Here is a 55,100-nt window from a genome sequence, read left to right as displayed (position 1 = left end):
CGCTTCGTCGTCCGAATGGCTCGACAGCACGTGCGCCAGGCGCACGATGCGGATCAAGGGATGCGCTGATTCCAGGCGGTCGCTTGGCTCGTGGTGGTAGAGCACCGCGTCGGCCAGGAAGGAGTCGAGCTGCCAGCGCTCGATCAGCCAGGCGCCGGCTTCGGCATGGGTGATCTGAAGCGTGCGCTGCTCGACGGCGCACAGGTCTTCGTCATCGCGCGCATTGAAGTTGTACGCGTATTCCTTCGGCGCGGTGGCCAGCAGGGCCAGGCGGCCCACGTTGTGCAGCAGGCCGGCCAGGTAGGCTTCTTCGGCGTGCGGGTACTCGACGATGCGCGCGATGTCGCGCGCGATCACCGCGCCGCTGAGCGAATTCTTCCAGAATGCGCGCAGGTCGGTGCTGCCGGAATGCGGGAAGTTGTTAAAGGTCTGGAATACCGAGTCGCTGATGACCAGGGTCTTGATCATGTCGGTGCCGAGGGCGACCAGCGACTGCTCGAGGTTGACGTTGCGGTGCTGGCGCTGGTAGGCCGAGCTGTTGGCCACTGCCAGCAGCTTGCCGGTCATGCCGGCATCCCTTGAAATCAGGGCCGCCAGTTCCGGCATGCCGAGATCGTCGGCCTGCAGGTGTTCGATGAGACGCACGAGGATCTGCGGCATGGCCGGCAGACGGGCAATCAACAGTCGATTGCGGATATCCTGATCCGATTGTTGCATGGTCTCAAACGTGGCCGCTTGTCGAGGGTTGTCCGGGGCGCCCCGGACGGGAAGCCACTTGGTCTTGCTTTTTCATCTAGCAAACAGAAGAATGTTTCGTCGTTTATTCCAGGCACGAAAAACCTGTCTTAGCATATAGACATTTCTGATCAGGAACAATACTTTCTGTAAAAAGTGTTGCCGGGATGCCGCTCTCCTAGTAGGTCAGCAATACACTGTGCCACGAAAGGTGAAATAGTATTTCATACATGCATGTATATATGAAATTTTATTTCATATGCGTAAAACCCCCGCCTCCTCCCGGAAGCGGGGTCGTTGTCATGCAAATTTGTGTGGAACTACGGAACCTGGCGGCCGTTGCGCGCCAGGTTGCGCCGGTAGCGCCGCGCCGTTACCCAGAAGGCCAGCGCCACCAGGGCGAAGCCGGCCTGGCCGAGCGCCAGCGAAAACACCGAATGCGACAGCGCCGGCGCAACAAGGCCGGCCACGACGGCGCCCATCAACGTCGTGACAAACGACTGGCAGGAGGCCACGGTGCCGCGGATATGCGGGAACAGGTCGAGCGCCAGCAGCGTGGCGCCCGGCGCGATGACCGAGCTGCCGAAAGTGAAGAAGAACATGTGGACCACGCTCCAGGGCAGCGCCGGCGGCAGGAAGGCGTGGTAGCTCACGTTGAAGGCGATCGCGCCCAGCATGAAGAAGAAGCCGACGCGGATCTGGCGTGCGAAGGTAAGCTTTCCCGCCATGCGGTTGGCCGCCAGCGCACCTAGAAAGATCCCGCTCACGGTCGGTACGAACAGCCAGGCGAACTGCGACGGTCCCAGCCCCAGGTGCTCGGGCAGCATGACCGGCGCGGCCGCGATGTACAGGAACAGGCCGGAGAAATTCATCGCCACCACGCCCGCCTTCATGTGGAACAAGAACGAGCCGAAGATCGAGCTGTAGCTTTGCGCCAGGAAGCGCGGGTTGAAGGGCTGGCGCTTCTCGAGCGGCACCGTTTCGGGCAGGTGGCGCCAGCTGAACCAGCCCAGGATCACGGTGTACACGCACAGCGCCAGGAAAATCGCACGCCAGTCGAAGAAGGAGACGATCCAGCCGCCAAGCACCGGCGCGATGGCCGGCGCGATCGAGAAGATCATCGTGACCATCGACAGCAGGCGCGCCGCCGCGGCATCGGAATACAAGTCGCGGATGATGGCGCGGCCCACCACCACGCCCGCCCCTGCCGACACGCCCTGCATGATGCGGAACACCCACAGGTAATGCACCGAGGACGCCGAGGCGCAGCCGAAGGTGCCGATCGCGAACACGACCAGCGCCAGCAGGATCACGTTGCGGCGCCCGAAGGCATCCGACAGCGCACCATGCCAGAGCACCATGCCGGCAAAGGCCAGCATGTAGGCGGTGAGGGTTTGCTGGACCTCGATGGCGGACGCGCCCAGGTTGGCGCGGATCTGCGGGAAGGCAGGCAAATAGGCGTCGATCGAAAACGGCCCGAGCATCGACAACGCGGCCAGCAGCGTGGCCAGGCCGCCGGCCGAGAGCATGGCGACCTTGTGCGGTGGGGGCAAGGGAACCGGGATGACCGGGTCCTTCGGCAAGTCGTCGGGTTCGTTCGGCGGCAGCATGGGGTGGTCGTTATTCCGGCTTCGGTTTGGCTTCTTCGCGGCGGTTGAAGCCGGCCACCATGTCGAAGCGGAACAGGCGGCATTCCAGCGCGCCGTTGAAGAACGGGGTCTTGCGCGCTTCCTTCAGGCGCAGCAGCTTTGGCAGCGAGAGGTCGGCGGTGAACAGGAAGACGGTCCAGCCGGCGAAGCGCTGCTTGAGCGTGGTGCCCAGGGCCGAGTAGAAGGACACCGCCATCTCGTCCGGCGCCATCGAGGCGTCGCCGCGCACGCCGATCCGCTCGCCGTACGGCGGGTTGGTCAGCAGGATGCCCGGTTGCGCGGTCGGTGGCGACACGTGCTGCGCCTCGATCTGCTTGAGCGGCACCTCGAACATCACGCCGGCGATTCTAAGGTTGTGGCGCGCCATCTCGACCATGTCGCCTGAAATGTCGGAGCCGAAGATGGTCGGCTCGCTCGGCAGCGGGTTCGGCTTGATCTCGGCCTTCATGGCGGCCCAGGCTGCGCGATCGAAGTCGGCGAACTGCTCGAAGGCGAAACGGCGGCGCGCGCCCGGCGGAATGCCCTGCACCATCTGGGCGGCTTCGACCAGGATGGTGCCGGAACCGCACATCGGGTCGAACAGCGGCACGCCCGGCTTCCAGCCGGCCACGCGCAGCATGCCGGCGGCCAGGTTCTCGCGCAGCGGCGCGTCACCGGTCTCTTCGCGCCAGCCGCGCTTGAACAGCGCTTCGCCCGAGGTGTCGAGGTAGATGATGAAATTGCGCTGGTCGAGGAAGCCGACGATGCGCATGTCCGGCTCGCGGGTGTTGACCGACGGGCGCTTGTTGAACTGGTCGCGGAAGCGATCGCAGATCGCGTCCTTGATCTTGAGCGTAGTGAATTCGAGGCTGCGCAGTGGCGACTTGACGGCGGTGACGTCGACCCGGATGGTGTGGTCGACGCCGAACCAGTCTTCCCAGGGCTGCTCGAGCACCAGGTCGTAGATATCGTTTTCGGTGGTGTAGCTGCGCTGGCCCATGCGCATCAGCACGCGCGAAGCAATGCGCGAGTGCAGGTTGACGCGGTAGGCATCCTGCATCGTGCCCGAGCAGTGCACGCCGCCCGGCACCTGGTTGTGCACCTTCAGGGTGGTGCTTTGCTGGGCAATCTCACCCAGTTCTTCGGCCAGCGCCGCTTCCATGCCACGCGGGCATGGGCAAAAATATGAGGCCATGAGGGGTACCCTTTGTCCGTTGAAAAAAATGTTGAGTTAGGCGTCGTTGGCTTTCACCAATAACCCTGAAACGGTCATTCCCGCCTGCGCGGGAATGACGGCTTTTAATGCGGTGGTACTAAAAAATGCAGCAGTGCTGATTAGAACGGCTTCACCACTACCAAAATCACGATCGCCAGCAACAACAAGACCGGCACTTCATTGAAATACCTGAACCACTTGTGGCTGCGCTTGTTCTGCCCCGCTTCGAACTTGCGTAACAGCGAGCCGCAGGCATGATGGTAGCCGATCGTCACGAGGACCAGCGCCAGTTTCGCGTGCAGCCAGCCGCCGTTGAAGCCGTAGCCCAGCCATAGCCAGAGGCCCAGCAGCACCGCCGGCACCGACAGCATGGTGGTGAAGCGGTACAGCCGCCGCGCCATGCCCAGCAGGCGCTCGCTGGCTGCCGGCCGGGTTTCCTGCGCCAGGTTGACGAAGATGCGCGGCAGGTAGAACAGTCCCGAAAACCACGAGATGACGAAGAGAATATGGAAAGCTTTAATCCAGAGCATGCATGTTCCTGTTTAGCTGCGCACTTCGCCGTGACCGAACACGATGTACTTGAGGGAGGTAAGCCCTTCCAGCCCGACTGGTCCACGCGCATGCAGCTTGTCGTTCGAGATGCCGATTTCGGCGCCCAGGCCGTATTCGAAGCCGTCGGCAAAGCGCGTCGAGGCGTTCACCATCACCGAAGCCGAATCAACTTCGCGCAGGAAGCGCAGCGCGGCGCTGTAGTCTTCGGTGATGATGGCCTCGGTATGCCTGGACGACCAGGTGTTGATGTGGTCGATCGCACTATCCAGCCCTTCCACGATGCGAATCGCCAGGATCGGCGCCAGGTACTCCGTGCTCCAGTCCTGCTCCGTCGCATGCGCGAGGTAAGGGTAGCCGGCCAGGATCGCATGGGCTTCCGCGTCCGCGCGCAGCTCGACCTGTTTGGCCTGGTACAGCGCCGCCAGTTGCGGCAGCACGGTCGGGGCAATCGTGCGCGCCACCAGCAGCGTCTCCATCGTGTTGCAGGTGCCGTAGCGGTGGCATTTGGCGTTGAAGGCCACCGGCAGCGCCTTGGCGATGTCGGCCTTGTCGTCAATGTAGACGTGGCAGATGCCGTCGAGGTGCTTGATCATCGGGACCGTGGCTTCATCCATCAGGCGCGCGATCAGCCCTTTGCCGCCGCGCGGGACGATCACGTCCACATACTGCGGCATCGTGATCAGGGCGCCGACGGCGGCGCGGTCGGTGGTATCCACCACCTGCACCGCGTCCAGCGGCAGGCCGGCGCCTTGCAGGCCCTGCGATACCAGCCTGGCCAGGGCACGGTTGCAATGGATGGCTTCCGAGCCGCCGCGCAGGATGGCCGCGTTGCCGCTCTTGATGCACAGGCCCGCCGCGTCCACCGTCACGTTCGGGCGCGCTTCGTAGATGATGCCGATGACGCCCAGCGGCACGCGCATCTGGCCGACCTGGATGCCGCTCGGGCGCGACTTCATGTTGGTGATTTCGCCGACCGGATCGGGCAAGGTCACGATCTGGCGCAGGCCGGCGACCATGGTCTCGATCGCAGCGTCCGACAATGCCAGGCGCTCGAGCAGCGCCGGCTCCAGGCCGACCGCACGGGCAGAATCCATGTCTTGAGCGTTGGCCGCGCGCAGCAGGTCCGCGTCACGTTCGATGGCGTCGGCGATCAGGAGCAGTGCGCGGTTGCGGGTGGCGCCGTCGGCCCTGGCCATGGCACGCGATGCGGCGCGGGCCTTGCGGCCCAGGGAGTGCATGTGTTCGGTGATGTCCATCATTTAGCCCGTTTGTCGGTTTTCGTAGGTGGGCGGATTGTCCGCCCGCGCGTTAAACAAGCGTCAGAACAGCCGCGATGCCGGTTACCGCGCCACCCTCAAGGCCAGCTGCAGCATCGCATCCCACGCATCCCCCGCAAACGCCTTGGCCCGCAGCCCCTTGACCATGCGGTCCACCTGCGCCGCTTCCTGCAGCGCCGCTTCCAGCGTGGCGATCGACACGCGGCGCACGGCCGGCTCCATCATGCGTTCGCGCGGGCCCCAGATGCGGTGTTCCTTGAGCAGCGCGCCCAGCGGGCGTCCCTGCTGCATCCCGGATTTCAATTTTAGCAGCGTGCGGATTTCTTCACTGACGGCCCATAAAACCAGCGGCAGCGCCTCGCCCTCGCCTTTCAGGCCGTCGAGCATGCGCGCCAGGCGCGCCGGGTCGCCCAGCAGCATTGCCTCCGAGAGCTTGAACACGTCGTAGCGCGCCACGTTCAGCACCGCATCCATCACCTGCTCGAAACTGAGCTTGCCCGGCTCGTGCAGCAGGCCGAGCTTCTGGATTTCCTGGTGCGCCGCCAGCAGGTTGCCCTCGACGCGGTCGGCGATGAAGTCGAGGCTCTGGCGGTCTGCGCTCTGGCCCTGGGCGCTCAGACGCACGCCGATCCAGTTGGGCAATGCGGGGCGTTCGATGGTGGGGATCTCGATATAGACCGCGGCCTGCTGCAGCGCCGTCACCCATGCCGCCTTGGCGGTCTGCCAGTCCAGCTTGGGCAGGGTGATCAGGGTCAGGTTGTCGGGACTGAGGTCTTTCGCATAGCTTTGCAGCGCCGCACCGCCGTCCTTGCCGGGCTTGCCGGTCGGGATGCGCAGTTCGATCAGCTTCTTGTCACCGAACAGCGACATCGCCTGGTTCGCAGCCAGCAGCTCGCCCCATTTGAAGGTGCGCTCCACCGTCAACACGTCGCGTTCGGTGTAGCCCTGGGTGCGCGCCGTGCGGCGGATACGGTCGGCCGCTTCCAGTGCCAGCAAATGCTCGTCGCTGGTGATCACGTACAAGGGCGCCAGGCCCTTGGCCAGGTGGCCCTCGAGGGCCTCAGGCCGCAGCTGCATGAGTCACCATCACACCGGCTTGATCGCTGCCAGGCGGCGCAGGATCTGCTGCACCAGGTCGGCCTGCATGTCGCGGTAGAGCAGCGCTTCTTCCGATTCCTTGGCCAGCACCTGCGATTCGTCGAAGGCGATGTTGCGGCGCAGGGTGATCTCGGTCGGGGCCAGCAGCACCTTGTTATTGGCGTCGCGCACGCGGAACACCAGCGTGTAGTTCAGCGAGTATTCGCGCACCCGGCCCAGGCTGTTCAGCGACAGGATAGCCTTGCCGCGCGATTCGCCCAGCACGTCGAACAGCGCTTCGGCCTTCGAGGCGTCGCTCTCGATGCGCACGGAGTCGCCCGCGCGCAGGTTGCGCTTGAGTTCCGTGCCCAGCGGCGAGGTTTCGGCAAAGGCCAGGTAGATGCTCTGGAACGGCATGTTGTACTGGCCGTTCGAGCCGCGCAGCTGGAAGCCGCAACCCGCGAGGATCGCAGCGGCCAGCAGCGCAAGGAGAGTCCGCACCACAATCGTCTTCATCGCTTACACCACGATGTTGACGAGTTTGCCCGGCACGACGATGACCTTCTTCGGCGTGCCTTCGATGAACTTCTGCACCGCTTCTTCCGCCAGCGCAGCCGCTTCGATGGTCGTCTTGTCGGCATCCTTGGCCACCTTGACCGAGCCGCGCAGCTTGCCGTTCACCTGGATCATCATCTCGATTTCCGACTGCTCCAGCGCGGCGGGGTCGACCTCCGGCCACTGCACGTTGAGGATGTCGCCGTAGACGGCGGCATAGCGCAGTTCCTGCCACAGCGCGTGCGTGATGTGCGGCGCGACCGGATTGAGCAGGCGCAGGAAGATCGAGAAGCCTTCGGCGATCACCGCATCCGACGCGACACCCTCGGCCAGTTTTGCCGACTCGAGTGTGTTGAGCATCTTCATGCAGGCCGAGACCACCGTGTTGTACTGGATGCGTTTCAGGTCGTAATCGGCTTGCTGCAACACCTTGTGCACTTCGCGGCGCAGGGTCTTCTGGGCGTCGTCGAGCGAACCTTGCTTCTGGCTGGCCAGCGCAGCGGCGATGCGCTCGCGCTGGGCGTAACCAAAGGCCCAGACGCGGCGCAGGAAGCGGCTGGCGCCTTCGACGCCGCTGTTCGACCATTCCAGGGTCTGCTCCGGCGGCGAGGCGAACATCGTGAACAGGCGCGCGGTGTCGGCGCCGTATTGTTCGATCTGGGCCTGAGGATCGATGCCGTTGTTCTTCGACTTCGACATCTTCTCGGTGCCGCCGATGTTGACCGGCTGGCCATCGGCCACCAGTACGGCGTTCTGCGGGCGGCCCTTGTCGTCGAAAGTCAGATCGACGTCGGCCGGATTGAACCAGGTCTTCTTGCCGGACGCGTCTTCGCGGTAGTAGGTTTCGTTGAGCACCATGCCCTGGGTGAGCAGGTTGACAAACGGCTCGTCGAATTTCACCAGGCCGAAGTCGCGCATGACCTTGGTCCAGAAGCGCGCATACAGCAGGTGCATGACGGCGTGCTCGATGCCGCCGATGTACTGGTCCATCGGCATCCAGTAATCGTTGCGGGCGTCGACCATCGCTTCGTTCGAACCTGGCGAGGTATAGCGCATGTAGTACCAGGACGAATCGATGAAGGTGTCCATCGTGTCCGTCTCGCGGCGCGCCGGCTTGCCGCACTTCGGGCAGTCGCACTTCAGGAAGGCGTCGTCCTTGTTGAGCGGGTTGCCGGTGCCGTCCGGGACCAGGTGCTCCGGCAGCACGACCGGCAGGTCTTTTTCGGGAACCGGCACCGAACCGCAGTCGCCGCAGTGGATCATCGGGATCGGCGTGCCCCAGTAGCGCTGGCGCGAGATGCCCCAGTCGCGCAGGCGGAACGTGACCTTCTTGTCGCCCAGGTTCCGCCCTGCCAGGTCGCCCGCCACCGCATTGACGGCGGCGATGTAATCGAGGCCGTCGTACTTGCCCGAATTGATGGTGCGGCCCTGCTCCTTGTCGCCGTACCACTCCTGCCAACCGCTAAGGGAGAATTCCTGGCCTTCGACAGCCACCACCTGCTTGATCGGCAGGTCGTATTTTTTCGCGAAGCCGAAATCGCGCTCGTCGTGGCCCGGCACGCCCATCACGGCGCCGTCGCCATAGGTGATCAGGACGTAGTTGCCGATCCAGACCGGGACCTGCTCTTGCGTGATCGGGTGGGTGACGAACAGGCCGGTCGGCATGCCCTTCTTTTCCATCGTCGCCATGTCGGCTTCGATCACGGAACCCATCTTGCACTCGGCGATGAAGGCTTGCAGCTCGGGGTTGTTGCGGGCCGCGTGCTGGGCCAGCGCGTGTTCCGGCGCCACGGCGCAGAAGGTCACGCCCATGATGGTGTCGGCGCGGGTGGTGAAGACATGGAGCTTGCCCTCGTTGATCAACTCACCCTTGTCGTCCTTGACCTCGTGCGGGAAGGCGAAACGCACGCCGGTCGACTTGCCGATCCAGTTGGCCTGCATGGTGCGCACGCGCTCCGGCCAACCCGGCAGCTTGTTGTCGACGTGCTCCAACAGCTCGTCGGCGTAGTCGGTGATGCGCACGTAGTACATCGGAATTTCGCGCTTCTCGATCGGCGCGCCCGAACGCCAGCCGCGGCCGTCCACCACCTGCTCGTTGGCCAGCACGGTCTGGTCGACCGGGTCCCAGTTCACGGTACCGGTCTTCTGGTAGATGATGCCCTTCTCAAGCATCTTGAGGAACATCCACTGGTTCCACTTGTAGTATTCCGGCTTGCAGGCGGTCATCTCGCGCGACCAGTCGATGGCCAAACCCATCGACTCCATCTGCCCGCGCATGTGCGCGATGTTCGAATACGTCCACTCGGCGGGCGGCACGTTGTTGGCCATGGCCGCATTCTCGGCCGGCATGCCGAAGGCGTCCCAGCCCATCGGCATCAGAACGTTGTAGCCGTTCATCCGCAGGTAGCGGTACATCACGTCGTTGATCGTATAGTTGCGCACGTGACCCATGTGCAGCTTGCCCGATGGGTAAGGCAGCATCGAGCAGGCGTAATACTTGCCTTTTGGGAAACGCGGGTCGTGTTCGACGGCTTTATAAGCCTCGATCGACTTCCAGTAGGCCTGGGCGGCCTGTTCGACTTCGGCTGGACTATATTTTTCTTGCATGGTGATCTGCGGACGGAAAATGGGAGTGGAGCAGAACATTATACTGGTTCATTTTGCACTGCGGCGAAAGGTGGGGTGGCGGTGCGGAAGGGAGGGGTGGGAATCCGAGGTACGAGGTAAGCTTACCTTTTTCTACGTCCGCAAACACGTCATCCCCGCGAAGGCGGGACCCAATTTTACGCGCACGCCCCCCGGCTTACGCGTAAGCCGGGACGGTGCAACGAACCTGGATCCACGCCCGCGCGGGGATGACGATTCTACTTTCAAGGACTGAAGGAAGCGAAAGCTCTGCTCAGCGATGTCAATCTATGGCGCAGCCCTGTCAGCGCAGCACCAGCTCCAGTGCCGGCTCATCGCCGTAATCCTCGTAGCGCTCGTTGATGCCGCCGACGCAGAACGCGATCTCGTCGAACAGGTCGGGTACCGTGGCCTTCATCTTGTCGGCATCGGTGATGACGATCTCCAGCACCTCGTTCGGCTTGAGGGTGAACTTGGTCATGTTCTCGTCGTCGCGCAGGTAGCTCAGGCAATCGACCCAGGCGTCGATGCTGTCGCCGTAGGATTCGGGAAAGCCGAAGGCGAGCCGGGATTCGCGATGGAAGGACGCTTCGTCGACGATGGCGGCGCCGTTCAGTTCAACGGTGGCCATGGTCAGCTCCTTAAGCCGAGCACGTCGTCCATGCCGAACAGGCCATGGGGTTTGCCGGCCAGGAAGCGCGCGGCGCGCAGTGCGCCGTGGGCATAGGTGACGCGGCTGCTCGATTTGTGGCTGATCTCGATGCGCTCGCCCGTCCCTAAAAACATCACGGTGTGGTCGCCCACGACGTCGCCGCCGCGCACGGTGGCAAAGCCGATGGTCGATGGATCGCGCTCGCCGGTCACGCCTTCGCGCCCGTACACGGCGCAGTCCTTCAGGTCGCGCCCAAGCGCGTCGGCAATGACTTCGCCCATCTTCAGCGCGGTGCCGGACGGCGCATCGACCTTGTGGCGGTGGTGCGCTTCGACGATCTCGATGTCATAGCCTTCGTTGAAGCTCTTCGCCGCCATCTCCAGCAGCTTGAGGGTGACGTTCACGCCCACGCTCATGTTCGGCGCGAACACCACGCCAACCTTCTCGCCCGCCGCGCGGATCGCGGCCTTGCCCGCATCGTCGAAACCGGTGGTGCCGATCACCATCTGCACCTTGTTGGCGGCGCAGTATTCGAGGTGGCGCAGCGTGCCTTCGGGGCGGGTGAAATCGATCAGCACGTCGGCGTCCTTCAAGGTCGCCGCGAGGTCGGATTGAATCACGACGCCGGTGAGCTGACCGGCAAAGGCGCCGGCATCCATGCCGATCGAGGGCGAGCCGGCGACGTCGAGCGCGCCGGACAGCACGGCATCTGGCGCGGCCTGGATGGCTTCGACCAGCATGCGCCCCATGCGGCCGCTGGCGCCGGCAACGGCGATCTTCAGTTGCGTCATGCTGTGGCCTCGTTACTGGATGACCGGGGCGCCGCCGACCTTGACCGGTTCGACCGGGCGGGTTTCCTGCTTGGCCTTGGTGCTGACCTTGGCCGGGCCGGCGATGCGGTCGATGTATTCGCGTTCGGTCGGCAGGTTGCCGCCTTCGAAGCGCGCGACCTTGTCGTCCTTGAAGAAGACGGTGACGCGGCTGGTGGTCAGCTCGCCGTTGCCGCGCGCGAGGTAGAACGGGAAGTCCCAGCGGTCGGCGTGGAACATGTCGGTCAGCAACGGCGAGCCGAGGATGAAGCGCACCTGCTCCTTCGTCTGGCCTTCTTTCAGCTGGGTCAGCATCTCTTGCGAGACGAAGTTACCCTGCTGGATGTCGGGGCGGTAAGGCGAGAAGATCCACATGAATTTCTGCAGCTTGCTGGCCTGGACCGTCTGGGCGCCGGCGTTGGCGGCGGCAGCCGATTTCTGCGCGTCGGCGGCAACCGCGGCCGGGTCCGTGCTCACCGGCGGCGCAGGGCGCGTCTGGTTGCGCCAGGCGGCGCAGCCAGGGAGCATCAGCGTGCATGCAAGGCCGGCCGCAAGGGCTGCCCGGGCTGAAAATCGACGGAGAACGGCTGGTTTGACGCGCATAGGTAACCTCAAAACGTTTGAGCGGGAGCTCCAAAACGCTATATCATAAAGCACTCCGCCAATATACGAGCAACAAACATGAGTAACAATCCCACCGACCTGAAGGCCAGCGGCCTGAAGGCAACCCTGCCGCGCCTGAAAATCCTGGAAATCTTCCAGAACAGCACCGTACGGCACCTGACGGCGGAAGATGTCTACAAGATCCTGCTAGCGGAAAACATGGACGTGGGCCTGGCCACCGTCTACCGCGTGCTGACCCAGTTCGAGCAGGCCGGCCTGCTCAACCGCAACCACTTCGAGACCGGCAAGGCCATCTACGAGCTCAACGCCGGCTCGCACCACGACCACCTGGTCTGCCTCGATTGCGGGCATGTCGAGGAGTTCTACGACGAAGAAATCGAGTCGCGCCAGCACAAGATCGCTGCCGAGCGCGGGTACAAGATCGCGGAGCATTCGCTGGCGATTTATGGGAACTGTATCAAGGTAGCTTGCCCGCGCAAGGGGTGATGGTTGCGCTGGCGTGATGCATGCAAAATTGGGGCCCCGCGAAGGCGGGAACCCAAGTGCGTACCGCCGCCACCAGCTTACACCGCAGCCACGGCCCTCACGAATTGCTCAACGCATTCGACAGCAGCTTCGCCGTAATATCCACGATCGGAATCACGCGCTCGTAAGCCATGCGGGTCGGGCCGATCACGCCCAGGGTGCCGACGATGCGCCCGTTCACCTCGTACGGCGCCGTCACCACGCTCATTTCATCCATCGGCACCAGCTTCGATTCGCCGCCGATGAAGATCTGCACGCCGCCTGCCTTGCTCGACACGTCCAGCAGCTGCATCAGGCCCGTCTTCTGCTCGAACATGTCGAACATCTGGCGCAAGGAGCTCATGTTCGAGGACAGGTCGGACACCGACAGCAGATTGCGCTCGCCGGAGATCACCATGTCGTCGCCTTCGGCCATCGCCGCGCTACCGGTTTCCACGGCCATCGCCATCAGGCGCCCCATGTCGTCGCGCAGCTCGCGCAGTTCGCCGGTGAGGCGCTGGCGCACTTCATCGAAGGTGAGGCCGGCGAAATTCTGGTTCAGGTAATTGGCCGACTGGATCAGCTGCGTCGGCGTGTAGTCGACGTCCGTGAGGAGCAGGCGGTTCTGGACGTCGCCGCGCGGGTCGACGATGACCAGCAGAATGCGCTTTTCGGACAGGCGCAGGAATTCGATCTGCTGGAACACCGATTCGCGCCGCGGGCTTTGCACCACGCCGGCGAACTGCGACAGCGAAGACAGCATCTGCGCCGCATTGGCGATGAGCTTCTGCGGCTGCTGCAGGGGCAGGCGCATCTGGTGCGATTCCATCGCGTGTTCGTCGAGGTGCTGCACCGTGAGGAGAGTGTCGACGAACAGGCGGTAGCCGCGCGGGGTCGGGATGCGGCCGGCCGAGGTATGGGGGCTGGAGACATAGCCCATTTCTTCGAGGTCGGCCATGATGTTGCGGATCGTGGCGGGCGACACGTCGAGACCGGAAATCTTCGACAGCGCGCGCGATCCGACCGGCTGGCCGTCGGCGATGTAACGCTCGACGAGGGCTTTGAGCAGGGTCTGGGCGCGGGGTTCGAGTTGCATATTTCAGGAAGGCGGGAGGGTCCGCTACTATTATGCACGCTCCGGCGCGGGCCGCGCCAGTTATCCGTGCGCGCGCTTGAGCCAGTCGAGCAGGCCGTCCAGGCTGTGGACCTCGGCGTCCGGCTCGATGTCCGCGGCGAAGGTGTTCTCCTTGCCCATGCGGTTCATCCAGACCGCGCGCAGGCCGGCGCGCTGGGCGCCGTGCACGTCCAGGCGCAGGTCGTCGCCCACGTACACCGCTTCCTGTGGCGCGACGCCCAACTGGCGGCAGGCTTCCAGGAAGATCGCCGGCTCGGGCTTGGCCACGCCGAAGCTGGGCGCCGCGACCGAGACCTCGAAATGGCGCGCCAGGCCAATGGTCTGCAGGTCGGCATTGCCGTTGGTGACCGAAGCGATGCGCACCCTGCCCTTCAGGCGCAGCAGGCCGGGCAGCACGTCGTCGTAGGGAATCACGGCGTTGCGGGCGGCGAAGAATTCGGTCATCGCCAGTTCGACCTTGGCGGCATCTTCGCCGGCCTGCTCGAAGGCCGCGATCAGGCCGGCGCGGCGCAAGGCGCCCAGGTCGAGCTGGAATTCGGGCTTGCGTGCAAGTAATTCCAGGCGCGCATGGCGCAGGGTGTCGACCGTGAACTGCTGCGCGACCAGCGGCGCGTGCTCGCGCAGCCAGGCAAACAACACCTGCTCGGCCTCAATGATGACCGGCGCGATCGGCCACAGGGTATCGTCGAGGTCGAACAATACGGCTTTGGGCCAGGGGCGGCGCTGGGGGATCATTGGTGAAGTCTACTCCGTATAGGTTCGGCCAAGCATAGCGAGCCCGGGAGCAGAAATCAATGCGGGCCCGTCGGTTACACCCCGATACAAAGGCAAACCGTCCAGCAGCTTGCCAAATGGACTAAAATGTTGGGCGATTATCTATCCGCCGCGCCGCTCAGTGCGCGGTTGTGCATTCCACCAGTGTCGATTTTTGGAGAAATTATGAAGAGTTCCTACCTGCGTGCCGGTGCTGCGCTGGCGTGCGCGCTGGCGCTGTCCGCTTGTGGCGGCAGCGATGGCGACCTGGGGCTGGGCGGTACGTTTTCCGGCGTAACCAAGCCGGGCCTGGTTCTGCAGAACAATGGTGGTTCCGACCTGGCGGTCGCGCCGACGGCCAACGGTTCGGGCTCCTTTTTCTTCAGCCAGCTGCAGGAAACCGATTCCGACTACAACGTCACGATCAAGAGCATCCCGACCAATGCCAAGGAATGCCAGGCCTTCCGCAATACCGGCAAGGTGGCGTTCACCATCACCACCGTGGCCATCGCCTGCTCGATCAAGACCCATGCGCTGACGGGCACGGTGTCCGGCCTGACGGGCAACAACCTGGTGCTGGTCAACGGCGCCGACCGCATTCCGGTCGCCGCGCGCGCCACCACCTTCGCCATGACCCCGGTGAACGAAGACGCGCCTTACGGCGTCGCCATCCTGACCCAGCCCGACAACCAGACCTGCACGGTTGCCAACGGCAGCGGCGTGATGGGCGCGAACGACGTCGGCAATGTCGCCGTCACCTGCGTCAACCGTCCTTAATTCTCCTGGAGCTTACCCAATGAAGTTTTCCCTGATCCGTCCGGCCGGCGCGCTGGCACTGGCCCTGGGCCTCGCCTCCTGCGGCGGCGGTGGCGACGACAACAACTATTCCATCAAGGGCGTTGTCGAAGGCCTGGCCTACCCGGGCCTGGTGCTGACTACCAATGGCGCCGATCTCAGCGTGGCGCCGCCGGCCAAGGCCTCCGACCCGGTGGAGTTCACCTTCCCGAATCGGATCGGCTATGGCGACCAGTTCAATATCTCGATCAAGGCCAACCCGGCCCACCAGACCTGTGACGTCAACGCGCAATTCCCGCGCAGCGTCTACGGCACGGGCGGCGAGCTGACCCAGATTAATGCGCGCTTTACCTGCTCGATCAATGCCTACAACATCGGCGGCAAGGTCACTGGCCTGACTGCGGCCAATACAGGCCTGCAGCTGACCAACGGCAGTAGCGGCGGCTCGATCGTACCGACGCCCAATGCGAACGGCGCTGCGTTCGAGTACATGATGCCCTTCCCGGTGCAGTTTGGCGTGACCTATGGCGTCACCATCGTGACCCAACCGGTCGGCCGTTTCTGTACTGTGTCGAACCCGACCGGTACGATGGGCGATGCTGCAGTAACCAATATCGACATCAACTGCGTTCCGACCTAAGCTATTCACGAAACGCATGTCTCGTATTCGAAAGGAGAATTGGACTGATATGCTGTGACGCAGCATACTTACTCCTGTCTCCTCCAACTCTCCTTAAAAAGAATTGGATTTCAGCCCGCCTCACAGCGGGCTTTTTTTTGCTCGTTCGCTTGACACATAGCGCCGGCTTTCCGCGCTGCGTCTTTAGCCTGCGCGTTTGGCGCTGATCTTTACCACCGCCACCTGCGAGGTGCCGACCGACACCTGGGCGTTGTACGCTTCGGCCGCGCGGGTGGTGGCTGCCGTGGCGTAGCCGCTGACGCCGGCCAGGACCAGGGTGGCGAGGAAAATGGCTTCCATGTGCTTGAGAGTGTTCATTGTCGTGCTCCTTCGGTTGAGTGGCGGGCCGTTTCCGGCTGTCGATGGAAGCACTTTAGCCAATGGGGGTGTTTGGCTCCAGCGGGGTGCGACGGACTGCAGGAATGGGCGCTTGAAAGGGCGAAAATGCGCGATGTTCGGGGATTGTGCGGTGCAATACACGTAGGGTGGGCGGGGTCATGCCGGGCAATGCCCGGGATGACGAACGCCCGCGCGTCAACGACGTAAAAAAACCACGGCGCGTATTCATCGACGTGGTTTGAACGCGCGGTCGGCGAAGCCGACCACCCTACGGTTTACAACAGATTGGCCAGCGCCACGTACTGTTCCAGCCCCACCGCCTCCGGACGGGCGCCCGGATCGATGCCGGCCTCGACCAGCTGGGCCTCGGTGAACATACCCGCCACGCAGTTGCGGATCACCTTGCGGCGCTGCGAGAAGGCCTTGGCGACCACTTTCTCGAGCGTGGCGCCGTCGCACTTCAGCATCTCGCGCTTCGGAATCATGCGCACGATGGCCGAGTCCACGCGCGGCGGCGGATCGAAAGCGGTCGGCGGCACGATGAACATCAGGCTCATGTCGTAGCGCCACTGCAGCATCACCGACAGGCGGCCATAGGCCTTGGTGCCCGGCTCGGCCACCATGCGCTCGACCACTTCCTTCTGCAGCATGAAATGCTGGTCTTCGACCAGCGGCGCGAACTCGGCCAGGTGGAACAGCAGCGGGCTCGAGATGTTGTACGGCAGGTTGCCGACGATGCGCAGGCGCTGCCCTTCCGGCACCGGAATCGAGCCGAAATCGAATTTCAGGGCGTCGCCCGAGTGCACGGTAAGCTTTTCGCGCGGGTAGGCCTTTTCCAGGCGCGCAACCAGGTCGCGGTCGAGCTCGACGACATGCATCTGGTCGAGCTGCTTGAGCAGCAGGGCCGTCATGGCGGCCAGGCCCGGGCCGATCTCGACCATTACCTCGCCGCGCTGCGGCGCAATGGTGTCGATGATGTCGCTCAGGACCATTTTGTCGGTCAGGAAGTTCTGGCCGAAGCGCTTGCGTGCTACGTGTTTCATGTGTGCTTTCTTGCTTGTTTGCTTGTTATTTGGGCTGGCGCCGTGCCGTCGCCATGCTCATGGCCGCGCGGATCGCTTCGATCATGCTGCCGCAGTCGGCCAGCCCGAGGCCCTGCGCGGCCAGGTCGAGCGCGGTGCCATGGTCGACCGAGGTGCGCACGATGGGCAGGCCGAGGGTGACGTTGATGCCGCGCCCGAAGGTCGCGTGCTTGAGCACGGGCAGGCCCTGGTCGTGGTACATCGCCAGCACGCAGTCGGCCCCCGAGAGGTATTTCTGCTGGAACAGCGTATCGGCTGGGTAAGGACCGCGCGCATCGATGCCGCGCGCACGCGCGCTGTCCAGCACCGGCGTGATGACCTCGATTTCTTCGCGCCCCAGGTAGCCGTTCTCGCCCGCGTGCGGGTTCAGGCCGGTGACCAGGATGCGCGGGGCGGCGATGCCAAATTTGGCTTTCAGGTCGCGGTCGATGATGTCGATGACCTGCGCCAGGTTCTCACGCGTCAGCGCGGCGGGAACATCCTTGAGCGGCAGGTGGGTGGTGGCCAGCGCCACCCGCAAATAGGGCTGGCCGTCGCCGGGCTGGCCGGCCAGCATCATCACGACCTTGGGCGTATTGGTTTTCTCGGCCAGGTATTCGGTATGGCCCGAAAAGGCCACGCCGGCAGCGTTGATCGTGCTTTTCTGGAGCGGAGCGGTGACGATGCCTTCGAACCAGCCGCACAGGGCGCCTTCGACCGCCAGGTCCAGGGTGGCCAGCACGGCGCGCCCGTTTTCGGGGTCGAGTGTGCCCGGCACCACATGGGCGGCAAGCGGCACGTCGATCACGGCCAGGCGGTCCTTGCCGAACTGCGGCAGGCCGCCGTTGCGCAGGGCCTGGATCGACAGCGCAGCCAGGCGGATTTCCGGGTCGATCAGGCTGGCGGTGAGCGCCAGGAAGGCGGCGTCGCCGACCAGCACGCAATTGGCGGATTCGCGCAGCGCCCAGGCCGCGCGGATCGAGATGTCGGGGCCGATGCCGGCCGGCTCGCCGACCGTGATCGCCAGGATGGGGCGATGCGTCGGCCGGCTCAACTCCGGCATGGCCATGGGATTACTGCTCCTCGCGGAACTCGACGTAGGCGCGGTCGCGCACCTGGCGCATCCAGTCTTCCATCGCTTCCTGCACCTTGCGCTCGCGCAGGACCAGGCGCGCCTGGCCACGTTCCTTTTGCGCGCTCACGTCTTCGCTCTTGCGCTCGGCTACGCGGATCAGGTGGAAGCCGAACGGCGACTCGATGACGTCCGAGACCTCGCCCGGCTTCAGGCCGCTCAAGGCAGCGTCGAACTCGGGACCGGCATCGCCCGGCATCAGCCAGCCCAGGTCGCCGCCCTTCGGCGCGGTCGAGGTGTCCTGGCTGTTCTGGCGCGCCAGCTCCTCGAAGGTAGCGGACTTGTTGGCGATCTTTTCCCTGAGCTCTGCCAGCTTGCGCTTGACCTCGGCCGCCGTCATGGTCGGCGTCGGCTTGATCAGGATATGGCTGGCGCGGGTCTGCTGCACCACCTCTTTTTCGCCCGCGCCGGCGACGCTGCGCTTTTCCGCCATCCGCAGGATGTGGAAGCCGACGTTGGTCTTGATGATCGAGGTGACCTGGCCCGGCTGCAGCTTGCGCAGTTCGGTGGCGAAGACCGGCGGCAGGCGGTCCGGGTCGCGCCAGCCGATTTCGCCGCCCTTGAGGGCGTCGGACGCTTCGGAATAGGTGGCGGCCATCTTGGAGAAATCGGCGCCGGTGCGCAGCTGGCGCGCCACTTCCTCGGCGCGCGCGCGGCGTGCCGCGATCTGCTCGGGCGAGGCGTTTTCGGGCACGGCAACCAGGATCTGCGACAAATTCATCTCGACCTTTTCGGCCGCGGCAGCTTTCGAAGCGGCCAGGTAGGTGTCGATCTCGGCTTCGGAGACCTGGATCTTGGCGTCGACCTCGTGCTCGCGCAGGCGGGTCATCATAATCTCGTTGCGGATGTCGTCGCGGAATTGCGCGTACGGCAGGCCCTCTTTCTCCATCTGGTTGCGCATCTCCTGCACCGTCATCTTCTGGCCCTCGGCGATGCGGCCGATGGTCGCGTCCAGGGTGCGGTCGTCGACGCGCACGCCCATTTCCTTGGCCAGCTGGATCTGCGCGCGCTCGACGATCATCGCCTCGACCACCTGGCGTTCCAGGGTGGCCTGGTCCGGCAGCTGCACGTTACGCGCTTTCAGGTTCTGGGCGGTCTGGACGGCGCGGTTGCGCACCTCGTTCTTGGTGATCACCTCGTCGTTGACGACGACATGGATCGAATCGATCACCTTGGTGCTGGCCGATGCCGGCGGCAGGAAGCCGCTGCCGGGCTTGGTGGCAGCCGGCGTCGCGGCCGGAGCGGCTGCCTGAGCCAGGACCTGGCCCGCGGTCAGTGCGCACAGCAGCACTGCTGCAAGGTTCGCTGCAGGCTTGCGTGCAAGCTTGGAAATGTGCAAACGGGTGGAACGCGTCATCTGGAAAGCACTCATTCAGGTGAATAATTATTCAAGTAATCCGGCAGGCAGTGTAGCGGTTGCCGGTTAAGACGTCCTTAAGGACGCCCCACATTGGTGTTCAGCTGCGTATAGCCCGGCACGCTCTTGTTGAACGTTTCGAGCGGGTTGCCCAGGCCCAGGCGCGACAGGCCGTTGAGCTCGAGCTGGAAGAAGATCGGCGTCGAGGTGGTCTGGGCCGCGGTCACGAAACGCTGGGCTCCCATGCGGAACACCCAGCAATCGGCCTTGTACTCGAGACCGATGAGGCTCTCGAGCAGCTTGCCCTTCCCGACCGGCGACGCGCCTCCCACGCCGTACGAGCGCAGCGCATAGCTCACGCGCCCGACGCCGTACCAGCGCGACGACAGCGGCCACTGCGCCGAAAAATCGACGTTGCGGAAGCTGTCACGCTGATAACGGTACTCGGCATTGAGGACCTTCATCCGGGCCGGCTGCCACTGCATGCTCAGGTTCGAGCTGTACAAGCTGCTGCCGGTCGCGTCATATTGTACGCCGCTATCGAAGCTCCAGGTCTGCGAGATGCGGCCGGAGGCCGCCAGCAGCACGTCGGAACGGCTCTGGTGCAGCGGCTCGCCCGGCAGGCGCACGCGCGGTTCCTCGAAATAGATGCGCTGGCCGAAGGCCATGCGCAGGCGCTCGGCGCCGTCCGACTCGACGTAGCGCGACACCAGGGCCGCGGTCAGCTGGTTGGCGTCGGACACGCGGTCGGGCCCGACGAAGCGGTTTTCGCTGAACAGCTGCGCGTAGTTGAAGCCGGCGCGGCCGGTATCGAACAGCGGGAAGGCGTCCTGGTTCTTGTAGGGCGTGCGCACGTAGAACAGGCGCGGCTCGAGCGTTTGCGTGATGGCGCGGCCGAACAGCGAGGTCTCGCGCTCGAACACCATGCCGCTGTCGAGCGAGAAGGTATTCAGGTAGCGTGAGAGCTTGCGCTCGCCCGTGTAGTTGGCGCGGTCCAGGTCGTACTTGCTGGCGTGGGCGATGAATTTCGGCGTGATGAAGTAGCCGGGACGCACCCACGGATAGCTGACCTGGCCCACCACCACGGCGCGGTTGCCGCGCACGAAATCCGGGTGCCAGAAGCTCACCGCCTCGGCGTCCACCGCCCAGTCGAAGCCGGCCACGTCGTAGCGGCCGGCGTGGAAGTTAACTTGCGGCAGGCGGTCGTAGGGGCGCGGCACCGCCAGGCGCGGATCGCTGGCCGCGGCCGGGTCCTGCAGAACCTGGTAGTTCTGGGCGCGCGCCGTCAGGCTCCAGTACTGGCCGCTGTAGTCGGTGCGGACTTCGCGCAGCAGCTGGCGCTCGGCGCTGACCGCCACCGTGCGCGAGAAGTCGCTCGGGTATTCGTCGTCGGACGCGCCATGCAGATTCCAGCCATAGGACCAGCCGGGTGCCAGGCTTTGCGTATGGATCGAATCGACGCGCCAGCGGTCTTCGCCGGTCTCGCGGTCGTGGCGCAGGCCCTCGACGTGGGTTTCGCCCTGGTAGGCGCCGCGCTCGGTCACGCCGAGATAGCGGCCGGTGGCGCCGAGCTGCAGACCGCGGTCGAACATCATGCGCGGGTAGACCGTGAGGTCGCGGTTCGGTGCGATGTTGAAGTAATACGGCACCATGATTTCGGCCTTGCCCTTGGAGCCGAAGCCCACCGTGGGGGCCAGCCAGCCGGAGCGGCGCGCGCCCGACAGCGAGAACGACAGGGCCGGGGTGCCGATGATCGGCACGTCCTTGAAATAGATGACGGTCTTGCCGGCCAGGCCGACGTCGCGCCCGCTGTCCAGGCGCAGGGTGCTCGACTTCAGGTACCAGTCGGGATCGGGGCCTTCGCAGGTACTGTAGGTGCCGTCGCGCACCAGCGCCACGTCTTCGCCGAGGAAGTCGATGCGCGAGGCATGGCCCTGGGCGTTATTGAGCTGCAAACGGTATTCGGGACGCAGCACATAGCCCTTCCCGGTCTCGAGGTTGAGCTGCAGCTCGTCGCCCTTGTAGCGGTCGCCGAAGCGCCACATGCTGACGTTGCCCACAGCAGTGACTTCGTCCTCGACCCGCAGGTAGCACGCGGTGTCGGCCGTCAGGCGGGTCTGGCCGCGTGTCAGTTCGACATTGCGTTCGAGGTTCAGCTGGCGGTCGGGCCGCCCGTTGATTTCCTCAGCGCTGATCGTGATGGGCAGGTCGCGCTCATCGGCGGCAGTAAGCGCGGTGGCCGCGGGAGCGGGCTGTGGTGCGGGCGGTACAGTCTGCGCGTGCACGGGTGCGGATGCTGCGGCAGCCAGTGCATACAGCGCGAGTATCTGCCGTGGGGGAAATGGGTGGGCCGTAAACCAGCTCATGGAAGATCGTGGTGCGCCATAAAGGGCGGTATTTTTGAGATGAATCCCTTATTATATGGGAATTACCTCAACCAACCGGATTCACCAGGCCGCTTCATGTCTTCTTTGTATCAAAATTCCTCCACTTCCGCCGACAAAGACGCGCGCCTGCAAGGGCTGACCGAATGGCTGGCCTCGACCGGCCTGGTGGAAGTCGGAACCGGCCGCCCGGCGTCTTCGGATGCCAGCTTCCGCCGCTATTTCCGCTACGACGTCGTGCCTGCCCTGCAGGACAAGCTGGGCGCGACCCTGGTTGCCATGGATGCACCGCCCGAGCGCGAGAACGTGCCGGCCTTCCTGCACGTGCAGAACCTCTTGATGGAAGCCGGCGTCACGGTGCCGGCCATCGTCGCCCAGAAGGTCGACAGCGGCTACCTGCTGCTGTCCGACCTCGGCGTGACCACCTACCTGCAGCGCCTGAACCTGGATAACGCGCCGTTCATGTACTCAAGCGCCGTCGACGCCCTGCTCAAGTTCCAGCTGGCCAGCCAGCCGGGCAAGCTGCCGGAATTCGACCGCGCCTTCGTGCTGCGCGAGATGAATTTGTTCCCGGAGTGGTACATCGGGCGCCACCTGAACGTCACGCTGGACGAGAAGCAGCAGGCGCAGCTCGACAAGGTCTTCGAGGCGATCACCGCCAACGTGCTGGCGCAGCAGCAGGTCTACATGCACCGCGATTTCCATTCGCGTAACCTGATGTGGCTCGAGCAGGGCAACCCGGGCGTGCTCGATTTCCAGGACGCCGTGTATGGCCCGATCACCTACGACCTCGGCTCGCTCCTGCGCGACGCCTATATCCAGTGGGACGAAGACATGGTGCTGGACTGGGTGGTGCGCTATTGGCAAAGCGCCAAGCAGCTCGGCCTGCCGGTCAATCCGGACATCGATGCCTTCTACCGCGACTTCGAGTTCATGGCCCTGCAGCGCCACCTGAAAATCCTGGGCATCTTCTGCCGCCTGAACTACCGCGACAGCAAGCCGATCTACATGGGCGACCTGCCGACCGTGATGGATTACGTGCGCAAGACCGCCAACCGCTACACCGAACTCAAACCGCTGGTCCGCCTGCTCGACGCGCTCGAGGACAAGGCGCCGACGGTCGGCTACACCTTCTGACGGAACGCCCATGAAAGCCATGATTTTCGCCGCCGGCCGCGGCGAGCGCATGCGGCCGCTGACGGACGCCTGCCCCAAGCCCCTGCTGAAGGTGCGCGGACGCCCGATGATCACCTACCACGTGCTCAACCTGGTGCGCGCCGGGATCACCGACATCGTCATCAACCACTCCCACCTCGGTCACATGATCGAGGAAGAGCTGGGCGACGGCAGCAAGTACGGCGCGCGCATCCAGTATTCGCACGAGCCGGCGCCGCTGGAGACCGCGGGCGGCATCGTCAATGCCTTGCACCTGTTGGGCGACGAGCCTTTCCTGGCCGTGTCGGGCGACATCTACGCGCCCTATTTCGACTTCTCGCAGGTCTTCGATGTGTTGAAGGACAAGGACATGGTGGGCGTGCCGATCCCGGCCGACCAGCGCGACATTGCCTGGCTGTGGCTGACGCCCAATCCGTGGCACAACCCGGAGGGCGACTTCGCGCTCGACATGTACACCCTGCGTAACGACGGGCCGGAAAAGTGGAATTTCGCCGGCATCGGCGTCTACCGTCCCGAGATGTTCGCGGGGATCACCGCGGGCGATTTCGTCAAGTTTGGTCCCCTGATGCGCAAGTTCATCGACCAGGGCCGCGTGGGCGGGGAGCTGTACAACGGCCTGTGGGTCAATGTCGGCACCGCCGGCCAGCTGGAAGAACTCAATGCGCCGCTGGGGTCGGTGAAAACCGGTTCATGACGGTCAGCTACCAGCAACGGCGCAGCCGCCTGCTCGAGCGCATGCAGCCGGGCGCGGTCGCCGTGCTGGCCACTGCCCCGGAAGTCGTGCGCAACGGCGACAGCGACTATCCCTACCGGCACGACAGCTATTTCTATTACCTGACCGGTTTTACGGAACCTGAGAGCGTGCTGGTGCTGGTCGCGGCCAGCGGCGAAACACCTGCGCGTTCGGTGCTGTTCTGCAGGGAGAAAAATACCGAGCGCGAGATCTGGGATGGCTACCGTTATGGCCCCGAGGCGGCGCGCACGGAGCTCGGTTTCGACGAGGCTTACCCAGTCGACGAACTCGATGCGCAGATGGGCAAGCTGCTGGCCAATGCGCCGGCGCTCTACTACGCGCTGGGCCACAGCGCCGCGCTCGACGCCCAGATCGGCAGTTGGCTGAAGGCGGTGCGCGCCCAGGGCCGCACCGGCATCACGGCGCCCGCCACCCTTCATCACCTGCTCGGCATGCTCGACGAGATGCGCCTGCTGAAGGACGAAGGCGAAATCGCCCTGATGGCGCGCGCGGCAACGATTGCCGGCGGCGCCCATGCGCGCGCCATGCGCTTTACCCGCGCGGGCCGGTTCGAGTACGAAATCGAGGCCGAGCTGCTGCACGAATTCCGCCGCCATGGCGCGCAGTTTCCAGCTTATACACCGATCGTCGCGTCGGGCATCAACGCCTGCGTCCTTCACTACAACCAGAACAACCGCCAGTGCCGCGAGGGCGAGCTGGTGCTGGTCGACGCCGGCTGCGAGTTCGATGGCTATGCGTCGGACATCACGCGCACCTGGCCGGTGGACGGGCGCTTCAGCGCGCCACAGATGGCCTTGTATGAACTGGTGTTGCAGGCGCAGGATGCGGCGCTCGCCGCCATCATCCCTGGCAGGCCATACAGCGACGTGCACGAGGCGGCGGTGCGGGTGCTCACGGCCGGCATGCTGGAGGTCGGGCTGCTCGACCGGGCAAAATATGGTGCGGTTGAGGATGCGATTACCGACAAGGCCTACCAGCAGTTCTACATGCACGGCACCGGCCACTGGCTGGGAATGGACGTGCACGACGTCGGCCCCTACCGCGATGTGAGCCAGGCGGCGCGGCCGTCGCGCTCCCTGCTCGAAGGGATGGCGCTGACAGTCGAGCCGGGCATCTATGTGCGTCCGGCCGACGGCGTGCCTGAGCAGTTCTGGAACATCGGCATCCGGATCGAGGACGACGTGGTCGTGACCGATGGTGGCTGCCGCGTGCTGTCCGGCGCGGCGCCGAAAACGGTGGCCGACATTGAAGCGCTGATGCGGGAGCACGGATGAACGAACGGATCGACCTTGACGTAGCGATTTGCGGTGCCGGTCCGGTGGGTCTGGCGCTGGCGGCTTTCCTGGTGCAGCGCGGCGTGGCGGGCGAGCGCATTGCCCTCATCGACGGCAAGTCGCTGGGCCAGGCGATCACGGATCCGCGTTCGATCGCGCTGTCCTGGGGCAGCGTGCAACAGCTCGAAGAAGTGCGCGCCTGGCCGCTGCCGGCCACGCCGATCCACGGGATCCACGTCTCGCGCCGCGGCCAGCTGGGCCGCAGCCTGATGGACCGCGCCGAGCACAAGCTGCCCGCGCTGGGCTATGTGGCGCGTTACGGCGACGTGGTCGACGCGCTGGCGCGCGCCTGCGAGCGCGCCAAGGTGATGACACTGCGCCCGGCGCGCGTGGAATCGCTCGACGAAGAAGCCGGCGGCGTGCTGCTGCGTCTGGACGATGGACGTTCGGTGGCCGCCCAGGTGGCGGTGCAGGCCGAAGGCGGCGTGTTCGGCCGGCAGGACAGCAAGGCGCAGCAGCGCGACTACCAACAGACCGCCCTGATCGCACGCGTCAGCGTGAGCGACCCGATCGCGCACCGCGCCTTCGAGCGCTTTACCGACGAAGGCCCGCTGGCGCTGCTGCCGCAGGATGGCGGCGACGGCCACGGCTACGCGCTGGTGTGGTGCATGCGTCCGGAACGTGCAACGGACATCCAGCTGCTCGACGATGCCGCCTTCCTCGCGCAGTTGGGCGACGCCTTCGGTGGCCGCCTCGGCCGCTTCACTGCAGCCTCCCCGCGTGTCGCCTTCCCCCTCGGCCTGAACGCCGAAGCCCGCGCCACCGCACGCACGGTCGCCATCGGCAACGCCGCCCAGACCCTGCATCCGGTGGCCGGCCAGGGCCTGAACCTCGGCCTGCGCGACGCCGCCGTCCTCGCCCGCCAGCTCGCCCGCCGCCCTGGCCCCGAGGCCATTGCCACCTTCGTGGACCAGCGCCACCAGGACCGCCGCCTGACGATCGCCCTGACCGACACCATGGCCCGCGCCTTCACCGGTTCTGGCCCGCTGCAGCCCCTGCTCGGCCTGTCCCTCGCCGCCCTAGACACCATCAAACCCGCCCGCCTCCTGCTCGCCGACCTGATGATGTTCGGCCGCCGCTAACCCCTAATTGGGGTCAGCCTAATTGGGGTCAGAGTAGAATTATTTGCCAAGATCCTCGGATCATTTGGCTCATGGCTGTTGACATTAGCTCCTACCAATTGATCTGAAGACCGAGCTCAATAATTCGACTCTGACCCTCATTTGTTCGATGGGCAACGGCACCTTAACTAATTAGGGTCAGAGTCGAATTATTCACCAGGAACCTACAATCAACTAACGCCGCGCCATGTTCGTTGGCTCTGCGATGGATCGGTAGATCAATTGGTAAATAATTCGACTCTGACCCTATTGATGGTTCAGAGGCAGGACCGTGCAGCGCTGGGGCGTGGCATGTTCGTGGAACAGGTCAGCGAGATATTCGGCCAGGCCGTCCTCGGTGATGTCACAAGGAACGACGAAGTCAGCTGGGCTGCGCGTGCCATTTGTTCCGGGATAGAACGCCTGCCACGATCCGGGCGTACCGATGATGGCGACGACTTTGCCGAACACGTTGAAACGCAACTCGTTCATCATTTCGTCTATCTAGCTCGTACCAAAACAATGAGGGTCAGAGTCGAATTATCTGCCAAGAACTCCCGATCAGCTGACGGCGCGCCATGTTTCGTGACCGGGCGACAGATCGGCAGATCAATTGGCAAATAATTCAACTCTGACCCTAATTAGAGGTGGGGGGGAAGCCTTACTCGACGGCTTTTACCATGGATTCGATGACCTTCTTGGCGTCGCCGAAGACCATCATGGTGTTCGGCTGGTAGAACAGCTCGTTGTCGAGGCCGGCGTAGCCGGAGGCCATGGAACGTTTGTTGACGATGATGCTCTTTGCCTTGTAGACCTCGAGGATCGGCATGCCGGCGATGGCCGATTTCGGGTCTTTGGCGGCCGGGTTGACGACGTCGTTGGCGCCCAGCACCAGCACCACGTCGGTCTGGCCGAATTCGCCGTTGATGTCTTCCATCTCGACCACCTGGTCGTAGGGCACCTCGGCCTCGGCCAGCAGCACGTTCATGTGGCCCGGCATGCGGCCTGCCACCGGGTGGATCGCGTAGCGCACCTGGACGCCGCGCTCGGTCAGCTTGTCGACCAGTTCCTTCACCGAGTGCTGGGCGCGCGCCACCGCCAGGCCGTAGCCCGGGACGATGATCACCGATTCCGCGTTCTGCAGGATGAAGGCCGCGTCCTCGGCCGAGCCGGATTTCACCGGCTTCTGCTCCTTCGTCGTGCCGTTGTCCACGACCGCTTCGCCGCCGAAACCGCCCAGGATCACGTTGAAGAAGGAGCGGTTCATGGCCTTGCACATGATGTACGAGAGGATCGCGCCGCTCGAGCCGACCAGTGAACCGGCGATGATCAGCATCGAGTTATTCAGCGAGAAGCCGATGCCGGCCGCCGCCCAGCCGGAGTAGGAGTTCAGCATCGACACCACCACCGGCATGTCGGCGCCGCCGATCGGGATGATGATCAAGACGCCCAGCACGAAGGCTAGAACCGCCATGATGATGAACGGGGTCCAGGATGGCTCGACGCCGTCGGCGAAGCAGAACATCAGTCCCAGCGCGATGAGCGCGACCGCCAGCACCAGGTTGAGGATGTGCTGGCCCGCGAAGCGCACCGGCGCGCCCTGGAACAGGCGGAATTTGTACTTGCCCGACAGTTTGCCGAAGGCGATCACGGAGCCCGAGAAGGTCACTGCACCGACGAAGGTGCCGATGAACAGTTCGAGCCGATTCCCGAAGGGCAGCGGGGTGTCGCGGGTGGCGATGTTGAAGGCCCAGGGCTCGGACACGGCGGCAATCGCGATGCACACGGCCGCAAGACCAATCAAGGAGTGCATGGCCGCGACCAGTTCCGGCATCTTGGTCATCTCGACCTTCTTGGCCGCGACGGCGCCGATGGCGCCGCCCACCACCACGCCCAGGATCACCAGCGGGAAGCCCATGCCGTGGCCGGTGGCCAGTTCGGCCTGCAGCTTGAAGATCAGGGCCACCGTGGTGACCACGGCGATCGCCATGCCGGCCATGCCGAAGGTGTTGCCGAGGCGCGCGGTCGAGGGCGAAGACAGGCCCTTGAGCGCCTGGATGAAGCAGATCGAGGCCACCAGGTAGAACAGTGTCACGACGTTCATGCTGATGAAGTTCATGCCTGCTCTCCCGCTGCCGGCGCCTTGACGGCTTTCGGTTCTTTTTTCTTGAACATCTCGAGCATGCGGCGGGTGACCATGAAGCCGCCGAAAACGTTCACCGCGGCCAGTGCCACGGCCAGGGTACCGGCCACCTGCCCGGTCAAGCCTTCGGTGAGGCCCGCGGCCAGCATGGCGCCGACGATGATGATGGCGGAGATCGCGTTGGTCACCGCCATCAGCGGCGTGTGCAGCGCGGGGGTGACGTTCCAGACCACGTGGTAGCCGATGTAGATGGCCAGCACGAAGATGATCAGGTTGATGATGGTGTGGCTGATTTCCATGCTTCGCTCCTAGAATCTGTCCCTGAAACCTGCGTCCGCACTCAGGTACGTAATACCGCGCCGTCCGCGCACACCAGCGTGGCGCGCACGATCTCGTCCTCGCGATCGATGATGAACTTGTCGTCCTTGTCGATGACCAGCTTGAGGAAGTCCAGCACGTTGCGCGCATACAGGGCCGAGGCGTCGGCCGCCACCAGGCCGGCCAGGTTCGGCTCGCCGATGATGTGCACCCCGTGCTTGACCACGGTGCGGCCCAGTTCCGTCAACGGGCAGTTGCCGCCCTGCTCGACCGCCATGTCGACGATCACCGAGCCGGGCTTCATCGCCTGCACCGTTTCTTCCGCAATCAGCACGGGCGCCTTGCGGCCCGGGATCAGGGCGGTGGTGATGATGATGTCGGCCAGCTTGGCGCGCTCGTGCACGAGTTCGGCCTGGCGCCGCATCCAGTCCGCCGGCATCGAACGCGCATAGCCGCCCGATCCCTTGGCGATCTCGCGTTCCTCGTCGGTCAGGAAGGGCACGTCGATGAATTTGGCGCCGAGCGACTCCACCTGCTCTTTTACCGGAGGGCGCACGTCGGAAGCTTCGATCACGGCCCCTAAACGCTTGGCGGTGGCGATCGCCTGCAGCCCGGCCACGCCCACGCCCATGATCAGCACGCGCGCGGCCTTGACCGTGCCGGCGGCCGTCATCAGCATCGGCATGAAGCGTCCGTAGGTATTCGCGGCCAGCATGACGGCCTTGTAGCCGGCGATATTGGCTTGGCTCGACAGCACGTCCATCGACTGCGCGCGCGAAATGCGCGGCGCGGCTTCCAGCGCGAAGGCGGTCAGGCCGGCGCCGGCCATGGCGGCCAGATTGTCCGTATCGAAGGGATTGAGCATGCCGACCAGGACGGTGCCGGGCCGCATCTGGGCGCGCTCGGCAGCGTCCGGGCTGCGCACCTTGAGCACCATGTCGGCCTGCAAGGCGGTGGCCGCGTCGACGATGGTGGCGCCGGCGGCTTCATAGGCCGCATCGGGAATCGATGCCTTGATGCCGGCCCCGGTGCCCACCACTATCTGGTGGCGCGCGGCCAGCTTCTTGACGGTTTCGGGAGTTGCAGCGACGCGGGTCTCGCCCGGCCGTATTTCGGCCGGTATGCCAATTCTCATGAATCCCTCCGTTCAGTGGACCATTCTTTCCAACAATCTACCATGTAATGACGAGAATTGCTTAATAACAAATACCAAAAAGCCAATCCTCGATTGTGTCGAAGATGGTGGACCGAGGCCAGACGAACCCGGCAGGTGTTTGCAGAAGATCAAGGCCATTTAACGACAGGCAAGCGCACTGTAGGTAGCATGGATGAGCAGAGGTAGGTTGTGTCAAGGTAAAATGTCGGCTCATTTTTCGAGGACGCGCATGACCGATATCTTCAAACCATCCGTGACCGTCGCCGCTATCATCGAGCGCGATGGCCGTTTCCTTCTGATCGAGGAAGAAACGAGCGAAGGCGTGAAGCTGAACCAGCCGGCAGGCCACCTCGATCCCAACGAGTCGCTCGAGCAGGCCGTGGTGCGCGAAGCGCTGGAAGAAACCGCGCACGAGTTCATCCCGACCGGCCTGGTGGGCATGTACATGTCGCGCTACCATTCCAAGTCGCGCGGCACCGAGATCACCTACCTGCGCTTTACCTTCTGCGGCGAAGCCGGGCGCCAGTTCGACCAGCCGCTGGACGACGGCATCCTGCGCACTTTGTGGATGACGCGCGACGAGATCGCCGCCACGGTCGAACAGCACCGCAGCCCGATCGTGCTGCAATGCGTGGACGACTACCTGGCCGGCCGCCGCATGCCGCTGGCCCTGCTCTACACCCATCCCTCCGTCTTCGAAGGCGGGATCTGATGGAACATCGGCAAACCTGCTGCGCCTTGCACTGTCGGCCTGCGATGCTCGCTGTACTCCTCGTACAGCTGCGCTTCTCGGCCAATTGCTGCCGCTCGCGACGGTTTTCCGATGTCCCTTTAATTACTTGGAAATAGCATGAGCAAGAAAAAAGTCGTGATCGGGATGTCGGGCGGCGTCGACTCCTCGGTCGCGGCGTGGATGCTGAAGGAACAGGGCTATGAAGTCATCGGCCTGTTCATGAAGAACTGGGAAGACGACGACGACTCGGAATACTGCTCGACGCGCCAGGACTGGATCGACGCGGCCAGCGTGGCCGACGTGGTGGGCGTGGACATCGAGGCGGTCAACTTCGCGGCCGAGTACAAGGACCGCGTGTTCGCCGACTTCCTGCGCGAATACCAGGCCGGCCGCACGCCGAACCCGGACGTGCTGTGCAACGCCGAGATCAAGTTCAAGGCCTTCCTCGACCATGCGATGAAGCTGGGCGCGGATCTGATCGCGACCGGCCACTACGCGCGCGTGCGGGAGAACGACGGCCGCTTCGAGCTGCTGAAAGCCTTCGATCACACCAAGGATCAGAGCTACTTCCTGCACCGCCTGAACCAGGCGCAGCTCTCGAAATCGCTGTTCCCGCTGGGCGAGATCCCCAAGACCGAGGTGCGGAAAATCGCCGAGCGCCTGCAGCTGCCCAACGCGCAGAAGAAGGATTCGACCGGCATCTGCTTCATCGGCGAGCGCCCGTTCCGCGAATTCCTGAACCGCTACCTGTCGCACAAGCCGGGCCCGATGAAGCTCGACGACGGCACTGTCGTGGGCGAGCATATCGGCCTGTCGTTCTACACGCTGGGCCAGCGCAAGGGCATCGGCATTGGCGGCCTGAAGTCGCACAGGAATGCGGACGGCACGAGCGAGCCGTGGTTCGTGGCGCGCAAGGACATCGCGACCAACACGCTCTACATCGTGCAAGGGCACGACCATCCGTGGCTGCTGTCCGGCAGGCTCGAAGCCGGCCAGGCCAGCTGGATCGCGGGCGAAGCGCCGCCGCCGCGGGCCTTGTCGGCCAAGACGCGCTATCGGCAGGCGGACGTGGCCTGCACGGTTTCCGCTGAAGGATTCGACCGTTTCGCGCTGGATTTCACGGAGCCGCAGTGGGCGGTGACGCCGGGGCAGTCGGCCGTGCTGTATGACGGCGACGTGTGCCTTGGCGGTGGAATTATTGATCTCAACGTCGCCGCTTGATCAGTCGAAGGCCGGCACTGTCATGCGCACGGTGTCGTCGAGCCAGGCGCTGCCCATGACGCGCATGGCGTCGCTGAGCTGCTCCGGCTGACCGGGCTGACCAGGGCGGCCAGCTGGGGCTCGCCCTTGTCCGCGACAAGCCCCAGGTCGCGCATGTCGCTGACGAACTGGTTGCGGTTGGGCAGGCCGCTGAGCGGATCGATCCGCCCCAGCGCATGCTGCAATTCGATCTGCGCCATCACTATCGCGTTCAGGCGCGGGATCGCATTGTGCTCCCCCACCTTGGACTTGAACCACAGGCGGTCGACGTCGGTCAGCGACACCGCGGCGATCGGCAGCTGGAGCAGCTGCGAGGCCATGCGCGTGATCCGATCGAAGGCTCGCTGGGCGCGGTATCGAGCAGTTCGAGATGGCGCACGGCAGCGAGGCGCATCGCTTCGCGCGAGTCCGGAAGGCGCAGTGAATTCATCTGGGCTTCGGAGGCGCACCGGGGCGCAAGATTTGATGGAAATGACGATTATGCGGGAGTTATCGGGATGGAGTACTGCTCATCGTCAATGTGAACGGGTCAGTTGTGTAGTTTCGTCAATTCCGTGGAAAATCAGGTTAGAATCTCCGCACTCACCTTGATGCAGCTTATGACAACGCCCAACGACGACCCGATCCTGACGACACGCGAAGCGGCGCAGCTGCTTGGCATCGCAGTCAGCACGACCCAGCTCTGGATGGAGAGCGGCGCCCTGCCGGCCTGGAAAACGCCCGGCGGGCACCGGCGGGTACGCCTGAGCAGCGTACGGCATTTGCTCAGCCAGCAGGGCGATGCCGAGCCTGCCGACGCGTACGCCTGGGACCCCATCACCGAGAGCGCCCCGCCCTGTCCGGTGCCGGAAGACAAAGCGCAGCGGCTGGCGGCACTGGCCGCGTCAAACCTGATGGACACGCCGGCCGAGGAAGCCTTCGATCGCCTGGCGCGGCTGGCGGCGCAGGTCACGGATTGCCCGATCGCGCTGGTGACACTAGTGGGTGCGCAGCGCCAGTGGTTCAAGGCGCGGGTCGGGATCGCTTTGGCGGAAACGCCGCGTGATTGGGCCTTCTGCAGCCATGCGCTGGCGGCGGGAGCTGCGTTCGTGGTGGACGATGCGGCCGGGGACCCGCGTTTTGCAAGCAATCCGTTGGTGACGGGCGAGCCGTATGTGCGCTTCTACGCGGGGGTGCCGCTGGCGGACGCCGGCGGACGCCTGCTCGGCACCCTGTGCGTGTTCGACCGCGAGCCGCGCCGTCTACGCGAGCGCGAGTTGCGCGCGCTGCACGAGCTGGCCGCGATCGCATCCGAGGAAATCGCGCGCCGCGGCCGGGCGCGGGCTTAAGCCGGGTTGCCGGGTGCGCCCTGCTGCTTTTTCACGACCGCGATCACGGTATTGCGGATGGTCTTGAGCACCGTGTCGGCCTTGAAGGGCTTGACCACGAAGCCATGCACGCCGCGCGCGGCCGCGGCCTGGATGGTGGGCGCGTCGAGGGTACCAGAGACCATGAGGATCATCGCCTTCGGCAGGTGGGCCCGCAATTCCTCGACGACCTTGCTGCCATCTTCGACCTGCTCGCGCGCGATGCAGACGATCTGCGGGCGGTGCTTCATCGCCAGCGTGTAACCCAGCAGGCCGGTATGGGTCTGCGCGACCACCTCGTAGCCGCCGTCAAGCAGCACAGTGTTGAGCAGCCCGCGCGAGATTGCGCTGCCGTCCACGATCAATGCCTTGAGCATCGCATCTTCCCTTTTTATCTTTCAGTGTGACTCATAGGCCAGCATGTTCCAGGTCACGCCAAGGCGCACGTCGCGCTTGAGCTCGACCAGCTGGCGTGAGACCTGGAGTATCTCACGCTCGGTGCGCAGCCTCTCGCCCAATGGCGTCTTGAGGATGCCGGCGCCGGCCACCACCGCTTCCAGGCTGCCGTAGGCGTTGAGCAGGCGCGCCGCGGTCTTCATGCCGATCCTGGAGACGCCCGGCACGCCGTCGGTCGGGTCGCCCATCAGCGCCAGCAAATCGTGCAGCAGCTCCGGCGCCACGCCGAAGCGCTGGCGCACCCAGGCGTCGTCATGCCATTCGTTCTTGAAGTGGTCCCACACCAGCGCGCCATGGGCGACCAGCACGTGCAGGTCCTTGTCGGTGGTGGCGACGATGGCCTCGCCGCGGCCTTCCTGCAGCCAACGCATCACGCCGGTGGCGATCACGTCGTCGGCCTCGACCCCGGGCAGCATCAGGACCTGCAGGCCGGCCTGGCGCAGGCGCTCGTGGAATTCGGGCAGCGCTTCGCGCAGGAAGCCGGGCATCGGCGCGCGGTTCTCGCGGTAGCGCGGGTAGAGCGCATGGCGCCAGGTGTCGCCGCCATGGTCGAAGGCGGCCAGCACGTGGGTCGGGGCGTGGGTCTCGAGCAGGATGCGGAAGGACGAGAAGGCGTGGCGCAGCGCGATGCTGGCCTTCAGGTCGGAGTCCGGCTCGGGACTGGCTTCGTAGACGCGGCGGACGATGTTCAGGCCATCGATCGCCAGCAGCTTTCCCGGTTTGCTCATGGGTGGGTGTGCGGTGTGAGGGTTAAGGCAAGGCGTGCGCCGCCATGATAAACCCCGCGGCCCGCTTCGGAAAGCGGGCTGCTTGCTGCTCTTACTTGATCAGGTCGTATTTGCCGCCACGCTCGAGCGCCTGGACATAGGCCGGGCAGGCGTGAATCTTCTGGAGGAAGGCTTCGAGCTTCGGGTACTGGCTGCCCAGGCCACCGCGCGAGGCGGCCGCCTCCAGCGGGAAACTCATCTGGATGTCGGCGGCGCTGAATTCGCTGCCGGCGAACCAGGGCGATTTACCCAGCTCGGCTTCGAGGAAATCGAGCTGGCTGCGGATGTTCGGCATGATGAACGTGTCCTTGACCTTGCGTGCAATGCCGCGCGCGATCGGCTTGGCAAAGAAGGGCATCGGGCCGGATTCGATGCGGTCGAACACGAGCTTCATGAGCAGCGGCGACATGGCCGTACCTTCGGCGAAGTGCAAAAAATAGGTGTAGCGCAGGCGCTCGGGCGTGCCGGCCGCCGGCACCAGGCGTCCCTTGCCGTAACGCTCTACCAGGTATTCGATGATGGCGCCCGATTCGGCCACGGTCACGTCGCCGTCGGTGATGACGGGCGACTTGCCCAGCGGGTGGACGGCCTTGAGTTCGGCCGGCGCCAGCATGGTCTTGGGGTCGCGCTGGTAGCGCTTGATCTCGTAGTCCAGTCCGAGCTCTTCGAGCAGCCACAGGATGCGCTGCGAGCGCGAATTATTCAGGTGATGGACGACGATCATGGACGCTTTCGATAAGATTCGACAGGCCCGCAGCTTACCATGCAGCGTGCGGGGTTGTGCGCCTGCCAACAGGCGAGCCGGTGTATCGTCGGCGCATGAGCGGATCGGTTTATATCGGCATTTCCGGCTGGCGCTATGTGCCCTGGCGCGGCGTCTTTTATCCACCGGGGCTGGTCCAGCACCGCGAGCTGGAATACGCGGCAAGCCAGCTGCCGACCATCGAAATCAACGGTTCCTTTTATTCGCTGCAGCGGCCCGAAAGCTATGCGCAGTGGTACGCAGGACACCGACGCCGCGCTCGAACGTGCCTGGTGCTACCAGCCGCGCATGGAGGGCAAGGTCTGGCGTGACCCCGGGCCCAAGCGCCCGATGCGCCATGCGGTGGAGATCCGCCACGAGAGCTTCATGCACCCCGCCTTCATCGCCCTGCTGCGCAAGTACAAGGTGGCGCTGGTGGTGGCCGACACCGCCGGCAAGTGGCCGCTATGTGAAGACCTGACCGCGGACTTCGTCTACATCCGCCTGCACGGCGACAAGGAGCTGTATGCGAGCGGCTACGGGGACGCGGCGATCGAGGCCTGGGCCAGGCGCATCCACGCCTGGCGCCATGGCCGGCAGCCGGAGGATGCGCGGCTGGTGTCCGGCACGGCGTCGCCACCTAGGCGCGCGCGCGACGTCTACTGCTACTTCGATAACGACGTCAAGGTGCATGCGCCCTTCGACGCACGCCGGCTCATCGCGGCGGTCGACGCACTGGACGAGCAGGACTAGAATGGTTGTCCACCCATGCTGTAACCGACCAGGAGGCTTTTATGAAATTGCTTCGCGTCACTTCCGCCCTTACTACCCTGCTGTTTTCCACCACCTTGTTTGCCGCCGACGCCCCGCCCGGAGGTGCGCCACTGAAGCCGGCCAACGGCGTGCTGGTCAATGCATCGGGCATGACCGTCTACACCTATGACAAGGATGCCGCCGGCAGCGGCAAGAGCAGCTGCGTCGAGACCTGCGCCAAAAACTGGCCGCCGGTGATGGCCGGCAGCGCCGCCCTGGCAGAACCCTGGTCGGCGGTCACGCGCGAAGACGGCAGCAAGCAGCTCGCGCACCGGGGCAAGCCGCTGTATACCTTCATCAAGGACAAGAAAGAAGGCGACAAGACCGGCGATGGTGTCGGCGGCGCCTGGCATGTGGTGGCTGAACCGGCGCGCTAGCGGGTCGCGCGAGGCGTAACGGACCTTAGCGGCGTTCGTGGATCTTGATGACCTTGCCCTTGCCTGGCGGCGGGGCGGGGTCAAGCGTGTCGCAGGTCTTGCAACTGGCGCAGCCGCTGCCGCAGCTGGCCGAGGTGTCGAGCATCTTCACGAGCCGCGACTGGCGCCCGCCTTTTGACAGGCGATGCACGAGGGCGCGGCGCCATGCCGCGGGCAGGTATTTCGCAAAGGCCGAGAAGGCGGCCAGCGCGACGATGATCCCGACGATCAGCTCCTGCCACATTCCTAGGCTCCGGTGAAGAACAGCGCCACGCGATACGTGATGAACGAGGCCAGGTAGGCCAGCGCGAACATATAGCCCGCCATGATCCACGCGTACTTGGCGCTGCCGGTTTCGCGGCGCACCACCGACAGGGTGGCGATGCACTGGGGCGCATACACATACCAGGCCAGCAGCGACAGCGCGGTGGCCAGCGGCCAGGCTTGGGCGATCAGGGGGCCGAGGGTGTCGGCCACGTCGTCACCGCCCGATAGCGCATACACGGTGCCGAGGGCGCCCACCGCGACTTCGCGCGCGGCCATGCCCGGAATCAGGGCGATGCAGATCTCCCAGCCGAAGCCGATCGGGGCGAACACCACCGCCAGAGCCCGGCCCAGCATGCCCGCCACGCTGTAGTAGATCGGCGGGTGGGTGGCGCCTTCCGGTGCGCCGGGGAAGCTCGACAGGAACCACAACAGCACCATCAGCGTGAGGATCACGGTACCGACGCGCGTCAGGAAGATGCGGGCGCGCTCCCACAGGCCCAGGCCCAAGGTGCGCAAATGCGGCCAGTGATAAGCGGGCAGTTCCAGCATCAGGGGCTGCTGGGCATAGCCGCCGCGGCCCTTGAGGAACCAGGCCACCGCCATCGCGCTGACGATGCCGGCCGCGTACAGCACGAACAGCACCAGGCCTTGCAGGTTCATGAAGCCGCCGACTTCGCGGTTCGGGATGAAGGCCGCGATGATCAATGCGTATACAGGCAGGCGCGCCGAGCAGGTCATGAGCGGCGCGATCATGATGGTCACCAGGCGGTCGCGCGGGTTCTGGATGGTGCGCGCGGCCATCACGCCGGGAATCGCGCAGGCGAACGAGGACAGCAGCGGAATGAAGGCACGGCCCGACAGGCCCACGCTGCCCATGATGCGATCCAGCAGGAAGGCTGCGCGCGGCAGGTAGCCGCAGTCTTCCAGCAGCAGGATGAAGAAGAACAGGATCAGGATCTGCGGCAGGAATACCAGCACGCTGCCGACGCCGGCGATGATGCCGTCCACCACCAGGCTGCGCAGCGGGCCTTCGGCCATAAAGGAGCCGACCTGCTGACCGATGGCGCCGACGCCCTCGCTGATCATCTCCATCGGCATGGCGGCCCAGCTGAACACGGCCTGGAACACCAGGAACATCAAGACCGCCAGGATGGCGGGGCCCGCCAGCGGGTGCAGCGCCACGTGGTCGATGGCTTCGGACAGGTTGCCCTTGTCATGCACTTCCGAGACGGTGGCCGCCAGGATGCGGCGCACTTCGCGCTGGGTGTCTTCCACCGGCACGTCGTCGATGGCCGACAGGGCCTTGGGCTTGACCGGGCCCTCAAAAGCCATGGCGTCGAGGGTGTCGAGCAGCGCGGCTTCGCCGCCGGCCTGGATGGCCACCGTCTCGACCACCGGCATGCCCAGTTCCTGCGACAGCCGGGCCGTGTCGATGACGATGCCGCGCTTTTTTGCGACGTCCACCATGTTCAGCGCCAGCACCATCGGCAGGCCGAGACGGCGCACTTCGAGCACCAGGCGCAGGTTCAGGCGCAGATTGGTGGCGTTGACGACGCAAATGAGGGCGTCGGGTGATTGCTCGCCGGCGCGCAGGCCGCCGATCACGTCGCGAGTGATGACTTCGTCCGGGGTCTGGGCCGACAGCGAATAGGCGCCCGGCAGGTCGAGCACGCGGAAGGCGCGCCCGTCGGGCAAGGTGAAGCTGCCTTCCTTGCGTTCGATGGTCACGCCGGCGTAGTTCGCCACTTTCTGGCGCGAGCCGGTCAGGCGGTTGAACAGTGCGGTCTTGCCGCAGTTGGGATTGCCGAGCAGTGCGACCAGGGGCGTGCGCGACGCCACCTGTTGTTCCATGACACCCATGTTTATTCCGGCTGGATCGACACCAGGGCCGCTTCGAAGCGGCGCAGCGCGAAGGTGGATTGGCCGACCTTTACCGCCAGCGGACCGCCCGGCAGTCCGCGCCTGAGCATGCGGATGCGCTCGCCCGGCACGAAACCGAGCTCCATCAGGCGGCGCTGGACGTCGAAACCGCCCTGCTGCGCCGTTGGCGCCAGGTGGATCACGGTGGCGCTCTGGCCGGCCTGGAGGCCGTCGAGCGTGGTGAGGGAAGAGGCAAGAGTCATGGTCGCGTCCGTGGATGTGGTACTACGTGTAGCGCTGATGAGACAACTATGTGCATCATAAACCTAAATGCGAATTATTTCTATTTGCGGTTTAATCACAGCTTTCAAATAATGCAGGGAACCCACAAAAACCTGTTGCAAACGCGGCCGAGTTTGGAGAGAATAGAACACGAATGAGATTGATTCTCATTTAAATAGCAAATCACCAAGACCGCCACCAGCTCAGCACCAAGGAACGAAACGATGATCGTCTGTGTCTGCAACAACATATCCGACCGTGAAATCCGCCAGGCCATCGACCTTGGCATCTCGTCGGTCGCCGAGCTGCACCGCGAACTGGGCGTGGGCACGATGTGCGGCACTTGCGTCAGCTATGCGCGCGAAGTGCTCAACGAACACCTCGACAGCAAGACCGTCGTCACCGAACTGCGCCGCACGCAGCTGGCCTGACCCCGGCCGTTCGAAATGTCCCATCCCGGCCACGCCGGGGTTAGCGCCTCCCCAGCGCCGCCTGCGGTTTGCTATGATGTTGACATTCACATCACCGAAAGCATCCCATGAAGGGCGATCCCAACATCATCCGGCTGCTCAACGCGCAGCTGACCAATGAGCTCACCGCGGTCAACCAGTATTTCCTGCATGCGCGCATGTACCGCCACTGGGGCTTCGGCCGCCTGGCCAAGAAGGAATACGAGGAATCGATCGGCGAGATGAAGCATGCCGACAAGCTGATCGACCGCATCCTGATGCTCGACGGCCTGCCGAACCTGCAGGCGCTGCACAAGCTGCTCATCGGTGAATCGACCCAGGAAATGCTCGAATGCGACCTGAAGCTCGAGCGCGCGGCCCAGGTGACGGTCAAGGAAGGCATCTCGGCCTCGGAAGCGGCGGCCGATTACGTCACGCGCGATTTGTTCCTGATGATCCTCGAGGATACCGAAGAGCATATCGAGTGGCTGGAGACACAGCTCGACCTGATCGTGAAGGTGGGGATTCAGAATTATTTGCAGAGCCAGATCGGGGAGTAACCCCGCTGCAGTGGTACTGCTGGAGAAATCGGGGCCCCGCCTGCGCGGGGACAACGTTCTTGGTATGTTGGCCTAAAATTCGTCGTTCCCGCGCAGGCCGGAACAATGCCATCGGCATTGTTCCGGCCAATCTTGCTAGCACACCACTAGCGCCACTTCCTCATCCACCCATCATAAAACCCCAGGTCCCGCGGCACCGCGCCCGGAATTGCGCAGATCGCGCCCGCGAACTCGTTGGCCCGTGCCAGCGCCAGGTCCAGCGGCCAGCCGCGCATCCTGCCCAGCAGGAAAATCGCCGAGAACGCATCCCCTGCCCCCACCGTGTCGATGACGAAGGGCGGCGCCGGGGTATCGCGGGTCATGACCACCTCGCCGTTTGAAGCGAAATACACCGAGCCGCGGTGCCCGAGCGTGACGATCAGCGCGTCGAGCGAGAACATCTTGAGCAGCGCGCCGCAGGAGGCATGCACTTCTTCCGCCGACAGCGCCGGGGCGTCGGGCGCCATCTGGAAATACCATCCGAACAGCGCCTGCAGCTCTTCTTCGTTGACCTTGACGATCTGGGCCGCCTGCAGCGAACGCGTAACGCAGCGCTCGTCGACCTGGCCCTCGCGCAGGTTCAGGTCGAGGTAGCGCAGCGCGCCGGTGGCTGCGAGCAGTGCATGCAGGGTGGTGCGCGAGCGCTCGCTGCGCTGGGCCAGGGTGCCGAAATAGAAGATGCCCGGCTGCGCGTTCTCCAGCGCCGCCAGCGCCTGCTCGCGGTCGATGAAATCGTAGGCCTGGCAGGGCAGGATCGTGAAGCGGTGGCCGCGCGCGACGCGCTCGACCAGCACGCGGCCGGTTTCCTCGATCGGGTCGAGCTGCAGCCCGGCCTCGCTCATCGCGAAGCGTTCGAATTCCGCGCGCACGGCCTGGCCTGGACCGTCGCTGCCGATGCGGGTGATCATCAGCTGCGGCGCCATGAAGGCGGCGAGGTGGCGCGCCACGTTGAAGGGCGCGCCGCCAACGACCTGCTCGGTGGTGAAGTCGTCGACCAGCGCTTCGCCGAAGACGGCGGTGGTGGCGGGCGCGCTCACGCGACGAAGGGAACGGTGTCGCGGAACGACGCGCGTTCGGACAGTTTATCGAACAGGCGCGCCAGGTTCGGGTAGTCGCCGCGCCAGTCGATCTCGGGGAAGCGGAAGGCGAGCCAGCCCAGCGCACAGCCGACCGCAACGTCGGCCAGCGTGTAATGGGTGCCCATGCAGTAGCTGGAGTCGCCCAGCCGGGACGACATCTCGCGCAGGCCGGCATGCACCTTGCCCAGCTGGCGCTCGATCCACTTGGCGCTTTGCTGTTCAAGCGGGCGCTCGCGCCGCTCCAGGAAGACCAGGATGGCGGCATCGAGCACGCCGTCGGCCAGCGCTTCCCATACCTTGACTTCAGTGCGCTCGCGGCCGTTCGGCGGCAGCAGCTTGCATACAGGCGAGACGGTATCGAGGTATTCGGCGATCACGCGCGAATCGTAGAGCGTGCTGCCGTCTTCCATCACCAGGCAGGGGATCTTGCCGAGCGGGTTGACCGCTTGAATAGTGGTCTCCGGGACCCAGACGTTTTCCTGCTCGAAGCTGAAATCGAGCTTCTTCTCCGCCAGTACGACGCGGACCTTGCGCACATAGGGACTGGTGATCGAACCGATGAGTTTCATAAATGCCCGGGGTAGAAGAAGAGATGCAAGTATAGCATCGCGAGTCGCGCCGCCACTCGCGCCGGGAAGACGCCAAACGGGCCTGGTTGGCGGCTGTGCTCGGGCTGGCGTCGCGGCCTCGGGCCGCCGCCAGTGGTAAAATCCGCGTTTTTGCACGGACCGCCCGCCATGACCTCTACCGTCCCTTCCCCTACCCTGTCTGCCCTGTCCCCGCTGGACGGCCGCTACGCGTCGAAAACCGACAAGCTGCGCCCGATCCTGTCCGAAGCGGGCTTCATGCACCACCGCGTGAAAGTGGAAATCGCGTGGCTGCAGGCGCTGTCGCAGGCGGGCTTCGCCGAGATCAAGCCGTTCTCGCTTGACGCGAACGCCCACCTCGAACGCATGGCCGCCGAGTTTGGCGACGCCCAGGCGGCGCGCATCAAGGAGATCGAGGCGGTCACCAACCATGACGTCAAGGCGGTGGAATACTGGCTCAAGGAGCAGGTCAAGGACGTGCCTGAGCTGGTGGCGGCGAGCGAATTCATCCACTTCGGCTGCACCTCGGAAGACATCAACAATACCTCGCACGGCATGATGCTCAAGGCCGCGCGCGACGGCGTGCTGCTGCCGTCACTGCAGGCGATCATCGCCAAGCTGACCGAGATCGCGCACACCAACGCGTCGCTGCCGATGCTCTCGCGCACCCACGGCCAGACCGCCAGCCCGACCACCCTCGGCAAGGAATTCGCCAACGTGGTCGCGCGCCTGCAGCGCGCCATCAAGCGCATCGCGCAGGTCGAAATCCTCGGCAAGATGAACGGCGCGGTCGGCAACTACAATGCGCACCTGTCGGCCTATCCGGGCTTCGACTGGGCGGCCTTCTCGCAAGAAGTGATCGAGCAGCGCCTGGGCCTGACCTTCAACCCCTACACCATCCAGATCGAGCCGCACGACTACATGGCCGAGATGTTCGACGCCATCGCGCGCGCCAACACCATCCTGCTCGACCTGAACCGCGACATCTGGACGTATGTCTCGCTGGGTTACTTCAAGCAGAAGCTGCGCGCCGGCGAGATCGGCTCCTCGACCATGCCGCACAAGGTCAACCCGATCGACTTCGAGAACTCCGAGGGCAACCTGGGCCTGGCCAACGCGGTGCTGCGCCACATGGCCGAGAAGCTGCCGGTTTCGCGCATGCAGCGCGACCTGACCGATTCGACCGTGCTGCGCAATATAGGCGTGGGCTTCGGCTACACCCTGCTGGCCTACGACAGCTGCCTGCGCGGCCTGAACAAGCTGGAAGTAAACGCGGCCCGCCTGGAAGCGGACCTGGATGCAAACTGGGAAGTGCTGGCCGAGCCGGTGCAAACCGTGATGCGCCGCTACGGCATCGAGAACCCGTACGAGCAGCTCAAGGAACTCACCCGCGGCAAGGGCATTACGCGCGACGCGCTGCAGGAGTTCATTGGGAAGCTGGCGATTCCGCAGGAGGCGAAGGATCTGCTGCTGCAAATGACGCCGGCGAATTACACCGGGCTGGCGGCGCAACTGGCTGCGGCCATTTAATACCAGCGCACCGTAGCGTGGGCAAGGAACTTGCCCACGTTACGATCTGCGGCAACGCACCATGTAACACTCATCGCCGCTTCAATACTCCCACACCACCTTCCCGCCCAAACGGCGTTCCAGTTCGGCCCGCGCCAGGATCGAGCCGTATTCCGCATGTCCGCCGGTAAGGTTCTCGCCGGTGACCGACAGCTCCAGCCCGGGCCGGATGCGCCAGCCGAAGCGCGCGTCGAGCGCCGTGTAGGAGGAAGGCGTCAGCGTCCAGGCGCGAGGGCGCGCACGGTGCGCGAGGCGGCCGCCCACAGCGCGTGCTGCGGCGACAGGCGCCAGGACAGGAGCGCCGGAAGCAGGCGGCCAGTCGGCGCCCGCGCGCCGTGCGTGGCCGGCAGGGGAAGCTTGAATTGCGCACGGCTCCTGCTTCGCGCAACTTTCGTGTCAGCCATCAATATTTGAAAACCAGCCCTGCTCTGGATTTTACATTCCAGCCGCCACTGCTGTGCACTCTTTGCAATCCGTGCTAGTGTACAAAGCGAAAAAAACCATCCCCAGCAGCAGGAAAGGATCTTTGGTATAGTTAGTTCTAACGCGTACAGCTTTCCACAAAGAAACAATGCATCGCTACACTAACACAGCCATCCTGCTGCACTGGACGATTGCCCTGCTGATCATTGGCACCTTCACGCTCGGGCTGGTCATGACGGACATTCCGGGCTTGACGCCAACCAAGGTGAAATATTTTTCCTGGCACAAATGGGCGGGCGTGACCGTGCTCGGCCTGGCCGCCCTGCGCCTGCTGTGGCGCCTTTTCCGTCAGCCGCCGGCCTATGCCGACACCATGCCGGCCTGGCAGCGCGGCGCCGCCCACGGCCTGCACTGGCTGCTGTACGTGCTGATGTTCGCGGTGCCGGTGTCCGGGTATTTCTACAGCCTGGCGGCAGGGGTGCCGGTCGTGTATTTCGGCCTGTACCAGCTGCCGGTGCTGATCGGCGCCGATCCCGCGCTCAAGCTGGTGCTGAAAGACGTCCATTACTGGCTCAACATGCTGTTGGCGCTTCTCGTCGGCGTGCACGTGGCGGCCGCGTTCAAGCACCTGCTGGTCGACCGCGACGGCGTGATGGGACGCATGCTGCCTTTCTCTACTGTGAAGGAACCTAGATGACACCACTCAAGGGCCTGTTGCTGGCCTCCGCCTTGGCCAGCGCCGCCGCCGGCGCCGCACCTCTGAAAACCGATGCGGCCAAGAGCAGCGTCTCGGCCGTGTTCAAGCAGATGGGCGTGCCGGTCGAAGCGAAATTCGCCAAGTTCACCGCCCAGATCGACTACAACGCGGCCCAGCCGGCCGCCTCGAAAGCCAGCGTCGACATCGCCACGGCCAGCCTCGACCTGGGCGATCCCGAATACAACAAGGAAGTGGCCAAGAAAGAATGGTTCAACGCCGCGCAATTCCCGAAGGCGAACTTCGTGTCGACCGCGATCGCCCCGGCAGGCGCCGGCAAGTTCAATGTTACCGGCAAGCTCAGCATCAAGGGCCGCAGCGCCAACGTGAGCTTCCCGCTGACGATGAAGACGGAAGGCGCGAAACAGGTGTTCGAGGGTCAGCTGCCGATCAAGCGGCTGGCCTTCAATATTGGCGAAGGCGAGTGGAAAGACACGAGCATGGTCGCCGATGAAGTTGTCATCAAGTTCCGCGTCGTCGCGGCGCCGTAATTAAGTAATCTTGCTCATCAATACTCACCCTCATAAGGAAACACGCTACATGAAAATCATCCATTTGATCGCTGCCGTCACCGCCCTGAGCGCAGGCGCCGCCTTTGCCGCCGATACCTACAAGATCGACCCGAACCACACCTACCCAAGCTTCGAAGCCGACCACATGGGCATCTCGGTCTGGCGCGGCAAGTTCAACAAGACCGAAGGCACCGTGACGCTGGACCGCGCCGCCAAGACCGGCACCATCGACATCACCGTGGACACCACCAGCATCGATTTCGGCCACGAAAAGATGAACGAGCATGCCAGGAAGGAAGACATCTTCGACGTCGCCAAATTCCCGACCGCGACATTCAAGGCCAAGTCGATCAAGTTCACCGGCGACGTGCCGACCTCGGCCGATGGCGAATTTACCCTGCACGGCGTGACCAAGCCGCTGACCATGACCATCAATAAATTCAAGTGCATCGACCATCCGATGCTCAAGCGCGAAGTCTGCGGCGCCGATGTCAGCGCCCAGTTCAAGCGCAGCGACTACGGCGTAAACTTCGGCCTGCCACGCTTCTCGCCGGAAGTGAAGCTGCTGATCCAGGTCGAAGCCGTCAAGCAGTAATACCGGGCGCTGCAAGGCAAAAGCCCCGCTGCCATGACGGCAGCGGGGCTTTTTTTTCATTGAAGCCGCCCCTTGCAGGCGGCGGCGTCACGGATTAACGGCCGTCGCGGTCCAGGTCGCCAGGAATGGCGCGCTCGACCTTGTGCCATGCAGCGCGCGAAGCGTGCTTGGCCTGGTCCCAGTTCAGGCGCGAAGCACCCTTGTTGCGTTCCCACTCGCTCGACAGCTCGTTCTCGTGCATCTCGTAGCCGCCTGGATAGCGGCCGGCGCCGTTATAGCCCAGCGCATAGGCCGGAGCATAATCGTCGTAGGTGTAGCCAGGGGTGTAGTACGGCTGGGTCTGGTACTGGGTGCGCCAGTGGGCTTCTTCTTCCGCTGGATTGACCATCTTGGCCACGCCCTTGCCGGCCATGCCGCCGACGGCTGCGCCGATGCCGGCACCTGCCACTGCACCGATCGGGCCGCCCAAGGCCGCGCCGATCACGGTGCCGCCGACTGCCGCGCCGCCTGCTGCGCCGACGCCGGTGCCCAGGTGGTGGTCACGCAGTTCGTCGCCCGGCTTGGCGTTGATGACTTCGCCCGTGCCCTGGCCGGCTGCGCCGCCTGCCATGCCGCCGATGATGGCGCCTGCCGCGGTGCCGATCGGACCGGCGACCGAGCCGACTGCCGCACCGACGGCTGCGCCGCCGGCGCCACCGACGCCTTGCGCCAGGTTATGGTCGTTCAGGTCGTCGTCCGCTTTCGGGTTCACGACTTCGCCTGCGCCCTTGCCGGCTGCACCGCCCGCCAGGCCACCGACGATCGCACCGGCAGCCATGCCGATCGGACCGGCTGCAGCGCCAGCCATTGCGCCCACTGCCGCGCCGGTACCTGCGCCGGTGCCCTTGGCCAGGTAGTGTTCCGACAGGTCGTCACCCGATTTCGGGTTCACGACTTCGCCCACGCCCTTGCCGGCCATGCCGCCGGTGACGGCGCCGATGGCTGCACCAGCGACGGTGCCGATCGGACCGGCCATCGAGCCAATGCCGGCGCCTACGACAGCACCACCGACTGCACCCAGGCCGGCGCCGATCACATGGCTACCGCCATTGTCGCTGAACGATTGCTCGATATGGCGTGCATCTTCGTCCGAACGGGCATTCACGCCCATCACGATGCCGCCGCGCTTGATGCCTTCTTCATAGTGGGCAGCGCGGTCTTCAGGGATACCTGCTCCGATCAGCGCGCCGATCAGGCCGCCGGTCAGGCCGCCGGCGCCGGCGCCAGCCAGGGCTGCGGCCAGCGGGCCGGCCACGACCAGGCCCAGGCCTGGCAGCACGAGGGTGGTGCCGACGGCAGCGATACCGGCCAGCACGGCGCCGATGGTGCCGCCGATACCGGCGCCGATGCCCGCGCCTTCGGCAGCCTTGCTGCCCAGGTCGGTGTCGGTGTCATTGAAATGGGTCTTGCGTGCGTCGTCGGACATCATCAGGTTGACGTCGTCCTTGGTATAGCCGCGGGTCGAGATCGAGCTATAGGCGCGTTCTGCGCTCGCACGGTCAGGGAACAGGCCGGTGACCATACGGGAATTCTGGTTGTTATTCGAATCGTAGTTGCTCATGGCGAATCCTTTCAAAGGTTCAAGTGCGTGGTCGTGCAAACAATGAATGTCTTGCAAGTAGTGCAACCATATTCCGCACACGGGCCCTCTTCTGTTCGCTGACGCACCCTACCGGCTTGTTTTTGAATTCCGAAGAACGGCGCCTGCGATTCGCCGTCTAACGTTCGTTGCCGCACCGACCTGATGGGGGCGGGTCCCTAAACTTGTCAACATGGTCACGGCAATAACGGACCTGGGGGTATGTTTTCTCACTTTGAAGGAGGTAAGCCATGTTATTTATCATTTGGATCGTCGTCGGTGGTATTCTCGGTTGGCTCGCCAGCATGGTCATGAAGACCGATGCAGAGCAGGGCATGATTCTGAACATCGTGGTTGGTATCGTCGGCGCCTTCCTGGGCGGCTGGCTCCTGTCGCCGCTGTTCGGTTCGGGCACCATCAATTCTGACGACTTCAGCGTATCGTCGCTGCTGGTTTCGTTCCTGGGTGCCGTTGTCCTGCTGGCTATCGTGAACCTGCTGCGTCGTGGCCGCGTTCGTTAATAGACACGTGGGTAGCTCTTACTAAAAACCAACGCTTCATGCGTTGGTTTTTTTTACGTCTTAGATTGGCATTATGCGAGCAAAAATTTTCTGGATAGTACTGATCTCTTGCGCCGCCAGCCTCGTGCTGGGCGTGCTCGCGCTGAATTTCATGCCGAGTGAAAAGCAGATCGAAACCCGCCTCACCCACCACTACGACACCAACGATGCCCAGTTCCGCCGCTCGCTCGGCGTGCTGCTCGGCCCGCCCATCGTGGAAGGCAATCAGGTCGAGGCGCTGCTCAATGGCGACCAGATCTTCCCCGCCATGCTGGCGGCGATCCGATCGGCCGAAAAAACCATCACGTTCGAGACCTATATCTACTGGTCCGAAACAATCGGGAAGGAATTTTCCGATGCCCTGGCCGAGCGCGCGCGCGCCGGCGTCAAGGTGCACCTGCTGCTCGACTTCATGGGCAGCGTGAAGATGGACCTCGCGCAGATCGATGCGCTCAAGGCTGCCGGCGTCAAGGTCCAGCGCTACCACAAGCCGGTCTGGTGGAAACTGACGCGCCTGAACAACCGCACCCACCGCAAACTGCTCATCATCGATGGCAAGCTGGGCTTTACCGGCGGCGTCGGCATCGCCGACCAGTGGCGCGGCAATGCCCAGGACGAAAAGCACTGGCGCGACACCCATTTCCGTATCGAAGGCCCGGCCGTCGGCCAGATGCAGGCCGTGTTCAACGACAACTGGCTCAAGGCCACCGGCACCGTGCTCGACGGCGCCGATTATTTCCCGGCATTGAAGCCGGTGGGCAATATGCCGGCCCAAATGTTCTCCAGCTCGCCCACCGGCGGCAGCGAATCCATGCACCTCATGTACCTGATGGCCATTACTTCGGCGCGCAAGACGATCGATTTGTCGGCCGCCTATTTCGTGCCCGACGACCTGACCATCCGCACCATGATGGAAGCGGCCAGGCGCGGCGTGCGTGTGCGCATCATCATGCCGGGCAAGTTCATCGATTCCGACCTGGTCAAGGCTGCCTCGCGCGAGCGCTGGCCCGAGCTGCTGGCCGCTGGCGTCAAGCTGGCCGAATACCAGCCCACCATGTACCACGTGAAAGCGCTGATCGTCGACTCGCTGCTGGTGTCGGTCGGCTCGACCAATTTCGACAACCGCTCGTTCAGCATCAACGACGAAGCCAACCTGAACGTGCTGGACCCGGCATTCGCACGCACACAGGAAACCATTTTCGAAGCGGACTGGCGCCTGGCCAGACAGGTGACCAAGGAAGCCTTCCGCGAACGCCCATGGTGGCAGCGCGTGACGACAGGCCTGGCCTCGCTCGTCAAAACCCAGCTGTAAAGACGCCGCTTTTGGTCTGTTTTCCTCGCAGAAAAATTTGATTTGCGCAGTCGACATAGTGCTTGACGTTAGGGATATGTATTACGGATACTCTTGGCTGCTCATGGAGCCCCAAGAGTGTTCCCTTCCCTAACAGACTGACGCGAATGAAAAAGACTCTCCTCTCGCTGGCTATCCTGACCAGCTTCGCCGCACAAGCGGACGAAGGCATGTGGATGCCGCAGCAGCTGCCACAAGTAGCCAAGCAACTGAAAGCCGCCGGCCTCAAGCTGGATCCGGCCAGCCTGACCAAGCTCACCGAATTCCCGATGGGCGCCATCGTGAGCCTGGGCGGCTGCTCGGCCTCGTTCGTGTCGCCGCAAGGCCTGGTCGTCACCAACCACCACTGCGTGTACAACAGCGTGGCGGTCAATTCGACCCCGGAACGCGACCTGCTCGCCAACGGTTTCCTGGCTAAAAACTTCGGCGAAGAACTGCCGGCCGCCCCGGGCAGCCGCGTCTACGTGACCGAGGAAGTGGCCAACGTCACCGACCAGATCATCACTCCTGAAGTCGCCAAGCTGAACGGCAAGGCACGCATTGACGCCATCGAAAAGAACCAGAAGAAGCTGGTGGCCGAATGCGAAAAAGACGCAGGCTACCGTTGCACCGTGGCCAGCTATTACGGCGGCCTGGAGTTCTACCGCCTCAAGCAGCTCGAGATCCGCGACGTGCGCCTGGTGCACGCGCCACCGGCCGGCGTGGGCAAGTTCGGCGGCGACACCGACAACTGGATGTGGCCGCGCCACACCGGCGACTACGGCTTCTACCGCGCCTACGTGAGCAAGGATGGCAAGGCCGCCGAGTTCTCGAAGGACAACGTGCCTTACCAGCCTAAGCACCACATCAAGATCGCCAAGGAAGGCTCGAAAGAAGGCGATTTCATCATGGTGCTGGGCTACCCTGGCCGCACCAACCGCCACCGCCTGCCGTCGGAAGTGGCCTCGACCTTCGACTGGAACTATCCGGCGTTCGTTGCGGCATCGGGCGAGACCCTGGCCATCATCGAGCGCGAGACCAAGAACGATCCTGCCGCCAAGCTCAGGTACGCCGGCCAGGTCGCCAACGTCAACAACTACTACAAGAACCGCAAGGGCATGCTGACCTCTTACGAGGGTAGTGACTTCCTGCAGCGCAAGACCGCCGAGCACACTGCACTGAAGACCTGGGTCAACGCTAACGCGGCCCGCAAGGCCCAGTTCGGCGCCGACATCGAGCAGGTCGAGCAGCTGATCGCCGAGCGCGATGCCGGCACGAAGAAGACCTTCTTCCTGAGCTATGCGCAGCCGAAGTTCCTGTCCTCGGCACGTTCGCTCTACCGCCTGGCCAACGAGCGCACCAAGCCGGACACCGAGCGCAAGTCGGGCTTCCAGGAACGCGACATGCCGCGCTGGAATTCGGTCATCGCCGGCCAGGACCGCACCTACGACGAAAAAGTCGACAAGGCGCTGGTGCTGAACTTCCTGCAGAAATACAACGCGCAGCCGGCTGCCGAGCATGACGCCGCCTTCGATGCCGCCCTGGGACTCCGCGCCGGCATGAGCGAAGCCGAACTGAAGGCCGCACTGGACCGCATCTATGCCGGTTCGAAACTGGCCAACAAGGACGAGCGCAGCGCATGGCTGAAAAAATCGCCAGCCGAATTCCAGGCCTCGAACGACAGCTTCATCAAGGCCGCCGTCGCGATGTACGACGCCGACATGAAGGATGAAGCCAAAGAGCAGGAACTGGCAGGCAAGATCCAGCAAGCCTATGGCAACTACATGAAGGCCAAGATCGCCTACATGAACAGCCGCGGCCAGGCCGTCTACCCGGACGCCAACGGCACCCTGCGCGTTACCTTCGGCAAGATCGCCGGCCGCGCCCACGGCGCCGACGGCACCGGTTCGTGGACCGCGTTCACCACCATCAAGGGCGTGGTCGCGAAGCACACCGGCGAAGGCGAGTTCAACGCCCCGACCGCACAGCTGGCGGCGATCAAGGCCAAGGACTTCGGCAAGTATGTCGACCCGAAGCTCAAGACCGTGCCGGTCAACTACCTGGCGACGCTGGACATCACCGGCGGCAACTCGGGTTCGGCCGCACTGAACGCCAAGGGCGAGCTGATCGGCCTGGCCTTCGACGGCACCCTGGATTCGATCATCTCGGACTGGGACTTCAACAAGGCCAACACCCGCGACATCCAGGTCGACGTGCGCTACATCCTGTGGAACATGAAGCACGTGGACAAGGCGGACAACCTGCTGAAAGAAATGAACGTGCAATAAACGTTCGGGTGGCGCCTGCGGGCGCCATGTGAAAAGCCACGCGGCCTAGCTTGCGTGGCTTTTTTTATGTCGGAATTTCTTACACCTTGGTCGCCGCCCATCCTTCGATGCGAATTATATTGTTGATTTTAAACATATATTTCCTAATGGCATGTATATTGCTTCTATGCACAAAACATCTTTCTGAAAGAAGACCATGAAATCGACCTTCCTCCGCATCCTCTCCTCCGGCCTGCTCGCCCTGGGCCTGTCCGCTTCGGTGGCCGCTGCCCCAATTACCCTAGGCGGCATGAACGTCGCGAGCCAGTGGACCGACTATGCCAACAAAAGCGGCGAAATGTCGGCAACCCCCTGGGGCAACGCCAATACGCTGAAGGCCAATTCGATCGGCTTCTATGTCGAGTACGCAAATGGACTGACCGGCTCGGCCACCTACACCGGCTTGGCCAACTACTGGAATACGACCTGTTGCAGCCTGGGCCCGAATGGATATATCACCCCGACGACGGCCACCGGCTTCTTCGTCGGAACCGGCCCGTTTTATGCGGGCCTGCATGGGATCAACAACACGGGATTCTCGCTGCCGGCGGCTTGGCAAGACCTGCGCAATCAGTACACCTCGAACTTCGACCTGTCATTCGAGAATTTCAACAATTCGACCTGGCGTGCCGCCAATACTTCGTGGGGAAGCGTCCAGATTACCCTGTACAGCTCGACCGCCCTTGCACCGGCTGTCGTACCGGAGCCGGCATCGGCTGCGCTGTTCGGGCTGGGCGTGCTGGGATTGGCCGCTGCGCGCCGCCGCTCGGCCAAGCTGGCCACGCCGGCAGTTTAAGCGTCCGCGCCCAAGGAGCCCCGCCGCGTGCGGGGCTTTTTTTCGTCCAACTCCGGGGGTATGGCACCCACATCGTCTTGGCTTAGGTAAATATTCCCAAGACACCTCACCCAGGCCTGGGGCGAAGCCCTGGTACGGCTCAAGGCAGTGCTGGAGGCTTGAAGCCTGCTCAAGCCATCATCGCTTCCAGCTCGGCCGCAACCTGCTGCGCCAGCTGGTGGATGTGGAAGCCGTCCACAAAACCGTGGTGTGCCTGTACCGAGAACGGCAATTCGAGGCGCCCGCCGCCGGCATCCCGGAACTTCCCCCATGCGAACGAGGGAATGTCCGGATGCGCCAGCGAGGCGCTCGGATGCTGGATCGAGGTAAACGCCAGCCACGGAATGCAGGTGACGAAGACCTGCTCCTTCGCCTCGCGCGGCGACATGTTGCGGTAGGTGGCGTTCAGCCCGGTCATGGCGCTGGCCTCCTCGCGCGCCGCGATGCCGCGGGCGACGAAGTCGCGCAGGTCGTCGGTCCAGGCGAACTGGGCGAAATTCAGGTCGTCATGGTGGTTCACCACCGTGAACGAGGGCCGCAGGCGCTCGATGCGGAATACCTCGCCGTCCAGCAGGCGCCAGCGGAAGTTCTCGATCGCGAGCACCGAACGCAGCACGGCGCACAGCAGCACGTGGAAGGGGGCCAGGCCCTGCTGCTTGCACCAGGGCCTGAAGTCCGGCAGGTCGAGCGGAAAGCACAGGTTGACCGCGGCGCTGTCCATGCCGTCGAACAGGTCGAAGCGGTCGCGCCGCCGTTCAAATTGTTCCAACTGCGTCTCCACCTGCTTGCCTGACTTACTGCGCCTTGTTCAGGCGGCTGTGGCGCACGCTGTACAGGAAATAGGTCGCCACGGCCACCGCCATCCAGATGAAAAACACGCGGAAGGTGGTCGCCGACAGGTCCTTCATGATGTACAGGCAGGCGAGGATCGACAGGCCCGGGATCAGGTAGGGGCCGAAGGGCACGCGGAAGCCACCCGGCTCGCCCGCACCCTGCTTGGCGCGGATCACCGGCACCGCGATCGACACCACGATGAAGGCGGTCAGCGTGCCCATGCTCACCATGTCCCACAGGAAGGTCGCGTCGACCAGGCCGGCCACCAGGGCCACCACGATGCAGACGATCACGGTATTGGCGGTCGGGGCCAGGGTGCGCTTGTTCACCTTCTGGAAGGTTTTCGGGATCAGACCGTCGCGGCTGATCGCGTACAGGATGCGGGTCTGGCCGTAGATCGTCACCAGGGTCACCGAGAACACCGACACCACCGCGCCCGCCGACAGCACCAGCGCCGGCCAGGCCTGGCCGGTTACGTTCTGCAGGATCACCGACAGGCCGGCCTGCTGGCCCTCGAACAGGTGGGCCGGCTGGGCGCCCATCGCGGCAAACGCCACCATCAGGTAGAACACGGTCACGATCACGAGCGCGGCCAGGATGCCGATCGGGACGTTGCGGCGCGGGTTGTTGACTTCTTCGCCGGCGGTGGCGATGGTGTCCAGGCCAATGAAGGAGAAGAACACGGTGCCGGCGGCGGCTGTCACGCCGGCCATGCCGGCATAGCCGTTGCTGTTGTCGGTATTGAAGAAGGGCGTGAAGTTGTTGGCGTCGAAGCCGGTGAAGGCGATCACCGAGAAGAAGATCAGGATCGCCAGCTTGATCAGCACCATGATGGCATTGGTGGTGGCCGATTCCTTGGTGCCGCGTACCAGCATGATGCAGCACATGGCGATCAGGAGCACCGGCGGCAGGTTGAAGTTCCCCGGCATGAAGTGGACATTATGGTGGTCCGACACGAACATCGGCGAACGCAGGTGGGCCGGGATCTCCCAGCCGATCGCATTGGTCAGGAAGTTATTCAGATAGTCGGACCAGCCGATCGCCACCGCGCTTCCCGCCAGGCCGTATTCGAGCAGCAGGCAGGCCGCCACGATGAAGGCGGCGAACTCGCCGACGGTCGCATAGGCGAACGAATAGGACGAGCCGGCAGCCGGCACGCGCCCGGCCAGCTCGGCGTAGCACAGCGCGGTCAGGCCGGCGGTGAGCGCAGCCAGCAAAAAGGACAGGATCACGGCCGGACCGGCCTTCGGCACCGCCTCGACCATCGTGAAGAAGATACCGGTGCCGATGGTGGCGCCGACGCCGATCATCGTCAGCGGGAACAGCCCGAGCGACCGCTGCAGGCCGCCGTCGCTCGTGCCGTCGCTGTCGTCATGATGACGTCCAGCGGGTTTCGTGCGGATCAGCTTTTGGCCCAGGGTCAGATTCACGGCAAGTCCTTTGGTGCGGTTGGCAAGGTCGGCGGCGTTAACGATCCGCCAATCAAAGCCTGCGATTATAGGGGTTGTTGTGTTATCGCCCAAAAATAGTTTAAACAAAGATGCATAATCAAGACATGTTTTGATAAAATGGATGGGTTCGCACGAAATCCAGCTTCGTCTGAACCCCTTTTTTTAGCGTAAAACATGCAATCCAAATGAATCAATAAGGAAAACAACATGATCTCGACCGCTTCCCGCCCCTATATCGACGCCTCCGTTCCCGTCTTGCGTGAACATGGCCTGGCCATTACCACCGAGTTCTACCGCAGCATGTTCGCGGCGCACCCGGAGCTGACCAGGCTGTTCAACATGGGCAACCAGGCCAACGGCGCGCAGCAGCAGTCGCTGGCGTCGGCGGTGTTCGCCTACGCTGCCAACATCGGCAATGCAGGGGCGCTCGGTCCGGTCGTGAGCCGCATCGTGCACAAGCACGCCTCGGTCGGCATCCGCGCCGATCACTACCCGATCGTTGGCCACCACCTGCTCGGCGCGATCAAGTCGATCCTGGGAGATGCCGCCACCGAGCCGCTGCTCAATGCCTGGGAAGAAGCCTATACCTCGCTGGCGAAGCTCCTGATCGATGCGGAATCGAAGATGTATGCCGACGCCGGCGTGCAGCCGGGCGAGACGCGCCCGATGCGCGTGCTCGACGTGGTGCGCGAAAGCGACAACATCGCCTCGATCCGTTTCGTGCCGGTCGACGGCGCCCTGCCGCCCTTCAAGGCCGGCCAGTACG

57 protein-coding genes and 1 pseudogene (2 of these 58 cut by a window edge) are annotated in these 55,100 nt (G+C 64.1%); 23 read left to right on the top strand and 35 right to left on the bottom strand.

The window, feature by feature from the left end:
• From AC56K1_RS19300 to AC56K1_RS19250, 11 genes are all read right to left on the bottom strand, one after another.
• A protein-coding gene (locus tag AC56K1_RS19300; protein ID WP_497159412.1) for an HDOD domain-containing protein crosses the window boundary here: on the bottom strand, positions 1-717 show its beginning. Its footprint begins 1,434 nt before the window's first position; the window shows 717 of its 2,151 coding nt (coding positions 1-717); its start codon is at positions 715-717; its stop codon lies off the left edge, out of view.
• Positions 718-1,055: 338 nt separating this feature from the next.
• Entirely contained in the window at positions 1,056-2,345 is a 1,290-nt protein-coding gene (locus AC56K1_RS19295) for a multidrug effflux MFS transporter (protein ID WP_497159411.1), read from the bottom strand.
• A 10-nt stretch (positions 2,346-2,355) separates the two neighbouring features.
• Positions 2,356-3,558 carry a THUMP domain-containing class I SAM-dependent RNA methyltransferase gene (locus AC56K1_RS19290; protein WP_497159410.1) on the bottom strand — a complete coding sequence of 401 codons (1,203 nt, stop codon included), beginning with the start codon at positions 3,556-3,558 and terminating at the stop codon, positions 2,356-2,358.
• 140 nt (positions 3,559-3,698) lie between these two features.
• On the bottom strand, positions 3,699-4,109 hold the full coding sequence (locus tag AC56K1_RS19285; protein ID WP_497159409.1) for a CopD family protein: 411 nt from the start codon (positions 4,107-4,109) through the stop codon (positions 3,699-3,701).
• Positions 4,110-4,121: 12 nt separating this feature from the next.
• Positions 4,122-5,387 carry a glutamate-5-semialdehyde dehydrogenase gene (locus AC56K1_RS19280; protein ID WP_497159416.1) on the bottom strand — a complete coding sequence of 422 codons (1,266 nt, stop codon included), beginning with the start codon at positions 5,385-5,387 and terminating at the stop codon, positions 4,122-4,124.
• 84 nt (positions 5,388-5,471) lie between these two features.
• Complete coding sequence (gene holA, locus AC56K1_RS19275) at positions 5,472-6,485, bottom strand: DNA polymerase III subunit delta (protein WP_497159408.1); 1,014 nt, start codon at positions 6,483-6,485, stop codon at positions 5,472-5,474.
• A 9-nt stretch (positions 6,486-6,494) separates the two neighbouring features.
• Positions 6,495-7,001 (bottom strand): LPS-assembly lipoprotein LptE, encoded by a 507-nt coding sequence (locus AC56K1_RS19270; RefSeq protein ID WP_497159407.1) that lies wholly within the window; start codon positions 6,999-7,001, stop codon positions 6,495-6,497.
• A 3-nt stretch (positions 7,002-7,004) separates the two neighbouring features.
• Positions 7,005-9,647 (bottom strand): leucine--tRNA ligase, encoded by a 2,643-nt coding sequence (gene leuS, locus AC56K1_RS19265; protein ID WP_497159406.1) that lies wholly within the window; start codon positions 9,645-9,647, stop codon positions 7,005-7,007.
• 322 nt (positions 9,648-9,969) lie between these two features.
• Complete coding sequence (locus AC56K1_RS19260) at positions 9,970-10,296, bottom strand: barstar family protein (protein ID WP_497159405.1); 327 nt, start codon at positions 10,294-10,296, stop codon at positions 9,970-9,972.
• A 2-nt stretch (positions 10,297-10,298) separates the two neighbouring features.
• Positions 10,299-11,108 carry a 4-hydroxy-tetrahydrodipicolinate reductase gene (dapB, locus tag AC56K1_RS19255; RefSeq protein ID WP_497159404.1) on the bottom strand — a complete coding sequence of 270 codons (810 nt, stop codon included), beginning with the start codon at positions 11,106-11,108 and terminating at the stop codon, positions 10,299-10,301.
• Positions 11,109-11,120: 12 nt separating this feature from the next.
• On the bottom strand, positions 11,121-11,654 hold the full coding sequence (locus AC56K1_RS19250) for an outer membrane protein assembly factor BamE (RefSeq protein WP_497159403.1): 534 nt from the start codon (positions 11,652-11,654) through the stop codon (positions 11,121-11,123).
• Between the two features lie 153 nt (positions 11,655-11,807).
• Here AC56K1_RS19250 and fur point away from each other — a divergent pair, with 153 nt between their 5' ends.
• Positions 11,808-12,236, top strand: coding sequence for a ferric iron uptake transcriptional regulator (fur, locus tag AC56K1_RS19245; RefSeq protein ID WP_497159402.1), 429 nt, complete (start codon positions 11,808-11,810; stop codon positions 12,234-12,236).
• Between the two features lie 97 nt (positions 12,237-12,333).
• Here the strand turns inward: fur and hrcA are convergent, their stop codons facing one another.
• A complete protein-coding gene (hrcA, locus tag AC56K1_RS19240) occupies positions 12,334-13,350 on the bottom strand; it encodes a heat-inducible transcriptional repressor HrcA (RefSeq protein ID WP_497159401.1) in 1,017 nt (338 codons plus the stop codon).
• 60 nt (positions 13,351-13,410) lie between these two features.
• Positions 13,411-14,124, bottom strand: a complete 714-nt coding sequence (locus tag AC56K1_RS19235; RefSeq protein ID WP_497159400.1) for an HAD family hydrolase — start codon at positions 14,122-14,124, stop codon at positions 13,411-13,413.
• Between the two features lie 204 nt (positions 14,125-14,328).
• Here AC56K1_RS19235 and AC56K1_RS19230 point away from each other — a divergent pair, with 204 nt between their 5' ends.
• Positions 14,329-14,919, top strand: coding sequence for a hypothetical protein (locus AC56K1_RS19230; RefSeq protein ID WP_497159399.1), 591 nt, complete (start codon positions 14,329-14,331; stop codon positions 14,917-14,919).
• A 19-nt stretch (positions 14,920-14,938) separates the two neighbouring features.
• A complete protein-coding gene (locus AC56K1_RS19225) occupies positions 14,939-15,577 on the top strand; it encodes a hypothetical protein (RefSeq protein WP_497159398.1) in 639 nt (212 codons plus the stop codon).
• A gap of 183 nt (positions 15,578-15,760) precedes the next feature.
• Here AC56K1_RS19225 and AC56K1_RS19220 read toward each other — a convergent pair whose 3' ends face one another.
• The 5 genes from AC56K1_RS19220 to AC56K1_RS19200 form a co-directional block, all read right to left on the bottom strand.
• The gene (locus AC56K1_RS19220) at positions 15,761-15,934 is read right to left on the bottom strand and encodes a hypothetical protein (protein WP_497159397.1); all 174 of its coding nucleotides are present in this window, start codon (positions 15,932-15,934) and stop codon (positions 15,761-15,763) included.
• Positions 15,935-16,230: 296 nt separating this feature from the next.
• Positions 16,231-16,998 carry a 16S rRNA (adenine(1518)-N(6)/adenine(1519)-N(6))-dimethyltransferase RsmA gene (gene rsmA, locus AC56K1_RS19215; protein ID WP_497159396.1) on the bottom strand — a complete coding sequence of 256 codons (768 nt, stop codon included), beginning with the start codon at positions 16,996-16,998 and terminating at the stop codon, positions 16,231-16,233.
• A 25-nt stretch (positions 16,999-17,023) separates the two neighbouring features.
• Positions 17,024-18,085, bottom strand: coding sequence for a 4-hydroxythreonine-4-phosphate dehydrogenase PdxA (pdxA, locus tag AC56K1_RS19210; RefSeq protein WP_497159395.1), 1,062 nt, complete (start codon positions 18,083-18,085; stop codon positions 17,024-17,026).
• A gap of 4 nt (positions 18,086-18,089) precedes the next feature.
• Positions 18,090-19,505 carry a peptidylprolyl isomerase gene (locus AC56K1_RS19205; protein WP_497159394.1) on the bottom strand — a complete coding sequence of 472 codons (1,416 nt, stop codon included), beginning with the start codon at positions 19,503-19,505 and terminating at the stop codon, positions 18,090-18,092.
• 77 nt (positions 19,506-19,582) lie between these two features.
• Positions 19,583-21,871 (bottom strand): LPS-assembly protein LptD, encoded by a 2,289-nt coding sequence (locus tag AC56K1_RS19200; protein ID WP_497159393.1) that lies wholly within the window; start codon positions 21,869-21,871, stop codon positions 19,583-19,585.
• A 96-nt stretch (positions 21,872-21,967) separates the two neighbouring features.
• On the opposite strand from AC56K1_RS19200, the gene AC56K1_RS19195 reads away from it, so the two are divergent.
• The 4 genes from AC56K1_RS19195 to AC56K1_RS19180 are packed head-to-tail and all read left to right on the top strand — an operon-like array spanning position 21,968 to position 26,235.
• Positions 21,968-23,026: an aminoglycoside phosphotransferase family protein gene (locus AC56K1_RS19195; RefSeq protein ID WP_497159392.1), complete on the top strand. Its 1,059-nt coding sequence runs from the start codon at positions 21,968-21,970 to the stop codon at positions 23,024-23,026.
• A 10-nt stretch (positions 23,027-23,036) separates the two neighbouring features.
• Positions 23,037-23,759, top strand: coding sequence for an N-acetylmuramate alpha-1-phosphate uridylyltransferase MurU (murU, locus tag AC56K1_RS19190; protein ID WP_497159391.1), 723 nt, complete (start codon positions 23,037-23,039; stop codon positions 23,757-23,759).
• Positions 23,756-25,093, top strand: a complete 1,338-nt coding sequence (pepP, locus tag AC56K1_RS19185; protein WP_497159390.1) for a Xaa-Pro aminopeptidase — start codon at positions 23,756-23,758, stop codon at positions 25,091-25,093. Before murU ends, pepP begins: the two co-directional genes overlap by 4 nt.
• Positions 25,090-26,235: an FAD-dependent monooxygenase gene (locus AC56K1_RS19180; protein WP_497159389.1), complete on the top strand. Its 1,146-nt coding sequence runs from the start codon at positions 25,090-25,092 to the stop codon at positions 26,233-26,235. Before pepP ends, AC56K1_RS19180 begins: the two co-directional genes overlap by 4 nt.
• A 285-nt stretch (positions 26,236-26,520) precedes the next feature.
• Here AC56K1_RS19180 and AC56K1_RS19175 read toward each other — a convergent pair whose 3' ends face one another.
• The 4 genes from AC56K1_RS19175 to AC56K1_RS19160 all read right to left on the bottom strand — a co-directional run bounded on the left by AC56K1_RS19175 (position 26,521) and on the right by AC56K1_RS19160 (position 29,849).
• Complete coding sequence (locus AC56K1_RS19175) at positions 26,521-26,748, bottom strand: DUF7661 family protein (RefSeq protein ID WP_497159388.1); 228 nt, start codon at positions 26,746-26,748, stop codon at positions 26,521-26,523.
• Positions 26,749-26,914: 166 nt separating this feature from the next.
• Complete coding sequence (locus AC56K1_RS19170; protein ID WP_497159387.1) at positions 26,915-28,372, bottom strand: NAD(P)(+) transhydrogenase (Re/Si-specific) subunit beta; 1,458 nt, start codon at positions 28,370-28,372, stop codon at positions 26,915-26,917.
• Positions 28,369-28,695, bottom strand: coding sequence for an NAD(P) transhydrogenase subunit alpha part 2 (locus AC56K1_RS19165; RefSeq protein ID WP_497159386.1), 327 nt, complete (start codon positions 28,693-28,695; stop codon positions 28,369-28,371). The genes AC56K1_RS19170 and AC56K1_RS19165 overlap by 4 nt, the downstream gene beginning before the upstream one ends.
• A 41-nt stretch (positions 28,696-28,736) precedes the next feature.
• The gene (locus tag AC56K1_RS19160) at positions 28,737-29,849 is read right to left on the bottom strand and encodes a Re/Si-specific NAD(P)(+) transhydrogenase subunit alpha (RefSeq protein ID WP_497159385.1); all 1,113 of its coding nucleotides are present in this window, start codon (positions 29,847-29,849) and stop codon (positions 28,737-28,739) included.
• Between the two features lie 250 nt (positions 29,850-30,099).
• On the opposite strand from AC56K1_RS19160, the gene AC56K1_RS19155 reads away from it, so the two are divergent.
• Positions 30,100-30,582 (top strand): NUDIX hydrolase, encoded by a 483-nt coding sequence (locus AC56K1_RS19155; protein ID WP_497159384.1) that lies wholly within the window; start codon positions 30,100-30,102, stop codon positions 30,580-30,582.
• 138 nt (positions 30,583-30,720) lie between these two features.
• Positions 30,721-31,824: a tRNA 2-thiouridine(34) synthase MnmA gene (mnmA, locus tag AC56K1_RS19150; RefSeq protein WP_497159383.1), complete on the top strand. Its 1,104-nt coding sequence runs from the start codon at positions 30,721-30,723 to the stop codon at positions 31,822-31,824.
• 20 nt (positions 31,825-31,844) lie between these two features.
• Here mnmA and AC56K1_RS19145 read toward each other — a convergent pair whose 3' ends face one another.
• Complete coding sequence (locus AC56K1_RS19145; RefSeq protein ID WP_497159382.1) at positions 31,845-32,183, bottom strand: hypothetical protein; 339 nt, start codon at positions 32,181-32,183, stop codon at positions 31,845-31,847.
• 279 nt (positions 32,184-32,462) lie between these two features.
• On the opposite strand from AC56K1_RS19145, the gene AC56K1_RS19140 reads away from it, so the two are divergent.
• On the top strand, positions 32,463-33,191 hold the full coding sequence (locus AC56K1_RS19140; protein ID WP_497159381.1) for a GAF domain-containing protein: 729 nt from the start codon (positions 32,463-32,465) through the stop codon (positions 33,189-33,191).
• Here the strand turns inward: AC56K1_RS19140 and AC56K1_RS19135 are convergent.
• The 3 genes from AC56K1_RS19135 to AC56K1_RS19125 all read right to left on the bottom strand — a co-directional run bounded on the left by AC56K1_RS19135 (position 33,188) and on the right by AC56K1_RS19125 (position 35,156).
• A complete protein-coding gene (locus tag AC56K1_RS19135) occupies positions 33,188-33,586 on the bottom strand; it encodes an ANTAR domain-containing response regulator (RefSeq protein ID WP_497159380.1) in 399 nt (132 codons plus the stop codon). The two genes, AC56K1_RS19140 and AC56K1_RS19135, sit on opposite strands and share 4 nt — an antisense overlap.
• Before the next feature lie 21 nt (positions 33,587-33,607).
• A complete protein-coding gene (locus tag AC56K1_RS19130; RefSeq protein WP_497159379.1) occupies positions 33,608-34,393 on the bottom strand; it encodes a 5'-3' exonuclease in 786 nt (261 codons plus the stop codon).
• A 91-nt stretch (positions 34,394-34,484) separates the two neighbouring features.
• Positions 34,485-35,156: a glutathione S-transferase family protein gene (locus AC56K1_RS19125; RefSeq protein WP_497159378.1), complete on the bottom strand. Its 672-nt coding sequence runs from the start codon at positions 35,154-35,156 to the stop codon at positions 34,485-34,487.
• Positions 35,157-35,251: 95 nt separating this feature from the next.
• Here AC56K1_RS19125 and AC56K1_RS19120 point away from each other — a divergent pair.
• Both AC56K1_RS19120 and AC56K1_RS19115 read left to right on the top strand, forming a co-directional pair.
• Positions 35,252-35,927 (top strand): annotated as a pseudogene (locus AC56K1_RS19120) (DUF72 domain-containing protein).
• A 41-nt stretch (positions 35,928-35,968) separates the two neighbouring features.
• Entirely contained in the window at positions 35,969-36,364 is a 396-nt protein-coding gene (locus AC56K1_RS19115; RefSeq protein WP_497159377.1) for a COG4315 family predicted lipoprotein, read from the top strand.
• 25 nt (positions 36,365-36,389) lie between these two features.
• Here AC56K1_RS19115 and AC56K1_RS19110 read toward each other — a convergent pair whose 3' ends face one another.
• From AC56K1_RS19110 to AC56K1_RS19100, 3 genes are read right to left on the bottom strand one after another with little or no spacing between them, the layout of a single operon-like run.
• A complete protein-coding gene (locus tag AC56K1_RS19110) occupies positions 36,390-36,647 on the bottom strand; it encodes a DUF6587 family protein (RefSeq protein WP_497159376.1) in 258 nt (85 codons plus the stop codon).
• A gap of 2 nt (positions 36,648-36,649) precedes the next feature.
• A complete protein-coding gene (feoB, locus tag AC56K1_RS19105) occupies positions 36,650-38,530 on the bottom strand; it encodes a ferrous iron transporter B (protein WP_497159375.1) in 1,881 nt (626 codons plus the stop codon).
• Between the two features lie 2 nt (positions 38,531-38,532).
• Positions 38,533-38,793 carry a FeoA family protein gene (locus tag AC56K1_RS19100; protein ID WP_497159374.1) on the bottom strand — a complete coding sequence of 87 codons (261 nt, stop codon included), beginning with the start codon at positions 38,791-38,793 and terminating at the stop codon, positions 38,533-38,535.
• Positions 38,794-39,036: 243 nt separating this feature from the next.
• On the opposite strand from AC56K1_RS19100, the gene AC56K1_RS19095 reads away from it, so the two are divergent.
• Together AC56K1_RS19095 and bfr are read left to right on the top strand one after the other, a co-directional pair.
• Positions 39,037-39,243, top strand: a complete 207-nt coding sequence (locus AC56K1_RS19095; protein ID WP_497159373.1) for a (2Fe-2S)-binding protein — start codon at positions 39,037-39,039, stop codon at positions 39,241-39,243.
• A 107-nt stretch (positions 39,244-39,350) separates the two neighbouring features.
• Complete coding sequence (gene bfr / locus AC56K1_RS19090; protein ID WP_497159372.1) at positions 39,351-39,821, top strand: bacterioferritin; 471 nt, start codon at positions 39,351-39,353, stop codon at positions 39,819-39,821.
• 146 nt (positions 39,822-39,967) lie between these two features.
• Here the strand turns inward: bfr and AC56K1_RS19085 are convergent, their stop codons facing one another.
• Positions 39,968-40,897: a PfkB family carbohydrate kinase gene (locus AC56K1_RS19085; RefSeq protein WP_497159371.1), complete on the bottom strand. Its 930-nt coding sequence runs from the start codon at positions 40,895-40,897 to the stop codon at positions 39,968-39,970.
• Positions 40,894-41,508 (bottom strand): glutathione S-transferase C-terminal domain-containing protein, encoded by a 615-nt coding sequence (locus AC56K1_RS19080; RefSeq protein ID WP_497159370.1) that lies wholly within the window; start codon positions 41,506-41,508, stop codon positions 40,894-40,896. Before AC56K1_RS19080 ends, AC56K1_RS19085 begins: the two co-directional genes overlap by 4 nt.
• 168 nt (positions 41,509-41,676) lie before the next feature.
• Here AC56K1_RS19080 and purB point away from each other — a divergent pair, with 168 nt between their 5' ends.
• Positions 41,677-43,056, top strand: coding sequence for an adenylosuccinate lyase (gene purB, locus AC56K1_RS19075; RefSeq protein WP_497159369.1), 1,380 nt, complete (start codon positions 41,677-41,679; stop codon positions 43,054-43,056).
• 81 nt (positions 43,057-43,137) lie between these two features.
• Here purB and AC56K1_RS19070 read toward each other — a convergent pair whose 3' ends face one another.
• Positions 43,138-43,359: a hypothetical protein gene (locus AC56K1_RS19070; RefSeq protein WP_497159368.1), complete on the bottom strand. Its 222-nt coding sequence runs from the start codon at positions 43,357-43,359 to the stop codon at positions 43,138-43,140.
• A gap of 307 nt (positions 43,360-43,666) precedes the next feature.
• Between AC56K1_RS19070 and AC56K1_RS19065 the strand changes: the two genes are divergently transcribed.
• The 3 genes from AC56K1_RS19065 to AC56K1_RS19055 are packed head-to-tail and all read left to right on the top strand — an operon-like array spanning position 43,667 to position 45,379.
• The gene (locus tag AC56K1_RS19065) at positions 43,667-44,215 is read left to right on the top strand and encodes a cytochrome b (protein ID WP_497159367.1); all 549 of its coding nucleotides are present in this window, start codon (positions 43,667-43,669) and stop codon (positions 44,213-44,215) included.
• Positions 44,212-44,763, top strand: a complete 552-nt coding sequence (locus tag AC56K1_RS19060) for a YceI family protein (protein WP_497159366.1) — start codon at positions 44,212-44,214, stop codon at positions 44,761-44,763. The genes AC56K1_RS19065 and AC56K1_RS19060 overlap by 4 nt, the downstream gene beginning before the upstream one ends.
• A gap of 49 nt (positions 44,764-44,812) precedes the next feature.
• Complete coding sequence (locus tag AC56K1_RS19055; protein ID WP_497159365.1) at positions 44,813-45,379, top strand: YceI family protein; 567 nt, start codon at positions 44,813-44,815, stop codon at positions 45,377-45,379.
• A gap of 94 nt (positions 45,380-45,473) precedes the next feature.
• Here AC56K1_RS19055 and AC56K1_RS19050 read toward each other — a convergent pair whose 3' ends face one another.
• The gene (locus AC56K1_RS19050) at positions 45,474-46,979 is read right to left on the bottom strand and encodes a hypothetical protein (protein WP_497159364.1); all 1,506 of its coding nucleotides are present in this window, start codon (positions 46,977-46,979) and stop codon (positions 45,474-45,476) included.
• 269 nt (positions 46,980-47,248) lie between these two features.
• Here AC56K1_RS19050 and AC56K1_RS19045 point away from each other — a divergent pair, with 269 nt between their 5' ends.
• The 4 genes from AC56K1_RS19045 (at position 47,249) to AC56K1_RS19030 (ending at position 52,010) form a co-directional block, all read left to right on the top strand.
• Positions 47,249-47,518, top strand: coding sequence for a GlsB/YeaQ/YmgE family stress response membrane protein (locus AC56K1_RS19045; RefSeq protein WP_497131989.1), 270 nt, complete (start codon positions 47,249-47,251; stop codon positions 47,516-47,518).
• A 73-nt stretch (positions 47,519-47,591) separates the two neighbouring features.
• A complete protein-coding gene (gene cls, locus AC56K1_RS19040; RefSeq protein WP_497159363.1) occupies positions 47,592-48,869 on the top strand; it encodes a cardiolipin synthase in 1,278 nt (425 codons plus the stop codon).
• A gap of 146 nt (positions 48,870-49,015) precedes the next feature.
• The gene (locus tag AC56K1_RS19035; RefSeq protein WP_497159362.1) at positions 49,016-51,175 is read left to right on the top strand and encodes a S46 family peptidase; all 2,160 of its coding nucleotides are present in this window, start codon (positions 49,016-49,018) and stop codon (positions 51,173-51,175) included.
• A gap of 196 nt (positions 51,176-51,371) precedes the next feature.
• A complete protein-coding gene (locus AC56K1_RS19030; RefSeq protein WP_497159361.1) occupies positions 51,372-52,010 on the top strand; it encodes a PEP-CTERM sorting domain-containing protein in 639 nt (212 codons plus the stop codon).
• Between the two features lie 169 nt (positions 52,011-52,179).
• Here the strand turns inward: AC56K1_RS19030 and AC56K1_RS19025 are convergent, their stop codons facing one another.
• Complete coding sequence (locus AC56K1_RS19025) at positions 52,180-52,818, bottom strand: CatA-like O-acetyltransferase (RefSeq protein ID WP_497159360.1); 639 nt, start codon at positions 52,816-52,818, stop codon at positions 52,180-52,182.
• A 25-nt stretch (positions 52,819-52,843) separates the two neighbouring features.
• Positions 52,844-54,313, bottom strand: coding sequence for an APC family permease (locus AC56K1_RS19020; RefSeq protein WP_497159359.1), 1,470 nt, complete (start codon positions 54,311-54,313; stop codon positions 52,844-52,846).
• Positions 54,314-54,541: 228 nt separating this feature from the next.
• On the opposite strand from AC56K1_RS19020, the gene AC56K1_RS19015 reads away from it, so the two are divergent.
• Positions 54,542-55,100, top strand: the beginning of a protein-coding gene (locus tag AC56K1_RS19015) for a globin domain-containing protein (RefSeq protein WP_497159358.1). It continues 629 nt past the right edge of the window; the window shows 559 of its 1,188 coding nt (coding positions 1-559); it begins with the start codon at positions 54,542-54,544; its stop codon lies beyond the right edge, outside the window.

It is taken from the genome of Telluria sp. ZB4P37, from assembly GCF_059685855.1.
The sequence above is the reverse complement of the archived record's forward strand: the minus strand, read 5'-3'. Positions and strand labels throughout refer to the sequence as shown.

Bases quoted from the DNA above. Each gene is read 5' to 3' on its own strand.
- leuS (WP_497159406.1), bottom strand. From the start codon at position 9,647: ATGCAAGAAAAATATAGTCCAGCCGAAGTCGAACAGGCCGCCCAGGCC.
- mnmA (WP_497159383.1), top strand. From the start codon at position 30,721: ATGAGCAAGAAAAAAGTCGTGATCGGGATGTCGGGCGGCGTCGACTCC.
- AC56K1_RS19145 (WP_497159382.1), bottom strand. From the start codon at position 32,183: ATGGCCTCGCAGCTGCTCCAGCTGCCGATCGCCGCGGTGTCGCTGACC.
- AC56K1_RS19235 (WP_497159400.1), bottom strand. From the start codon at position 14,124: ATGATCCCCCAGCGCCGCCCCTGGCCCAAAGCCGTATTGTTCGACCTC.
- feoB (WP_497159375.1), bottom strand. From the start codon at position 38,530: ATGGGTGTCATGGAACAACAGGTGGCGTCGCGCACGCCCCTGGTCGCA.
- rsmA (WP_497159396.1), bottom strand. From the start codon at position 16,998: ATGAAACACGTAGCACGCAAGCGCTTCGGCCAGAACTTCCTGACCGAC.
- AC56K1_RS19135 (WP_497159380.1), bottom strand. From the start codon at position 33,586: ATGCTCAAGGCATTGATCGTGGACGGCAGCGCAATCTCGCGCGGGCTG.
- AC56K1_RS19165 (WP_497159386.1), bottom strand. From the start codon at position 28,695: ATGGAAATCAGCCACACCATCATCAACCTGATCATCTTCGTGCTGGCC.
- pdxA (WP_497159395.1), bottom strand. From the start codon at position 18,085: ATGGCCATGCCGGAGTTGAGCCGGCCGACGCATCGCCCCATCCTGGCG.
- AC56K1_RS19175 (WP_497159388.1), bottom strand. From the start codon at position 26,748: ATGATGAACGAGTTGCGTTTCAACGTGTTCGGCAAAGTCGTCGCCATC.
- AC56K1_RS19060 (WP_497159366.1), top strand. From the start codon at position 44,212: ATGACACCACTCAAGGGCCTGTTGCTGGCCTCCGCCTTGGCCAGCGCC.
- AC56K1_RS19200 (WP_497159393.1), bottom strand. From the start codon at position 21,871: ATGAGCTGGTTTACGGCCCACCCATTTCCCCCACGGCAGATACTCGCG.
- AC56K1_RS19205 (WP_497159394.1), bottom strand. From the start codon at position 19,505: ATGACGCGTTCCACCCGTTTGCACATTTCCAAGCTTGCACGCAAGCCT.
- fur (WP_497159402.1), top strand. From the start codon at position 11,808: ATGAGTAACAATCCCACCGACCTGAAGGCCAGCGGCCTGAAGGCAACC.
- AC56K1_RS19290 (WP_497159410.1), bottom strand. From the start codon at position 3,558: ATGGCCTCATATTTTTGCCCATGCCCGCGTGGCATGGAAGCGGCGCTG.
- AC56K1_RS19260 (WP_497159405.1), bottom strand. From the start codon at position 10,296: ATGGCCACCGTTGAACTGAACGGCGCCGCCATCGTCGACGAAGCGTCC.
- AC56K1_RS19270 (WP_497159407.1), bottom strand. From the start codon at position 7,001: ATGAAGACGATTGTGGTGCGGACTCTCCTTGCGCTGCTGGCCGCTGCG.
- AC56K1_RS19110 (WP_497159376.1), bottom strand. From the start codon at position 36,647: ATGTGGCAGGAGCTGATCGTCGGGATCATCGTCGCGCTGGCCGCCTTC.
- AC56K1_RS19045 (WP_497131989.1), top strand. From the start codon at position 47,249: ATGTTATTTATCATTTGGATCGTCGTCGGTGGTATTCTCGGTTGGCTC.
- AC56K1_RS19155 (WP_497159384.1), top strand. From the start codon at position 30,100: ATGACCGATATCTTCAAACCATCCGTGACCGTCGCCGCTATCATCGAG.
- AC56K1_RS19080 (WP_497159370.1), bottom strand. From the start codon at position 41,508: ATGAAACTCATCGGTTCGATCACCAGTCCCTATGTGCGCAAGGTCCGC.
- AC56K1_RS19130 (WP_497159379.1), bottom strand. From the start codon at position 34,393: ATGAGCAAACCGGGAAAGCTGCTGGCGATCGATGGCCTGAACATCGTC.
- AC56K1_RS19115 (WP_497159377.1), top strand. From the start codon at position 35,969: ATGAAATTGCTTCGCGTCACTTCCGCCCTTACTACCCTGCTGTTTTCC.
- AC56K1_RS19230 (WP_497159399.1), top strand. From the start codon at position 14,329: ATGAAGAGTTCCTACCTGCGTGCCGGTGCTGCGCTGGCGTGCGCGCTG.
- AC56K1_RS19095 (WP_497159373.1), top strand. From the start codon at position 39,037: ATGATCGTCTGTGTCTGCAACAACATATCCGACCGTGAAATCCGCCAG.
- AC56K1_RS19035 (WP_497159362.1), top strand. From the start codon at position 49,016: ATGAAAAAGACTCTCCTCTCGCTGGCTATCCTGACCAGCTTCGCCGCA.
- AC56K1_RS19050 (WP_497159364.1), bottom strand. From the start codon at position 46,979: ATGAGCAACTACGATTCGAATAACAACCAGAATTCCCGTATGGTCACC.
- AC56K1_RS19170 (WP_497159387.1), bottom strand. From the start codon at position 28,372: ATGAACTTCATCAGCATGAACGTCGTGACACTGTTCTACCTGGTGGCC.
- hrcA (WP_497159401.1), bottom strand. From the start codon at position 13,350: ATGCAACTCGAACCCCGCGCCCAGACCCTGCTCAAAGCCCTCGTCGAG.
- AC56K1_RS19280 (WP_497159416.1), bottom strand. From the start codon at position 5,387: ATGGACATCACCGAACACATGCACTCCCTGGGCCGCAAGGCCCGCGCC.
- AC56K1_RS19125 (WP_497159378.1), bottom strand. From the start codon at position 35,156: ATGATCGTCGTCCATCACCTGAATAATTCGCGCTCGCAGCGCATCCTG.
- AC56K1_RS19055 (WP_497159365.1), top strand. From the start codon at position 44,813: ATGAAAATCATCCATTTGATCGCTGCCGTCACCGCCCTGAGCGCAGGC.
- AC56K1_RS19220 (WP_497159397.1), bottom strand. From the start codon at position 15,934: ATGAACACTCTCAAGCACATGGAAGCCATTTTCCTCGCCACCCTGGTC.
- AC56K1_RS19065 (WP_497159367.1), top strand. From the start codon at position 43,667: ATGCATCGCTACACTAACACAGCCATCCTGCTGCACTGGACGATTGCC.
- holA (WP_497159408.1), bottom strand. From the start codon at position 6,485: ATGCAGCTGCGGCCTGAGGCCCTCGAGGGCCACCTGGCCAAGGGCCTG.
- AC56K1_RS19160 (WP_497159385.1), bottom strand. From the start codon at position 29,849: ATGAGAATTGGCATACCGGCCGAAATACGGCCGGGCGAGACCCGCGTC.
- AC56K1_RS19030 (WP_497159361.1), top strand. From the start codon at position 51,372: ATGAAATCGACCTTCCTCCGCATCCTCTCCTCCGGCCTGCTCGCCCTG.
- AC56K1_RS19295 (WP_497159411.1), bottom strand. From the start codon at position 2,345: ATGCTGCCGCCGAACGAACCCGACGACTTGCCGAAGGACCCGGTCATC.
- murU (WP_497159391.1), top strand. From the start codon at position 23,037: ATGAAAGCCATGATTTTCGCCGCCGGCCGCGGCGAGCGCATGCGGCCG.
- AC56K1_RS19285 (WP_497159409.1), bottom strand. From the start codon at position 4,109: ATGCTCTGGATTAAAGCTTTCCATATTCTCTTCGTCATCTCGTGGTTT.
- cls (WP_497159363.1), top strand. From the start codon at position 47,592: ATGCGAGCAAAAATTTTCTGGATAGTACTGATCTCTTGCGCCGCCAGC.
- AC56K1_RS19195 (WP_497159392.1), top strand. From the start codon at position 21,968: ATGTCTTCTTTGTATCAAAATTCCTCCACTTCCGCCGACAAAGACGCG.
- AC56K1_RS19180 (WP_497159389.1), top strand. From the start codon at position 25,090: ATGAACGAACGGATCGACCTTGACGTAGCGATTTGCGGTGCCGGTCCG.
- AC56K1_RS19140 (WP_497159381.1), top strand. From the start codon at position 32,463: ATGACAACGCCCAACGACGACCCGATCCTGACGACACGCGAAGCGGCG.
- dapB (WP_497159404.1), bottom strand. From the start codon at position 11,108: ATGACGCAACTGAAGATCGCCGTTGCCGGCGCCAGCGGCCGCATGGGG.
- AC56K1_RS19225 (WP_497159398.1), top strand. From the start codon at position 14,939: ATGAAGTTTTCCCTGATCCGTCCGGCCGGCGCGCTGGCACTGGCCCTG.
- purB (WP_497159369.1), top strand. From the start codon at position 41,677: ATGACCTCTACCGTCCCTTCCCCTACCCTGTCTGCCCTGTCCCCGCTG.
- bfr (WP_497159372.1), top strand. From the start codon at position 39,351: ATGAAGGGCGATCCCAACATCATCCGGCTGCTCAACGCGCAGCTGACC.
- AC56K1_RS19250 (WP_497159403.1), bottom strand. From the start codon at position 11,654: ATGCTCCCTGGCTGCGCCGCCTGGCGCAACCAGACGCGCCCTGCGCCG.
- pepP (WP_497159390.1), top strand. From the start codon at position 23,756: ATGACGGTCAGCTACCAGCAACGGCGCAGCCGCCTGCTCGAGCGCATG.
- AC56K1_RS19100 (WP_497159374.1), bottom strand. From the start codon at position 38,793: ATGACTCTTGCCTCTTCCCTCACCACGCTCGACGGCCTCCAGGCCGGC.